The 41,093-nt window shown below is 33.9% G+C and carries 49 protein-coding genes (1 of these 49 only partly in view); 16 read left to right on the top strand and 33 right to left on the bottom strand.

Translation table 11 applies throughout. The annotated features are described in order from the left end of the window. Window positions 1–299: 299 nt before the first annotated feature. The 4 genes from RMN97_RS04390 to RMN97_RS04375 all read right to left on the bottom strand — a co-directional run bounded on the left by RMN97_RS04390 (window position 300) and on the right by RMN97_RS04375 (window position 3,170). Window positions 300–611, bottom strand: coding sequence for a helix-turn-helix transcriptional regulator (locus RMN97_RS04390; protein WP_309613310.1), 312 nt, complete (start codon window positions 609–611; stop codon window positions 300–302). Window positions 612–615: 4 nt separating this feature from the next. Then, window positions 616–954 (bottom strand): type II toxin-antitoxin system RelE/ParE family toxin, encoded by a 339-nt coding sequence (locus RMN97_RS04385; RefSeq protein WP_309613309.1) that lies wholly within the window; start codon window positions 952–954, stop codon window positions 616–618. A 215-nt stretch (window positions 955–1,169) separates the two neighbouring features. Next, window positions 1,170–2,015: a hypothetical protein gene (locus tag RMN97_RS04380; protein ID WP_309613308.1), complete on the bottom strand. Its 846-nt coding sequence runs from the start codon at window positions 2,013–2,015 to the stop codon at window positions 1,170–1,172. 423 nt (window positions 2,016–2,438) lie between these two features. After that, window positions 2,439–3,170, bottom strand: coding sequence for a hypothetical protein (locus tag RMN97_RS04375; protein ID WP_309613307.1), 732 nt, complete (start codon window positions 3,168–3,170; stop codon window positions 2,439–2,441). A 189-nt stretch (window positions 3,171–3,359) separates the two neighbouring features. On the opposite strand from RMN97_RS04375, the gene RMN97_RS04370 reads away from it, so the two are divergent. Together RMN97_RS04370 and RMN97_RS04365 are read left to right on the top strand one after the other, a co-directional pair. Then, window positions 3,360–4,364, top strand: a complete 1,005-nt coding sequence (locus RMN97_RS04370) for a LamG-like jellyroll fold domain-containing protein (RefSeq protein WP_309613306.1) — start codon at window positions 3,360–3,362, stop codon at window positions 4,362–4,364. Window positions 4,365–4,388: 24 nt separating this feature from the next. Then, window positions 4,389–4,631, top strand: a complete 243-nt coding sequence (locus tag RMN97_RS04365) for a hypothetical protein (protein WP_309613305.1) — start codon at window positions 4,389–4,391, stop codon at window positions 4,629–4,631. On the opposite strand, the gene RMN97_RS04360 is transcribed toward RMN97_RS04365, so the two are convergent. From RMN97_RS04360 to RMN97_RS04350, 3 genes are all read right to left on the bottom strand, one after another. Beyond that, window positions 4,621–6,027, bottom strand: a complete 1,407-nt coding sequence (locus RMN97_RS04360) for a kelch repeat-containing protein (RefSeq protein WP_309613304.1) — start codon at window positions 6,025–6,027, stop codon at window positions 4,621–4,623. The two genes, RMN97_RS04365 and RMN97_RS04360, sit on opposite strands and share 11 nt — an antisense overlap. A 214-nt stretch (window positions 6,028–6,241) precedes the next feature. Beyond that, window positions 6,242–7,237: a Gfo/Idh/MocA family oxidoreductase gene (locus RMN97_RS04355; protein ID WP_309613303.1), complete on the bottom strand. Its 996-nt coding sequence runs from the start codon at window positions 7,235–7,237 to the stop codon at window positions 6,242–6,244. A gap of 146 nt (window positions 7,238–7,383) precedes the next feature. Next, window positions 7,384–8,451 carry a branched-chain amino acid aminotransferase gene (locus tag RMN97_RS04350; RefSeq protein WP_309613302.1) on the bottom strand — a complete coding sequence of 356 codons (1,068 nt, stop codon included), beginning with the start codon at window positions 8,449–8,451 and terminating at the stop codon, window positions 7,384–7,386. 281 nt (window positions 8,452–8,732) lie between these two features. Here RMN97_RS04350 and RMN97_RS04345 point away from each other — a divergent pair, with 281 nt between their 5' ends. The 6 genes from RMN97_RS04345 to RMN97_RS04320 all read left to right on the top strand — a co-directional run bounded on the left by RMN97_RS04345 (window position 8,733) and on the right by RMN97_RS04320 (window position 11,538). Next, window positions 8,733–9,227, top strand: a complete 495-nt coding sequence (locus RMN97_RS04345; RefSeq protein WP_309613301.1) for a DUF4920 domain-containing protein — start codon at window positions 8,733–8,735, stop codon at window positions 9,225–9,227. A gap of 190 nt (window positions 9,228–9,417) precedes the next feature. Further along, window positions 9,418–9,858 (top strand): hypothetical protein, encoded by a 441-nt coding sequence (locus RMN97_RS04340; protein WP_309613300.1) that lies wholly within the window; start codon window positions 9,418–9,420, stop codon window positions 9,856–9,858. A 2-nt stretch (window positions 9,859–9,860) separates the two neighbouring features. Further along, window positions 9,861–10,550 carry a tRNA (5-methylaminomethyl-2-thiouridine)(34)-methyltransferase MnmD gene (gene mnmD, locus RMN97_RS04335; protein WP_309613299.1) on the top strand — a complete coding sequence of 230 codons (690 nt, stop codon included), beginning with the start codon at window positions 9,861–9,863 and terminating at the stop codon, window positions 10,548–10,550. 125 nt (window positions 10,551–10,675) lie between these two features. Further along, the gene (locus RMN97_RS04330; protein WP_309613298.1) at window positions 10,676–10,876 is read left to right on the top strand and encodes a hypothetical protein; all 201 of its coding nucleotides are present in this window, start codon (window positions 10,676–10,678) and stop codon (window positions 10,874–10,876) included. A gap of 102 nt (window positions 10,877–10,978) precedes the next feature. After that, window positions 10,979–11,194, top strand: a complete 216-nt coding sequence (locus tag RMN97_RS04325) for a hypothetical protein (protein ID WP_309613297.1) — start codon at window positions 10,979–10,981, stop codon at window positions 11,192–11,194. Between the two features lie 149 nt (window positions 11,195–11,343). Next, entirely contained in the window at window positions 11,344–11,538 is a 195-nt protein-coding gene (locus RMN97_RS04320; protein ID WP_309613296.1) for a hypothetical protein, read from the top strand. A gap of 33 nt (window positions 11,539–11,571) precedes the next feature. Here RMN97_RS04320 and RMN97_RS04315 read toward each other — a convergent pair whose 3' ends face one another. Beyond that, window positions 11,572–12,513, bottom strand: coding sequence for a LysR substrate-binding domain-containing protein (locus RMN97_RS04315; protein ID WP_309613295.1), 942 nt, complete (start codon window positions 12,511–12,513; stop codon window positions 11,572–11,574). Window positions 12,514–12,628: 115 nt separating this feature from the next. Between RMN97_RS04315 and RMN97_RS04310 the strand changes: the two genes are divergently transcribed. The 3 genes from RMN97_RS04310 (at window position 12,629) to can (ending at window position 15,347) form a co-directional block, all read left to right on the top strand. Continuing rightward, window positions 12,629–12,907: a hypothetical protein gene (locus RMN97_RS04310; protein ID WP_309613294.1), complete on the top strand. Its 279-nt coding sequence runs from the start codon at window positions 12,629–12,631 to the stop codon at window positions 12,905–12,907. Window positions 12,908–12,969: 62 nt separating this feature from the next. Further along, window positions 12,970–14,625: a SulP family inorganic anion transporter gene (locus tag RMN97_RS04305; protein ID WP_309613293.1), complete on the top strand. Its 1,656-nt coding sequence runs from the start codon at window positions 12,970–12,972 to the stop codon at window positions 14,623–14,625. An 86-nt stretch (window positions 14,626–14,711) separates the two neighbouring features. Beyond that, window positions 14,712–15,347: a carbonate dehydratase gene (can, locus tag RMN97_RS04300; RefSeq protein ID WP_309613292.1), complete on the top strand. Its 636-nt coding sequence runs from the start codon at window positions 14,712–14,714 to the stop codon at window positions 15,345–15,347. Window positions 15,348–15,510: 163 nt separating this feature from the next. On the opposite strand, the gene RMN97_RS04295 is transcribed toward can, so the two are convergent. From RMN97_RS04295 to RMN97_RS04260, 8 genes are all read right to left on the bottom strand, one after another. Then, entirely contained in the window at window positions 15,511–16,719 is a 1,209-nt protein-coding gene (locus RMN97_RS04295) for an LETM1-related biofilm-associated protein (RefSeq protein ID WP_309613291.1), read from the bottom strand. Between the two features lie 55 nt (window positions 16,720–16,774). Next, complete coding sequence (locus RMN97_RS04290) at window positions 16,775–17,350, bottom strand: YdeI/OmpD-associated family protein (RefSeq protein WP_309613290.1); 576 nt, start codon at window positions 17,348–17,350, stop codon at window positions 16,775–16,777. A 6-nt stretch (window positions 17,351–17,356) separates the two neighbouring features. Beyond that, a complete protein-coding gene (locus RMN97_RS04285) occupies window positions 17,357–17,962 on the bottom strand; it encodes a superoxide dismutase family protein (protein ID WP_309613289.1) in 606 nt (201 codons plus the stop codon). 70 nt (window positions 17,963–18,032) lie between these two features. Further along, window positions 18,033–18,557, bottom strand: coding sequence for a hypothetical protein (locus RMN97_RS04280; protein WP_309613288.1), 525 nt, complete (start codon window positions 18,555–18,557; stop codon window positions 18,033–18,035). A gap of 27 nt (window positions 18,558–18,584) precedes the next feature. Then, a complete protein-coding gene (locus RMN97_RS04275; protein WP_309613287.1) occupies window positions 18,585–19,298 on the bottom strand; it encodes a hypothetical protein in 714 nt (237 codons plus the stop codon). Between the two features lie 168 nt (window positions 19,299–19,466). Next, a complete protein-coding gene (locus tag RMN97_RS04270) occupies window positions 19,467–19,916 on the bottom strand; it encodes a hypothetical protein (RefSeq protein ID WP_309613286.1) in 450 nt (149 codons plus the stop codon). A gap of 4 nt (window positions 19,917–19,920) precedes the next feature. Next, window positions 19,921–20,898, bottom strand: a complete 978-nt coding sequence (locus RMN97_RS04265) for a YitT family protein (protein WP_309613285.1) — start codon at window positions 20,896–20,898, stop codon at window positions 19,921–19,923. 77 nt (window positions 20,899–20,975) lie between these two features. Then, window positions 20,976–21,473 (bottom strand): hypothetical protein, encoded by a 498-nt coding sequence (locus RMN97_RS04260; RefSeq protein ID WP_309613284.1) that lies wholly within the window; start codon window positions 21,471–21,473, stop codon window positions 20,976–20,978. A 201-nt stretch (window positions 21,474–21,674) separates the two neighbouring features. Between RMN97_RS04260 and yaaA the strand changes: the two genes are divergently transcribed. After that, a complete protein-coding gene (gene yaaA, locus RMN97_RS04255; protein WP_309613283.1) occupies window positions 21,675–22,433 on the top strand; it encodes a peroxide stress protein YaaA in 759 nt (252 codons plus the stop codon). 223 nt (window positions 22,434–22,656) lie between these two features. On the opposite strand, the gene RMN97_RS04250 is transcribed toward yaaA, so the two are convergent. From RMN97_RS04250 to RMN97_RS04200, 11 genes are all read right to left on the bottom strand, one after another. Beyond that, on the bottom strand, window positions 22,657–23,007 hold the full coding sequence (locus RMN97_RS04250) for a hypothetical protein (protein WP_309613282.1): 351 nt from the start codon (window positions 23,005–23,007) through the stop codon (window positions 22,657–22,659). A 369-nt stretch (window positions 23,008–23,376) separates the two neighbouring features. Then, window positions 23,377–24,138, bottom strand: a complete 762-nt coding sequence (gene trpA / locus RMN97_RS04245; RefSeq protein ID WP_309613281.1) for a tryptophan synthase subunit alpha — start codon at window positions 24,136–24,138, stop codon at window positions 23,377–23,379. Window positions 24,139–24,140: 2 nt separating this feature from the next. Beyond that, window positions 24,141–25,328, bottom strand: coding sequence for a tryptophan synthase subunit beta (trpB, locus tag RMN97_RS04240; RefSeq protein ID WP_309613280.1), 1,188 nt, complete (start codon window positions 25,326–25,328; stop codon window positions 24,141–24,143). Window positions 25,329–25,331: 3 nt separating this feature from the next. Beyond that, window positions 25,332–25,958 carry a phosphoribosylanthranilate isomerase gene (locus tag RMN97_RS04235; RefSeq protein WP_309613279.1) on the bottom strand — a complete coding sequence of 209 codons (627 nt, stop codon included), beginning with the start codon at window positions 25,956–25,958 and terminating at the stop codon, window positions 25,332–25,334. Then, window positions 25,958–26,743, bottom strand: a complete 786-nt coding sequence (gene trpC, locus RMN97_RS04230; RefSeq protein ID WP_309613278.1) for an indole-3-glycerol phosphate synthase TrpC — start codon at window positions 26,741–26,743, stop codon at window positions 25,958–25,960. Before trpC ends, RMN97_RS04235 begins: the two co-directional genes overlap by 1 nt. After that, entirely contained in the window at window positions 26,740–27,738 is a 999-nt protein-coding gene (trpD, locus tag RMN97_RS04225; protein WP_309613277.1) for an anthranilate phosphoribosyltransferase, read from the bottom strand. Before trpD ends, trpC begins: the two co-directional genes overlap by 4 nt. A gap of 41 nt (window positions 27,739–27,779) precedes the next feature. Further along, entirely contained in the window at window positions 27,780–28,352 is a 573-nt protein-coding gene (locus RMN97_RS04220) for an aminodeoxychorismate/anthranilate synthase component II (RefSeq protein WP_309613276.1), read from the bottom strand. A 48-nt stretch (window positions 28,353–28,400) separates the two neighbouring features. Next, window positions 28,401–29,795, bottom strand: coding sequence for an anthranilate synthase component I family protein (locus RMN97_RS04215; protein ID WP_309613275.1), 1,395 nt, complete (start codon window positions 29,793–29,795; stop codon window positions 28,401–28,403). 258 nt (window positions 29,796–30,053) lie between these two features. After that, entirely contained in the window at window positions 30,054–30,620 is a 567-nt protein-coding gene (locus tag RMN97_RS04210) for a YceI family protein (RefSeq protein WP_309613274.1), read from the bottom strand. Between the two features lie 21 nt (window positions 30,621–30,641). Beyond that, window positions 30,642–31,274: an NAD(P)H-dependent oxidoreductase gene (locus RMN97_RS04205; protein WP_309613273.1), complete on the bottom strand. Its 633-nt coding sequence runs from the start codon at window positions 31,272–31,274 to the stop codon at window positions 30,642–30,644. A 9-nt stretch (window positions 31,275–31,283) separates the two neighbouring features. Beyond that, window positions 31,284–31,742 carry a MarR family transcriptional regulator gene (locus tag RMN97_RS04200; RefSeq protein WP_309613272.1) on the bottom strand — a complete coding sequence of 153 codons (459 nt, stop codon included), beginning with the start codon at window positions 31,740–31,742 and terminating at the stop codon, window positions 31,284–31,286. Between the two features lie 165 nt (window positions 31,743–31,907). Between RMN97_RS04200 and RMN97_RS04195 the strand changes: the two genes are divergently transcribed. From RMN97_RS04195 to RMN97_RS04185, 3 genes are read left to right on the top strand one after another with little or no spacing between them, the layout of a single operon-like run. Next, window positions 31,908–32,228, top strand: a complete 321-nt coding sequence (locus tag RMN97_RS04195; RefSeq protein WP_309613271.1) for a rhodanese-like domain-containing protein — start codon at window positions 31,908–31,910, stop codon at window positions 32,226–32,228. Window positions 32,229–32,238: 10 nt separating this feature from the next. Next, window positions 32,239–33,543, top strand: coding sequence for an NAD(P)/FAD-dependent oxidoreductase (locus tag RMN97_RS04190; protein WP_309613270.1), 1,305 nt, complete (start codon window positions 32,239–32,241; stop codon window positions 33,541–33,543). Continuing rightward, window positions 33,533–34,234, top strand: coding sequence for a M15 family metallopeptidase (locus RMN97_RS04185; protein WP_309613269.1), 702 nt, complete (start codon window positions 33,533–33,535; stop codon window positions 34,232–34,234). Before RMN97_RS04190 ends, RMN97_RS04185 begins: the two co-directional genes overlap by 11 nt. On the opposite strand, the gene RMN97_RS04180 is transcribed toward RMN97_RS04185, so the two are convergent. From RMN97_RS04180 to tsaD, 6 genes are all read right to left on the bottom strand, one after another. Continuing rightward, complete coding sequence (locus tag RMN97_RS04180) at window positions 34,231–34,803, bottom strand: hypothetical protein (protein ID WP_309613268.1); 573 nt, start codon at window positions 34,801–34,803, stop codon at window positions 34,231–34,233. The two genes, RMN97_RS04185 and RMN97_RS04180, sit on opposite strands and share 4 nt — an antisense overlap. Window positions 34,804–34,806: 3 nt before the next feature. Continuing rightward, complete coding sequence (locus tag RMN97_RS04175; protein ID WP_309613267.1) at window positions 34,807–35,985, bottom strand: THUMP-like domain-containing protein; 1,179 nt, start codon at window positions 35,983–35,985, stop codon at window positions 34,807–34,809. 86 nt (window positions 35,986–36,071) lie between these two features. Next, on the bottom strand, window positions 36,072–37,031 hold the full coding sequence (locus RMN97_RS04170; RefSeq protein WP_309613266.1) for a zinc metalloprotease: 960 nt from the start codon (window positions 37,029–37,031) through the stop codon (window positions 36,072–36,074). A 154-nt stretch (window positions 37,032–37,185) separates the two neighbouring features. Then, window positions 37,186–37,824: a DUF4159 domain-containing protein gene (locus tag RMN97_RS04165; protein ID WP_309613265.1), complete on the bottom strand. Its 639-nt coding sequence runs from the start codon at window positions 37,822–37,824 to the stop codon at window positions 37,186–37,188. Between the two features lie 108 nt (window positions 37,825–37,932). Further along, entirely contained in the window at window positions 37,933–38,640 is a 708-nt protein-coding gene (locus RMN97_RS04160) for a 16S rRNA (uracil(1498)-N(3))-methyltransferase (protein WP_309613264.1), read from the bottom strand. Between the two features lie 5 nt (window positions 38,641–38,645). Further along, entirely contained in the window at window positions 38,646–39,668 is a 1,023-nt protein-coding gene (gene tsaD, locus RMN97_RS04155; protein WP_309613312.1) for a tRNA (adenosine(37)-N6)-threonylcarbamoyltransferase complex transferase subunit TsaD, read from the bottom strand. Between the two features lie 100 nt (window positions 39,669–39,768). Between tsaD and RMN97_RS04150 the strand changes: the two genes are divergently transcribed. Continuing rightward, window positions 39,769–41,093, top strand: the 5' end (the start) of a protein-coding gene (locus RMN97_RS04150; RefSeq protein ID WP_309613263.1) for a translocation/assembly module TamB domain-containing protein. 3,193 nt of this gene lie beyond the right edge of the window; the window shows 1,325 of its 4,518 coding nt (coding positions 1–1,325); its start codon is at window positions 39,769–39,771; its stop codon lies beyond the right edge, outside the window.

Genomic DNA, 41,093 nt, shown 5'->3' with positions numbered 1-41,093 from the left:
TGTCCGTTACAAACTTCATCAATGATCTTTAATTTTAAGTCAAATCCAACGGATTTTTTCTGACAGGGGAGTTTCTTTTCTTTCATATTGTCCTGTAAATAGTTGTTGATTTTTTGTCAACCTATTTCAGGATTCTGCATCCCGAGCATTACTGCCAACGTTCCGCCGCTTCTCGTCAGTTGCGAACTTCGGAACTTATTATTTTCCGATAAAGATAAAAATTCTTGCGAAACGGAAACGTGAACTTACAACAAAATTCGCAATTGCGAGAAACGGCTGTTATGCGTTCGGCAATTTATTTACAGAATTGCAACTTTCTGATTTAGTAACTCAACATTGAAATTAACCTTCGCATTCAGTGCTTTGAAAACTTTCATTATTGTGTCAAATCTTGCATCAGTTAAGCTATTTTCAATTTTCGAAATTTGTGCTTTTTTTACACCAACTAATTCGCCTAATTGTTCTTGAGTCAAGTTTCTGTCTTTACGGATTTGCTTGATTGTTTGACCAATAAGCTCTAGCTTTAATTCATTTTCAAAAGCATCTCTATTTTGAGTTCCTTTTTTTCCAACGAATTTATCAGTTACTTCATCTAAACTATATGTTTTCATAATATTATTTTTTTTCGTTAAAATATTTTATTCTTAAAGCTTCAGCTTTTTCTATTTCTGCTTTTGGAGTTTTGTCTGTTTTCTTTATAAAACCATTTGACGAAACTACGATTGTATCTTGTTTATTGGATTTATCCCAAAAAGCAAGTAATCTGATATATTGCTTATTATATAAAGTTCTAAATTCCCAAATTTCCCCATCAAGTTTTTTGAATAATTCATTATCATTTACACTTCTTGATTTCCAAATATTGTAAAGTATTTTTTCTCTTGATTTTTGATCTAAACTTTCCAAAAATTCCATTACTGGTTCAAGAAATTCAACTTTGAATTTATATTCCATTTGACGCTTTTAAATTATTTTGGGTAAAGATATAAGTTTCCTTTTTAAGAAACAAATTTTTCTTAGAATTTCGGGGCGGATTGCTGACGCATAACGTTCCGCGGCTTCTCGTCAGTTGCGAAGTTCGGAACTTTATATTTTCTGTTAAAGATAAAACTTCTTGCGAAACGTAAACGTGAATTCACAACAAAATTCGCAATTGCGAGAAACCGCTGTTATAAGCCGTATTTTTTAATAAGCTGTTTTTCTTCTTCAGTATTTTTATTCCATTCAATTATTGAATTTTTTGGACTTTGTCTGTTAAAAATAATTTTATGAGCATATTTTTCAGGAATGAGTGTTATTTCATTTTCATTTTTTTCAACCTTGTACATATAAAGACTTTTACAGGCAAAAAAAGAATCAATGAAGTTTGGTTTTATTCCATAATTTGCATACTCCAAATTTGAAGCTACGCTTGGATAAACAACACAACCTATATTATCATTTTTTAATAGTATGTTTGAGAAGGCAATACTTAATTTGTATTTGTAACTTTCTTTCTTTGATATTTTTTCTTGAAATTTTGACGCAATAAATTCTTCAATTACTTTGTCATTACTATTTTCAAATTCAAAGTTTTCTAATAGAGAATTATAATTTGGATTTTTTTTCAAAGTTTCGATTCCAGCATACTGAGAAGTTAATTTGGTTTCTGGATTTATAGAAGAAAAGATGCCAACGATAACTAAATCTTTATGTTTAGGATTTAGTTCCTTAATTGTTGCACCCAAGTAATTTGAACCATAAAAAAAATTCTGACCCTTATCACTACATCTATTAAACTGATGATTACTTTCATCTATTTCGGTCCAGTCTGGATACCAAATACACTTTGTCGTTAATAATTCTTGTTCGTTTATGTTAGTTATTATTCTTGCGCGAAATAATCCTTCAAATTGATTGTCAATTGTCGGTCTTGTATGACCTAAAATGTTTTTAGAAAGAAACTCTTCTATTTTCTCAATAGCTTCAGTTTTCAAATCGAACTTTGCAATTTCGTTTTCTACTTGTGTTCTCATTTATAGGGGTGAAATATGGCTTATAACGTTCCGCCGCTTGGCGAGGTTGCGAACTTCGTAACCGTTTATTTTCCACTAATATAATATTTCTTGCGAAACGGAAGCGTGAATTGACCACAAAATTCGCAATCTTGCCAAACGGCTGTTAGCAGTAGCCTTATTTTCTTCTGGGCACTTTTTTTCGCAGTAGCAAGTTTTCTTTTCGCAGTAAGTAGTTTTCTAATTGCAGTAGCAATATTTCTTTTCGCAGTAGCTAGTTTTCTAACCGCAGTAAGAAAAAATCTCTCCGCAGTTAGGATATTTCTAAACGCAGTGAGAAGTTTTCTTTTTGCAGTTACTTGTTTTCTAAAAGCAGTTAGGATTTTTCTAATTGCAGTTTGAATAAAACTAAATGGAGTAGGGAGTTATCTAAATTTGATAACTCTATGTTCTAACTTTTTTAAATTCTATTCCTTTTACTTGAGCAAATTCGGGACTTGATGCTCCGAAAACTGATTTGATGTATTTTTTAACTTCCGTTGCTACACTAACCAAACCCGTAACGTTTTCGTATAATGTTTTGTTACGATTAATTCTTGAATTACTGATGTTTGTGTATGCGGTAGAAACTGCATTATTTTTTGCCACTAAATTGGCTTGCTTTGCTGTTAGGGTTACTATTTTAAGTTCATTTTCGTTTGGTGTATAACTTGTTTCAGATTGTAAAACAGAAACAAGACCTGCAAAATGTTGAATTTGTTGGTCGTATGATTGCTGACTTGCGCTTATTGTTGCAGGTGCTGGAGCGCTTGGGTCTGTTGGGGTTAAAGAAGTAGAGGCTCTTTTGCCTTGTATTTTACGATTGAAACCTTTTGCATCACTCACTTTTTCTTTTGGCGCATCGGTTGTTTCTAATGCATTAACCAATCTTGTTGATAGCGCTTTTAGTCCGTCGAATGCAATTATCCTGTCATTTACTGAATTATTGTAGGCGGTGTTTTTTGTTATGACATCTGCTAAGTTGCCTTGCGATGTAGTTACAAGCGTGTTCAATTGGGGTAGTTTTAATGCGTTTTTGGATGGATTGTAAGTTGCTCCGTAACCTGTTACAAATGCAATTAGGTCTTGAAAATTCGCAATGTTTTTTGCGTGTCCTGTTTCTGATGTTGATGCCATAGTTTTGTTTTTTTTATAAGATTAGTAATATAATAAAATTATAAAATATTTTTAATAAAATACTCACAGTTATTATTTTTTTGCTTTGTTATTGCTATTAAATAGTTGAAAGTATAGTTTCTTATATATTTTTATGAGAGAAGAATAAGAAATTATATGTTTGCTGAACTAATTTAAAATCAAATAGTCATGAAGAAAAATTTACTTACTTATGTTTTTGTCTTAACATTTTTAAACGCATTTTCGCAAACTATCCCGTCATATGTTCCCTCAAGTGGATTGGTTAGTTATTGGGGTTTTGCTAATACAACAAACGATTATACTACTAATGGCAATAATGGAACTATAGTTGGTTCAAGTAGTTTTGTTTCCGATAGATTTGGGAATATAAACAGTGCTTTTGGATTTGTTGCAAATACGGATATTGTTTGTACAACCAATAGCTTTAATAACATTCAAGTTTTTTCTATATCATTATGGTTTAAAACTTCAAATAGTGGGTTTGTGTTTGGCTCTAATAATGGGCAATGTACACATGGAGGTCTGTGGGACAGATATGTTTATATAAAGCCGAATGGTAATGCTGAATTTTATGTTTTTAGTGGTACGCAACAATATTGTACAGCAACAGGAAACTATAAGGATAATCTGTGGCACAATGCTGTTGCCGTTTTGTCTTCTGCTGGTATGAAATTATATATTGACGGTGTTTTGTCTGGTCAAAATAATGCTACTACATCTGCTCAAAATTATGTTGGATATTGGAGAGTAGGCGGATTGCAATCAGGTGGAAATAGTACTCTAATTGGTGATGTTGACGATATAGGTTTATGGAATAGAGCATTAACGCAAGATGAGATAACAAATCTTTTCTATAGTGATGCTGGATGTGGTACTTTGGTAATCAACACAGGTGTTTTGAGCTTTAATCCATTAGTTTACAATAATACTGTTACGATTTATCCTAACCCTGCTAATACTGAAATAACTATTGATTGTGGAACTTTGGCGAATGTTTCAGGTTGGAATATTAAAATATCTAACACGCTGGGTCAAGAGGTGTTTTCTGCACCAATGAATACACAACAATACACAGTTCAATTAAATACTTGGACAGGAGCAGGTTTGTATTTTGTGAAAATTTACGATTCGGTTGGTAATGTTGTGAATACTAAAAAAATTATTTTGCAGTAAAGATTATCTAAATAAAATAAAATTATGGCACTATGCAGATGTGATGAAAAGCAACACAAACCAAAAGGAACAAAAGAAGAATATATTAATTACGTCAAGCCAATTGGATACCCAGAAACATCTTCATTTTGTGGAAGGAAAAATTGCAATAAACCTGGACTTATATGGATGACCAAAGAGGAATATGATAAATATTTAAACGGACAAACTTTGTTTAGCTATGCTAGTTCAGTTAGCAAAGTAAAAGTTCCAAAGGTTAATTTTTAAAATTAAAATATTGAGGATTAAGTTGTATTTCTTTAATACGCTTGTCCTCATTATTTTTTTGATAGATAAACAAATCATCCTCATTAATATCTAAAACAAAAGCTAGCTTTTGTTTTAGACTATTAAGAATGGTGTCTTTCTTCTTTGTAAGTGTATTGTAGCTTGTGTCATCGTTTTTTGAAATGAAATCAACTACCTCGTTCATTTGAATAGGGTTGTTGTAGTTGCTGAAAAAGAATGATAATAAATTTATCTCGTCAGTTGAGAGATTATTGATTGGCTTGTTTTTGTGAAAAAATGTATTGCTTTTAAAAGTGATACAATTTTCATATTCTGTTCTTTTTTTTCTCTTACTTGTGAAGTATAAGCCAATTGCTACTAACAGAATGATAAACAAAATCAGAATGTATGTAGAGTTGAAACTAGAAATTAAGTTTTCAGTTTTTACAATTTTCCCGCTGTAATTTTTAAAAGATTCTATTATTATTTTGTTGTTTCTTACACTTTCATCTGTACTTTTTAGGGAATAAATTATTTCGTTATTTTCATAATTGTATTTTTCAAACCCCGAAAGGAAAAACTTGTTTTCCTGTTTAAAATAATTGACTTTGTTGTTTTCAAAGTCTAATTGAAAAATGCAATTGTTATCATAGTAAAAGCTGTTTTGATTTTGATAACTGTTGGTGTTGTCAGACATTGCATAAAGTATGCTTTTGTCTTTTAAGTCGCCAAGATATTCCCAAACTTTAGTTTTTAGATTTAGTTTCCAAATATCAAACAATTGTTTTCCTGCGCCTGTAACTTGGTCGGTTTCGTAATTCTCTGAATAGCCGGATAGCAAATAAAAATAATCGCCTTCTAAAAACGAGATTGCTTTATCTCTTGGCTGTGGAATATTTTTATAGTCGTTGTATTTGATAAGTTCCCATTCTTTGGTTTTAAAATCAAACTTGGTTAAGATATTTTTATAAGTGAATAAACCATAACCGCCGAAATAATAGATTTCGTCTTTGTAGACAAATGAGCAAGAGCCAAATTGATTTTTATGCTGGAATGAGTTGTCAATTCGTATTATGCTGTCATTTCTGAATTCGTAAACTTCTCCGCAACCTGTGTAAACTAAATAGTTTTTCCCTTTTATGTTGAAATAATTATACGGAAAATCTTTTGTTTTTGGTAGTTCATTGTGTTTGTATGGGATTGTTTCCCATTCTTGCGATTGAAATGGTTTTTTGTAGAAAACCTCAAAGCCGTTGAAGACAAGATAGTTTTTGTTTTTGTAGTCTATACCAATTTGTATATCGGAGTTTTTTAATTCTAATGTTTTGTTCTGTGCGCTTAAAAGAGTAAAGCAGATAGAAAGGATAACAGTAAAATAAAATTTATCGATTTTCATATTAGGTTATTATAGACAGCAAACATAATCAAATAAATTTTCAGAGTATATTCGGTTTTTGCGCAATTTTTGGAAAGGTTACTGCTAACTTGTATATACTCGCATCTTTCTATTACCAATATAACAAATAAGGCAAGATTGACGAAACTAGTATAATCGTTAATTTCTCAAAGTTACCAAATTCCTACTAAATATTTGTCTTCCCTTCAGCAAGTTATAAAACACCAAGAATTTTATCCATCACCCAACTGGTATGAGTGGCTGTAGCGCCATTAGAAGGATGATTAAATTCGTTTTCAAATAATTGTCTTTTCATGTTTTGTACATGAGGTAGTTGTACTGTTGTAGGATTATCAATATACACTTCCTCGAGCAGACCATTACTTTCCAGCAGTAGTGGATTTTCTTCAAAAACAGAGAAGGTGATTTTACCTTTGCTGCCAAAGAGTTCCACCGTATCTTCAGTACGTTCGCAACCAAAGTTCCAAAATCCTGTTCCGGTTATATTCCGCTCATGAATCCAGCAGGCGGTTACAGCGTCTTTGGCCAAGTACAATTGCTGTTGGTTCCCACTGATGCCATAAACTTCTTTAACATCTCCCAACAGATACGTGAATAAATCCAAACCATGACTGGCTAAATCATCAAAGTATCCACCCGGAGCTACGGTTGCATCCGTGCGCCAGTTATAAGTTCCCGACAAATCATTGGCATTGGGAGCTTTGCTAAATTTCCAGCTGATGTGTCTTAATTCACCAATGGCGTTATTGTCTAACCATGTTTTCACCTGTTGGAATCGGGGTAAAGAACGACGGTAATACCCAACGAATAAAGGAATGTCTTTATTTTTAAAAGCCTCATATATCGCAAGGCTATCTTGGTAACAGGACGCCAAAGGTTTCTCAATGCAACAAGGTTTTCCGGCAGCGGCCACTTTAAGCGCATAGTACTTATGAGAATCGGGTGGCGTAGCGATATAGACCGCATCAATATCGGGATTTGTAATTAATTCTTCCGCAGACGAATAGTATTTGGCAATGCTGTGTCTATGCGCATAGTCTTTCAGTTTGTCTACATCTCGTCTCATGACAGCGGCTAATTGGAATCCGTTCACCTGTTTATAGGCAGGACCACTTTTAACTTCAGTTACGTTACCACATCCTATAATGCCCCAACGAATGTCATTAGTATAGTTCTTTTTAGCTGTCATGTGTTTATTTTTTGCAAAAGATAAGTTTTTGTTAAAGATAAAGATTTAAACAAAAAACAAATAAAAAAACTCCGAGTTTCCCCGAAGTTCTATATCTGTAACTATGACTGCGACTGACATGAGCATAGCAAACTGACGAAGTAAAACTATACTTTAACTGTCCACCCAAAAGTATCTTCGGCTAGTTTGTACTGCAATTTAGTTAGTTTCTCCTTTAATTGTATGGCGATGGAGTTTTCTATTTTTGGCAACTCAAAATAATCTTCTTTGTATTGGAAACCTACAATTGGGCTAACCACAGCTGCGGTTCCTGCACCAAAGATTTCTTTTAAACTTCCGTCTTTTGCACCTGCAATTAATTCAGAAACCAATACCGGACGTTCTTCTACTTTGATACCGTCTCGTTTTGCTATAGCAATCAAGCTTTTTCGGGTAACACCATCCAAAATTCTTTCACTGGTTGGTGCGGTGTAAATAGTATCGTTAAACCTAAAGAAAACGTTCATAGTTCCTGCTTCTTCCAGCTTGGTGTGCGTGGCATCATCTGTCCAAATGATTTGTTGGAAACCTTGTTCTTGTGCTAGTTTTTGCGGATAAAATTGTGCTGAATAATTTCCGGCTGCTTTTGCTGCACCGATTCCACCATTGGCAGCACGACTGTAATGCTCGGCAATAATCACTTTCACTTCCCCAGAATAATAGGAGCGTGCAGGCGAAAGGATAATCATAAATCTATATTGTGTTGATGGTTGAGCAATAACTCCTGAACCAATCGCAATCATAAAAGGTCTGATATACAAAGTGTTTCCCAATCCTTTCTTAACCCAATTTCTTTCTATATCTACAATGGTTTTTAAACCACCAATAAAGATATCTTCCGGAATTTCGGGCATTGCCATTCTCACTGCCGATTTGTTAAAACGATTCAGATTTTCATCTGGTCTAAAAAGCCACACATCATTGTTTTCGTCTTTATAGGCTTTCATTCCTTCAAAAATGGCTTGTCCATAGTGGAACACTTTTGCCGAAGGATCAATTAAGAAAGGTTCGTAAGGTTTGATAACGGGTTTTTGCCATTTACCTTCTTTGAAATCACAAACCAACATGTGGTCCGTAAATACATTTCCGAAGGTAAGATTTTCAAAATCGACTTCAGTAATTTTTGAGGAATTTGCTCTAACTATATCGATTTCGCAGGTAGTTTTTAACATCATTTAATACTGGATTTAATTCGGAAAACAATTCAAATCATTGACAATTAACATCTTATAATTTGTTTTCTGAAAATTATAGTTGTGTTGTTAGTTTTTGTAAAACTAATAAAAATATGATAGTATTTTGCATCCGTAAAAAAAAATGAATATTTTTTTTGAAATGACATTTTTTTGACTATTTGAGGGATTAATTTCACAATAAAAACTCAAAATAATTGTTAATTTAGTAATTGATTTTTTCTAAACTGTTTATATTCGCAATTCATTAAAATATCACAATTATGAAAAAAGTAAATGTTATCCTAATTATGCTGTTATTATGTGTTGGAACAGCAGTGATGGCGCAGAAAAAAGCAAAAGCATTTGACAATAAAGAGTACGCTTCGTTTGGAGATAAATTTAAAGTATCTAAAATTTATACGAAAGAACAAATGTTGAAAAAGTATAAAACACTTAAAAAAGGCGATACGATTAGGGTTCAATTCCAATCAAATATTAAAGCAGTTTGCAAAAAGAAAGGCTGTTGGATGAAAATGAATTTAGCAGGTGATGATGAATCATTTGTAAAATTTAAAGATTATGGTTTCTTCGTTCCGTTGAATGCAGATAACAGCGAAGCCATTGTAAACGGAAAAGCGTTTGTTGATGTAGAATCGGTTGAATCGTTACGACATTATGCCAAAGATGGTGGAAAATCAGCAGCCGAAATTGCCAAAATTACCAAACCGGAAGTTACTTATTCGTTTTTGGCGGATGGTGTTTACATCAAAAAATAATCTATACTGAAGTAACTAGCCCCGATTGTAGTGAAAATCCTTTTTGTTTTGTCACCCTGAGCGCTCCCGAAGCTTCGGGAGAGGGCTTTTTAACAAAACAAAAAGATTGCAACGGAAAGCGGGATATAGCTCCTAAAAAAAGATACTGACACGAGCATAGCGACTGACGCAGTAAATAAATTCAGCATTAATGAAAAAAATAATTGCGATTGTTTTAGTTTTTAGTTTTTTTTCCTGTCAGAAGAAAGAGCCAAAGGTTGAAGAAGAAAAATGTTCTCCTGACAAAGAAAAGAAACTGGAAATGTATCAAATGTCAGAAATGGCAGCTTTGATGGAACAAATGTATGTTGACAATAAACGGTTGAAAGAACGCATTCAAAAGGGAGATACTCTTGGTACATTTCCAAAGCATTTTTTGAATATTTACACTGCAAAATTTACGGATGAAACGGATAATGATTTGTTTTTTAGACAAAAAGCAAAAGACTACATAGCAGCACAACAGTTGATTTATAGTGATTTAAAAAACGCAACCGAACATTTCAATGCCGGAGTTGATGCTTGCTTAAAGTGTCACGAAAATAAATGTGGCGGACCAATTCCGAGAATCAAGAAATTGTATATCAAATAATTTTGAAACGCGAAATTATCAAAACCAATGATGGTTCAACAACCATTCATTTGCCGGAATGGGATGAAACTTATCACTCAAAACACGGCGCCATTCAGGAGGCCTATCACGTATTCATAAAAAATGGGTTGTGCTTCGCCAATTCGCAAAAGCTCGGGTCACTTTTCGAAGGACAACCCATTGCTGTATTAGAAATTGGTTTCGGGACAGGCTTAAATTGTTTTATCACGTATTTAGAATCCAAAAAGAATAGGCAAGCTATTGATTACGTTGGAGTAGAAGCGTATCCTGTTGCAATCGATGAAGCCATGAAAATGAATTACCCAAAGGAAATTGACGCCAGTGAGGCAGCAATATTCAAACAACTGCACGAATGTCATTGGGAACAACAGCATTCACTTTCGGATAATTTTACACTAACCAAACGCAAGCAGTTTTTTCAGGATATTCAGGATGAAGCTGCTTTCGATTTGATTTATTTTGATGCTTTTGGTTTCAGGGTGCAACCTGAGCTTTGGTCAGAAGCAATCTTTGCCTCCATGTTTAAGTCTTTAAAGCCAAATGGTGTTTTGGTGACTTATGCATGCCGGACTTCTATAAAAAACGCGATGTTATCTGCAGGTTTTTCTGTAGAAAAATTATCTGGTGCGCCAGGCAAAAGAGAGATGTTGCGCGCCACCAAAGCACTTTGAAATTTTAACATATTTAAAGCGTAAAGTTTTAAACAAATTTTAATAAGTGGAAAATAATATTATTTACATTTGATATATCTAAACCCGTTCTTACCTTTATATTTAATTTAATCTAACAATTTTCTATGTCTAAATCAATGTTAGACCACACAAAGAATGTGCTGAAAAGAGTCAGTTTTGACGTTTCTCTTTTCTGCAAAGAACTTGAAAAAGCATGTAAAGTCTTGTTGCCTTTTGAATTAGAAGAATTAGCAACATGGCTTTCAAAATTTATTAAGGAAAAACCAGAACTGCAGCATTGTATGTTGCTCATTAACAATAAATAAAACTAAAAGGAACTTAAAGGTTCCTTTTTTTTATTTAGGAGTTAGGGAAACTGTAAAGTTAATTGTTTCGTAAATAGAAGTATAATCTTAAACAACACTATTATGGGACAAATGATGTATGATTATACAAAATCTTCAATTATTAAGGTTAGTAGAGACAAAGACTTATTTGTAAAAGAATTGATTAAGGCGTCCAAAACGCTGTTACCTTATGAAAGGGAAAATCTAATTAATTGGTTATTTTATTTTACTGCTGATAAACCGGAAATGCAAAAATGGCTTTATGAGCTTCTAGACAAAAACATTTTAGTAAGTTAAAACTTAAAAAAAATGTTAATAATTGCATTTTGTCGACTAAAGTAGTATTTTAACGATAATTTTTAGCTTATTTTTTTGTACAAGAACTTTTTTTGATATACTTTTACTAAACGTTCTTACAAAAAGATAACCCCAAATCTTAACCAAATATGCCTAGAATGATCTATGATTACACAAAATCGGTACTCGAAAGAGTAAGCTTCGATCCTGTTCTTTTTAAAAAAGAACTAAAAAAGGCCATTAAAAATTTATTGCCTTACGAGGTTGAACAATTAAAAAAATGGTTGCAATTCTTTACGGCTGAGCATCCTGAATTAAAACAATGTTTGTCTGTAGTTAGTTAGCAGAGATAAAATAAGGAGTTTGTGCAAAGCTCCTTATTTTTTTTGAAGTGGACTTATGATTTGTACATTCTGAAAGACAATCGCACCTTTTACCACTCCGGCTATAGTGCTTCTCAAAGCATCAATAATATGAATTTTCAATTCGTTTTTCGGAAAAATTAGACTTACTTCTCGTGCTGGTTTTGGCTCTTTGAAATGTCGCAGTTTAAGCTGGTCCTTTTCTTTTAAATCCAAAGTGTGCAAATAGGGAAGTAGTGTGGTTCCTAAACCTTCATCGGCCAATTTTATCAGGGTTTCAAAACTTCCGCTTTCAATTTGAAAATGCGCTTTTTCATTTGCAGCTACATTTTTGCACAGATTCAAAATACCATCCCTAAAACAGTGGCCATCTTGCAGTAATAAGATTTCATCTAAATTTAAATCGTCGACTTCAATTTCCTGCTTTTGAAAATTACTATGACCTTCTGGAATATAAGCCACAAATGGTTCAAAATATAATACAACTTCTTTTATTTTTTCTTCTTCTAATGGTGTTGCGGCTATCGCGGCATCTAAATGTCCGTTGTTCAGTTTTAGTATAATTTCATCTGTGTTTAATTCCTCAATAATGAGCTTTACTTTTGGATATTTTTTGATAAAATTATTAAGGAACATTGGTAGTAATGTAGGCATTATCGTTGGTATAATTCCCAATCGAAATTCACCACCTATAAATCCTTTTTGCTGATCGACAATATCTTGAATTCTATCTGCTTCATTAACAATATTCTTGGATTGATTGACAATTTTCTGTCCAATTTCTGTCAGCTGAATAGGTTTCTTGGTTCTGTCAAAAATTTGTATGCCCAATTCCTCTTCGATCTTTTGAATTTGCATACTCAAGGTTGGTTGGGTAACAAAACATTTTTCGGCCGCAAGTGTAAAGTTCTTGTATTCAGCTACTGCCAGAACATATTTTAATTGTGTAATTGTCATTATATAGTAAAATTTGATACAAATATAAAACCTATAAATTTAATTTATAGCTAACGAATGTTAAAAAATATATAATAGAATTTTCTTTTGTAAAATGAAAAGGTATTTTTGCAATATGAAATTAATAGCAAAATTCACACTATTTGTATTTATAACTTTTCTGACAACGCCAACTATAGTTACGTTGATAGAAAAGAATTCGGATATATCAATGTTCTATAGTTTTGCCGAAGAAGAAAATCACAAAGAAATAAAAGCCGATTTAAGGCTGAATTTTGACTATCCATTTATGGAAGTAGTTGAGCATCAAAATTCTAAAATTATTTTTGAAAATTTAACACGTCATGATAATATAGCAGAGGAAATCTTCATTCCTCCGCCCGAATTAGTTTAATACATCTGTCTAATTTTTTTCGCTTTAGCGAAACAATATTCGTATTAATTAATTATAAGGTAATGACAAAAAAAATCAATCTTTTTGCAAACCTCAAATCTGATTTCGCATCAGGTTTAGTTGTTTTTTTGGTGGCACTTCCATTGTGTTTAGGAATCGCTTTGGCTTCTGGCGCACCACTATTTTCGGGAATTATAGCTGGTATTGTAGGCGGAATCGTTGTGGGGTATTTAAGTAAATCCCATCTCAGTGTTTCTGGTCCAGCTGCGGGTTTAACAGCTATAGTTTTAACCGCCATAACCGATTTGGGTGCATTCAATATTTTTTTAACAGCTGTTGTTTTAGCAGGTGTTTTACAATTGGTATTGGGTTTTATAAAATCGGGGAGTATTTCTAATTATTTTCCAACCAATGTTATTGAAGGAATGCTTGCAGGAATTGGTGTTATTATAATATTAAAGCAAATTCCGCATGCTTTTGGGTACGATCCCGATTTTGAAGGGGACGAAGCTTTTTTCCAAACTGACGGTCAGAACACTTTTTCGGAATTATTTCAGGTATTTAACCACATTCAATTGGGCTCAATTTTGATTACACTTGTTTCATTAGCCATACTGATTTTATGGAATAAAGTGGAATTCTTGAAAAAGATAAAGTTGATTCCACCTGCTTTAATTGCGGTAATTGTAAGTATTATTTTAAACGAATTTTTTATTCAATCCAACAGTAATTTAGCTGTTTTGAAAGAACATTTAGTTAGTTTGCCAGTACCAACTTCACTAGAGGAATTTAAAAATATCATCATAACACCTGATTTTTCAGCACTATATAATTCTAAAGTTTGGATAGTTGGAATTACTATTGCTGTGGTGGCTTCAATTGAAACGCTTTTATGTATTGAAGCTGCTGACAGAATGGATGCTCAAAAGCGTTACACCGATACCAACGTGGAATTAAAAGCGCAAGGAATTGGAAATATATTGAGTGGTTTTATTGGTGGATTGCCAATGACCTCGGTGGTGGTAAGAACGTCGGCAAACAATGCAGCTGGAGCAAAATCCAAAATGTCAGCCATTATTCACGGTGTATTATTACTTGTAAGTGTTTTGACAATTCCATTTATTCTTAATAAAATACCATTGGCAACATTAGCCGCCGTTTTACTATTGGTGGGCTACAAATTGGCTAATCCTAGAGTAATTAAACATTTTTGGGAAAGAGGAAAATATCAATTTATTCCTTTTATAGCAACATTTCTTGGGGTTGTTTTTACCGATTTGTTGAAAGGTGTTGCGTTGGGTATTGTAATCAGTATTATTTTTGTCTTGAAAGGCAATTTGAAGCGTGCTTATAATTTCAGAAAAGAAGAATATGCTGATGGTGATGTTATCCATATTGATTTAGCGCAGGAAGTTTCGTTTTTGAACAAAGCTGCAATTAAATCAACGCTGATGGAAATCCCTGAAAATTCAAAAGTGATTATTAATGCAAATGATACCGTTTATATTGCACATGATATTTTGGATTTGCTTCGCGAGTTTAAAACTACTAGAGCCAAAGATGAAAATATTAAAGTAAAACTAAAAGGTTTCAAAAAGGCATATCAGCTTGAGAATAGTGTAGAAACTCCTAACAAGGTTAGAATTGAACATTATTATGATGTGATGAAACGGAAAACCGTTAAAAGAGAAATTATTGACGAAAATTTTAATGATTAAAAAATAGTATAAACCTAAATAGTAATTCCTTACTTTTATAATCAAATAGTAAAAGTGTTTTTACGATTGAAAAACAATATTAAACAATGAGCGATTTTTATAAAAAAATACTAGACAACAATAAAGAATGGGTTGTAAGAAAATTAGAAAAAGACCCAAATTATTTCAAAGATTTAGCCAAAGGTCAAACACCACCTTTATTATGGATTGGTTGTTCCGATAGCCGTGTTCCTGCGAATGAGATTATCGGTGCCAAGCCAGGCGAAGTTTTTGTTCACAGAAACATAGCCAATATGGTTGTGCATTCTGATATGAATATGTTAAGTGTTCTAGATTATGCTGTGAATGTTTTAAAAGTAAAGCATGTAATTGTTTGCGGACATTATGGTTGTGGTGGCATAAAAGCTGCCATGGGAAATGATTCTATTGGGATTATCGACAACTGGATTCGACACATCAAAGATGTTTATCGTTTGCATGACCAATATCTAGATTCTATCATCAATGAAGATGACCGTTTTAATGCTTTTGTTGAAATAAATGCCAAAGAACAGGTTTTTGATTTGGCCAAAACATCTATCGTTCAAGGAGCATGGAGAAATGGGCAGGAGCTTACTTTACACGGTTGGGTTTATGGTTTAAATTCAGGCTACGTAACCGATTTAAAAGTGAACATTAGCTCCAATAAAGATTTGGATGAAGTCTACCAATTAAAGTTCTAAAAGTAAAATCGCCTTCGGGTGATTTTTTTATTGGTTTCAAATGGAGTTTAAAATTTTAAACTTTCATCGCATCTCGATTTTGCACCTATAAAAACTGTAGCCACAGATTCACAGATTAAAAATGATTTGGAAATCTGTAAATCTGTGGCTAAATAGTTTGCCTCTATGGAGTTGAATCTCTTTCTTCGTTCTCGTTAAAAGCTGATGGTAATAACTGTGGAATGAATTTTATCAGAATTGGCAACAGTAAACTTCCGCCCGGTAAAAGAAAAATAGTCAAAGATGGCACTGATTTACATATGTCAAGCAGCTGGACTTTGATTTTTTTCTTTTCCTCTTTATCCAATTCCTTATGAGTTGATTTTGCTAACAACTGCATCAGTTCTTTGCTTTGAGACAATTCTTTTACTAATCTTTTTTTGTTTCTGTTGATTAGAATTTGCACACTTTCGGTAGTGTGGTCATAGAAATTTTTTACCGGATTAGAATTATTGAAATAAGGAATTTCCTTTTTATATTTTACAATGAAATCATTAATAAAATCAATACTTTCTGTAATAAATGATTCTGTAGCCATTAGTTTTTCACCAAGTTTATACAAAAAATAACGCTCTTCATTTTCTGCTTTTTCATCGCTCCATAAACTGATTCCGGCCAAATCGACCATATAGAATTTTTCTAAATCGTTGCTTAAATAACTTAAATCTAAATCATCAATTGTTTTGATTTTTGCATCAGAAAACTTATTGTAGCGCACTGACGATTCAAAAAGTTTAGCCAACAATTCATCATGAACAGAAATTCCGGTTTTAGACTTTAGCGAAAGCGAAATAATACTAATTACAATATCTTCAATCTTGTTGAAATATTTCTCAGGAAGCGAACCTTTTTCCAGGTATTTTTTGAATGCCAGAATATCCACAAAAAGGAGCGCATTCGTAATTACATGCGAGAAGTTTTTACTAAATAAATCTTCGTTAGTCTGTACTCTGTCGTGAATGATTTTTTCAAGTTTGCTTAAGTCAGTACTAGTGGGAAGCATTTTCTGCAAAGGATTGAAACCTTTTGGAGTCAGAAGATTGTAGAATGCAACGGCTTCTGAAATGAAATGATTTGTGTCAGGATCGTTTTTGGTCAGACAATACATTTCATAGAGCGTATTGAGCATTCCAATTTTTGATATTTCTTCAGGAAGCCTTTCTGTAATCGGAATTGGCTTGACCGTATTAAAGCTCACTATGTGTCCAAAAATAAAACCCGTTGCCCGTGTTCTTATATAAAAAGCTTCTTCAGAATCCATAAGAGGTTGCCCTGAAGCTCTTTGTTCAATAAAGAACTTGTCTATCCAACCTGGTGCAGATGGGTTAATCATTTGAGGTATGTTTACGATGCAAAACTAAACCTTTTTTACGAGTAAAAAATCAAATTTAGAATGTGTCTCTCGATTTGATGTTTTGTTCACAAAGGCTTACGATTTCTACAATACGTGCTTTTCTGGTTTCTTCTCTTTTGGCTTGATTGAGCCAATACAGATAGCTTTTTCTATAGGAAGGACTAAAGGAATTGTAATTGTTTAAAGCTTTTTTATTTTTGGCAAAAGCCAATGCTAAATCTTCGGGCATTTCCAAATTTTCAACCCCATCTAGCGTTGTCCACGAACCGTTTTGTTTGGCGATTTCAATCTTTTTCAGACCACTTTCATGCATCAGATTGTCTGCAATAAGTTTCTCTATATAGGTTTTGTTGAGTTTGCTCCAAACGCTTTTGTCTTTTCGCGGGGTGAACATTTGGCGTCTGCGTTCGTCGTCGAGTTTCTTTACAGTAGAATCAATCCAGCCATAACAAATGGCAACCTGAACGGCTTCTTCCCAACGCATGCTTTCGGCTTCACTGCTAACTCTGTAAAAAACGAGATGAACTCCTTTTGACGAATGATGATTGTCGTGTAACCATTCGCGCCATTCCAGAGCATTTTTGAAGTATAAAAGTTCTTTTTCTTCCAAGGCAAACTATCGTATAATCGCCGAACAAGCTACTCTTGCACCAGCATTTCCTGTTGGTTGTGTAGTATAGTCATCGGCCTTTTCGTGAACAATTACCGCTTTACCTAAGATGTCTTTTGTTGGATCTCCACAGTCAATACACCATTCATTGGTTTTAAACAATACAGTAGCATTTCCGTCAGCATTGGCATAAAAATTATCCATATCACCTTTGTGGTGTTCAGCATCCGTCCATCGACCGTGTTTTTTAAACGTTGGATTCCAATGGCCACCAGTGGAAGTAGCATCTGCAGCAGAGCAATCTGATTTTTCATGAATATGAATCGCATGTTCACCAGGTTTTAAGCCTGTGAAATTAGCGGTTAAAGTAACTGATCCTTTTTTTTCTGTGAATGTAGCGGTGCCTTTAACATTGCTTCCGCTCTTAGATTCAAAAGTGATGCTTACCGTTTTGTTTTTATCATTTGAAGAAGAACTTTTACAACCGAAAATCAGCAATCCAATTGCTAAAATTCCTATAACAATTTTTTTACTCACAATTAAATTATTGTTTTTTTGGTGTTCGTGACCCGAGCCTGAAAGGCGAACGGATGAAATAATCTTCGATTTCATGAGTAGTTTCTTTTAGGATTATAAAAGTACAAAATTCACTTGTGGAATCCCTTTAAATTTAGGTTAAAGTTTACTTTGTCTTTTCGCCTACGAAATAATCACTCTGAGATTTAAACAATACGTTGAATGTAGTCAAACTGCCATAAATACGGGTGATGTATTGTTGGAGTTCTACTTTTTCTATTTCTTCAATATTGCTCGAGTTGATTTTTTGTTCCATTACTCGAAGACGATCACGAAGCATTACTATTTTATGAAAAAAGACATCTATAGGCACATCTTTGTGAGCCAAACCAGCTTGTCCCGGAACTAATTTCATGTTGCCACCTTTCCATTTATCGCCAATGGCTACAGGTTCTGCAAGTCCGTTCCATTTTTTTAGGATAGAAAGTAAACTTTGCTCAACATCATAGAAACTAATTGTGTCTACTTCGTTTTCGGCAGCTTCGATTACTTCAAATTCGCTATCGAGATCTATGGTTTCTAATCCACCATCAATAAAAGTTACCCAATATTCTTTAGAAGATACATTCGTTACAACGCCTTTGCCATATTCGGCATGATTTATTCTGGAACCAATTCCTAGTAGTTTCATGTGTTTTTTAATTAATTATGATGAAATTTATTTTTGTTCTTCGTACATTTTTAACAATACCAGCGCTAAATTTGCCTCAACATGATTTATTTTTCCCGTGTTAAAACTTATGCCAACTCCATTGTATCCCGGACTATAGCTTGCTCCGTTTAGTCCAAAACCAGAAAAAGTAAGGAATGAACTAAAGCCACCTTCTTTTCGTTTGTACCATAATGTTGTTCCTGTGAAACCTCCTTTGGTTATTTGAATTTCATCATTTTCTTTGATTTCAAATACTTTAAATTGACCGCTAGCGATTTCAAATTTTTGGCCTTGGACTTTGTACCCTTGTGTTTTCTTTTCGTTCATATCATCGTTACCAAAGATGAATATTTTATTTTTGGGAATATTTTCAAAATTAGCATCAAAAAGCGAATCTTCACAGAAATAGGCAGTTAATATTAATTCGCCATAGATATCGCCATCAGTCTTGGTAAAACTTTCAAAACGGTAAGCATTAGCACCTAATTTTTGAGCTTCATATTTTATAAAATGGTATAAATTAGTAGTATGTTTTAGACTGCCGCGGGACTTTATTTTAGCCACAAATTTAGCGGTAGAAATATCGGTGCTGTCGCAGAGGTAAATAAATTGTTGGTATTTTGGTTTTTGAAGCGTGTCACCTTTTTCAAGGAACTCAATGGTTTGTGCTTGTGAACTATAAGAAAAGAAAAGCAAGAAGAGGATTATTACTTTTTTCATTTTTTGAAAGACTTGTTATTTTGTAAAAATAATAAAATTGATTTATGTTGATAACAGATTAATAATTAAATTATAAATCCAGTTTACAACTGAAAAGTATTGATTGCTTTGTTTATTACAGTTTGAAAGGATTGTTTTATAATCAATTTAATGGTTTATTTATTTCGTTCAGTCTGCTTTAGTCAATGGTACTCCAGAATCAAACTTTACTTTGGTAACATCTTTAAAATGGGTTCCGTCCGATGTCATGTCGCCATAGCCAAGAATTGCTTTATCATCCTTAAACTTAAAGGCAACTTGTCGAACGCTTTCTTTACCTTCAGATTGAAAAACATAATCGGCAATAAGGATTCCATTTGTAACCTTACCAAAAATATCACCATGGTTGCTGTCCTTTTCGGCAAAAGCAAAATTCAATGTTCCGCCTACACTGTCTGAGTTGGCAAGGTGAAATAGCTGTAATTCAACTTTACTGCCTTTCTGATCATAGACATAATATTCGTCTTCTAGCGCCGATTGTTTTGTTTTTTCAATAACTTTAGTTGTGGTAACTGTTTCTTTTTTGCAGCTTACAAAAAGCGTTAAAAAAGCAATTGAGAATAAGATTCTTGATTTCATTATATTAATGTTTTAAGGGTCTTTTTTTAATCATACCGCCTTTAGTGTCTTTGATGCTGTTCATTACCACAAAAGCAGTTGGTTCTATTTTTTCGATTTCAGTATTGAGTTTATTGAGTTCTAATCGAGTAATGACGGTGTAAATAATATCGACTTCTTTGGTTTGACCACGTTTTCCATAGCCGCCTTTTCCGCTATAAACGGTTACGCCACGCCCCATTTTATCAATAATCATCTCTCTCATTTTTTCGCTGCGTGAAGAAATTATAGTTACGCCAATATATTCATCAATACCTTCGACAATAAAGTCGAGTGTTTTGGAGGCAGCCAAATAGGTTATCATAGAATAAAGCGCTACTTCGATACCAAGAAAATAAGCGGCAGCTCCGAAAATAACAACATTAATTACGACAATAATATCGCCAATGGTAGTTCCGAATTTTCGACTGAGATAAATGGCCAAAACTTCGGTGCCGTCAATGACTGCGCCACCACGAACAGAAAGACCAATGCCAGCCCCAAGAAAGAAACCTCCAAAAACGGCAACCAATAAGTTATCTGTAGTAACATCGGGGAAACTAACGGTTGCCAAACAAACAGAAAGTCCGGTGATGGCTAAAGCTGTTTTGATGGCAAACGCCTGACCCATTATTCGGTAACCCAAAATGATAAAAGGAATATTAACTCCGATGATTAAAAAGTACAAAGGAATATCAGTTAATGCTGAAACAAGCAATGAAATTCCAGTAGCTCCACCATCAATAAAATGATTGGTCAGCAAAAAACCTTTAAATCCAAACGAAGCCGAAAAAATTCCCAATGTGATTAAAAAGAAATCTTTCACATAGCGTTTAGCCAGAATTATAAACTCACGATAGCCTTTGGCCAAAGCATAATTCGAATAATTTGTACTATTGGTACTTTTCTTTTTAGGCTTTTTGAGTATGGTTCGGATAATTATTTTCTGCCAAAATGAATTCATTTATTGTTGTTTTAGATCATTTAATGCTTGGTCAATATACAACAATTTGCCCGAATTCCAACCCTTTAACATGGTTTTTACATCGGCTTCGGAGTAACTTCCTTTGTGGAAATAGCAGAAACTTTGTTCTCGGCATTAATCGTTACAAAGAGTTCTCTTTTATAGAGTTTCTTTTCATAATCAATGTTGTAGCGAAAATTATATTCCTTGGACTTTTTATTATAGAAAATCTCAATTATATTAATTCCCAAAAATCTTCCATTTCTTTGATTGATTTTTTGGCAAACAGCGGAAATTTTTTCTTTGGTAGCATTCTTCCGAACCTTATCTGTAGCTTCGTTGATGCTGAAACCTCTGAATCTGGAGACATTACAAGTTTCTAATAATCTTGCCCCCAAATCATCAGCTCGTTTTTTCTTAACTATTTCTGCATCAGTTAGTTTTAATAAAGTTATATTCTCAGTTGTTGTGTCTTTCTTGACAACCGATTTTTTACTTTTACACGACACGAGCGTAAGCGAACTTGCGAAGCAAACGATAAGTAAGACTCTGCAAAACAAAATAATTCTTTTCATGTTGTTTTGATTTTTGACTTTATAAAAAGTAGGCAGTAAAGATTTGGGTATCACAAAATTATAATAGACTAAGCGTTTTGATGTTATAAAATTTCGTAAAATCTTTATAAGATTTGTCAATTGTACCATCATAATAATTCATTTTCTCGTATATGGTTTTCAATATTGAATTTGTATTTTTGGACATCAAACACCTATCAAATGAAAATCGTTATATCGCCAGCCAAATCGTTGAATTTTGAAAAAGAATTGCCTACAACTACTTTTTCTGAACCCCAGTTTTTAAAACACGCCAACACTATTCAGAGAACCTTAAAAAAGAAAAAGCCCAAAGCTTTGTCTCAACTTATGGATATTTCCGAAAAACTAGCGGAACTCAACTGGCAACGTAATCAGGATTGGCATTTACCTTTTACAAAAGAAAACGCTCGCCAGGCGGTTTATACTTTTGATGGCGATGTTTATATGGGTTTGGATGCTTATAGTTTGCCATTGGATAAATTAGAAGTGCTACAAGATAAACTCCGAATTCTTTCAGGATTATATGGTGTGTTAAAACCGCTTGATTTAATGCAGGCGTATCGTTTAGAAATGGGAACATCTTTACCAATCGGGAAAAACAAAAACCTTTATGAATTTTGGAAAAAAACCATTACCAAAGAACTGAACAGCGAATTGAAAAAAGGAGAATTGTTTATCAATCTGGCTAGCAACGAATATTTTAGTGCGGTTGATGTAAAGACATTGAAAGTTCCGGTAATTACTCCCGAATTTAAAGACTACAAAGATGGTAACTTAAAGATGATTAGTTTTTTTGCCAAAAAGGCGAGAGGCATGATGGTTCGCTATATACTTGACACTAATGCTGAGACGATTGAAGACCTGAAAGGTTTTAATTATGAAGGTTATGGTTTTGATGCGAATTTGAGTAAAGGAAATACGTTGGTTTTTACGAGATAGAAAGGTCTTCGACAAGCTCAGACTGACAGAGTTAAACTGAGTTGTATATACGTTTGATGAGATATTTTGTGATTTCATCAAGACAAAATTAATAAATCTAATGTCTTGCTGTCCCGAAACTTCGGGAGTCGAAGCACAAAAAAAGCTCCCAATTAGGAGCTTTTTATTATTTCAAATGAATTTGTTTATTGTTTGTTAATGGTTATTTGTAATTCGCAAATGCTCATTTCATATAGTAATACTCTTCATATTCCATGCTGGTTTCTCGGGTTACTTTGCGCTGATCTCTTGCCAATTCTCTCATGGCTTCAACACCTTTTTTAGCACAGCGTTTTATTTTAGTCAATCTTGATGAAAAGTCTAAAAGCTTATTGGCATCTTCCGGACTTAATTTTGTTTTTAACTCATCCACGAAGGAAGAGAACTCTCTAACGACTTCATGATTCTCATCATAATCAGTTTTCAAATCGTCTAACAACTCATCGATTTCTTTGCTGATTTCTTTGCAATGATCTTCACTTTTCTTGTGAAGCTCTTCGATGATTTTCTTTTGATTCTTACCAAAAAGTCCCATAATGTTTGATTTAAAGGTTGATGTTTGAAACGCCTGAAAACCAAATTTAGGAAATTGTTTTTGAAAATGATACAAATTGTTAATAACTTGAAAAATAGTTAATTAGTGCATGGCTTCGCTCATATCTACTTTGGTTTTTCCTTTTTTTACCAATAAAATAAACGGAATGCAGAATAGAAAAAGCAAAACTAGATAAAGAAAAATATCCATGTTGACAATACCGAACTTTAGATAAACTATAATCTAAAGTATTGCCCAAGTTATAAATTTAGTAATTCTTTTTAACATAAAATAACAAAACAAACGTCATAGATAAATTCTATATTGAATGTTTATAAAATTAATTATCAATACTATATAATAAATTATCTAAAGCAAATTTTGGATAAATGTAGAAATATTGGAAATAGGGTTGCTTGCAATATAATGAATAAAACTACTTCCAATTATGGCTCCTTTTTGGTGTTTTGTAGCTTGTTGAAAAGTGGTTTTGTTGCTAATTCCGAAGCCAACAATTTGTGGGTTTTTTAAATTCATTGCTGCAATTCTTTCGAAATATGCCAATTGATTGTCATCAAAACTATCTCTGCTCCCAGTGACACTGGAGCTGCTAACCATATAAATAAATGCATTGGAATTTTCGTCTATCAATCGGATTCGTTCCTCCGAAGTTTGTGGTGTAATTAAGAAAATCATTGCAATGCCATAGTTTTCAAAGAGTTGTTTGTATTCTGAAAGGTAAATTTCTAGAGGCAAATCAGGAATTATCAAACCATCAATACCAGTTTCTTGGCATTTTTTCAAAAAGTCCTGTACTCCAAATTGTAAAAGAGGATTAAAATAACCCATAATGATTAATGGAATAGCAACTGTTTGTCGAATATCTTTAATTTGGTCAAACAAAATTTCGGTTGTCATTCCGTTTTTTAAAGCTTGTGAAGAGCTTGCCTGAATGGTTGGGCCGTCGGCTAACGGATCGCTAAAAGGCAACCCAATTTCAATCATATCGACCTTGTTCTCAGCTAGATTTTTTATTAAACTTTTAGTGTCATTCAAATTAGGGAAACCTGCTGAAAAATAAATAGATAGTAATTTTTTATTTTCTGATAATTTGTTATGGATTCTATTCATTTTTATAAGTTGAAATAATTAATATACGTATTCAAATCTTTATCTCCACGGCCTGATAAATTGACCACAATTACATCATTAGGGTTAAATTTTTTATGATGAAAAACAGCAAAGGCATGAGCGGTTTCAATAGCTGGAATAATTCCTTCTGTTTTGGCTAATGCAATTCCGGCTTGCATGGCATCTTCATCTGTAATAGCTATAAATTCAGCTCTTTTGGTTTGAAACAAATGCGAATGCATCGGGCCAACGCCAGGATAATCCAAACCTGCCGAAATAGAGTAGGGTTCAGTAATTTGTCCGTCCTGAGTTTGCATCAAAAGCGTCTTACTTCCATGAATAACGCCAATTTTTCCGAGAATGGAAGTGGCGGCACTTTCCCCTGAATCAACGCCTTTTCCGGCAGCTTCAACGGCGATGAGGTTTACATTTTCATTATCTAAAAAATGATAGAAAGCTCCAGCAGCATTGCTTCCGCCACCAACGCAGGCAATTACATAGTCTGGGTTCTCTCTGTTTTCATGTACTAAAAGCTGCTTCTGAATTTCCTCGGAAATCACACTTTGAAACCGTGCCACCATATCAGGATAAGGATGAGGTCCAACTACGGAGCCAATGATATAAAATGTATCAACTGGATTGTTAATCCAATCGCGAATCGCTTCATTTGTAGCGTCTTTAAGAGTTTTGGATCCCGAAGTCGCCGGACGCACTTCTGCGCCAAGCATTTTCATTCGGGCAACATTTGGAGCTTGGCGTTCAATATCTATCTCACCCATGTATACAATGCATTGCAAGCCCATAAGCGCGCAAACTGTAGCAGTTGCCACGCCATGTTGACCTGCTCCGGTTTCGGCTATGATTCTGGTTTTACCTAATCTTTTGGCCATAAGAATTTGTCCTATAGTATTGTTGATTTTGTGTGCGCCGGTATGACACAAATCTTCCCGTTTTAAATAGATTTTGGTATTAAATTGTTCCGACAGCCGCTTAGCAAAGTACAGTGGTGTTGGTCTGCCAACGTATTCTTTTAAAAGCGAATGAAATTCTTCCTGAAAAGAAGGTTCGGCAGTTATGGATAAATACTGCTGACGCAACTCTTCCACATTCGGGTAAAGCATTTCTGGGATGAATGCGCCGCCAAATTCGCCGTAAAATCCTCTTTCGTCTACATTGTAACTCGTTCTCATAGTTTATTCTTTAAAAGCGTTTATAAGTTGTTTTGTTTTTTTTATTGATTTTAATCCGGGCGATAGTTCCAATTTACTGTTACAGTCAATCGCGATGCAGTTTTTGGCATAGTCTTTTGTTAGAAACGATTTTACTTCGTCTAAATTTTCTATGCCAATGCCTCCACTTAAAAAGTAGGGTTTGTCTAAATGATAATTTTCTAAAACGGCCCAATCGAAAGTAATTCCATTGCCTCCATAATTAGTTCCTTTGGTGTCGAATAGAAAATAACTACATGAATTTATATAATAATGTAATTGATTAAAATTAAAGTCTTTATCAACATTGAATGCTTTAATGACTTTAATTTTTTTCTGTTCTAATAAATCACAAAATTCAGCAGATTCTTCGCCATGTAATTGTATCAAATCAAGTTTGTAATGGATAACTTTTTCTTCAATTTCTTCAAAAGAAGCGTTTACAAAAACACCAACTTTTTGAATTGATTCAGGTAAGTTTGGAATAGTGTTTTCAAAATTACGTGGCGACTTTTCATAGAAAATGAAACCCAGATAATCAGGCTTCAAAGAAGCAATTTCATTTATGTTTTCAGGAAACTTCATTCCGCATATTTTGATTTGAATTGCCATTATCCTTTTAATTGATTGATAAATTGCTCCAGACTTTTTCTAGGATTATCGGTTTTCATAAAGTTTTCTCCAATCAAAAAACCATTAAATCCGTGGCTTCTCAATAGTTTTATATCTTCGGCTGACGTTATTCCGCTTTCAGAAACTTTAACAAAGTCACTTGGAATGAGATTAACTAAGTCGATGCTGTTCTGCAAACTCACTTCAAATGTTTTGAGATTTCTGTTGTTCACGCCAATTAAATCAAGGCTTGGCATGATGCTTTTCCCTAATTCTTCCTGATTGTGTACTTCAAGCAAAACTTCTAAAGCCAAAGATTGTGCGAACTCGGAAAGCTGTTTTATTTCTTGTTTGGATAAAACGGCTGCAATCAGCAGAATAGCATCGGCGCCAAAGGCTTTAGCTTCCAATAATTGATATTCGTCAACAATGAATTCCTTGCGCAATAACGGAATTCCAACTGAAGCTCGCGCTAAAAGCAAATCTTCTAACGAACCTCCAAAATACTGCATATCTGTTAAAACTGAAATTCCTGAAGCACCAGCATTTTCATAACCTTTCACAACTTCTTCAACAGAAAAGCTATTGTTAATCGTGGCTTTCGAAGGCGAACGACGTTTGTGTTCAGCAATAATTCCGAATGGAGAATTGACAATTGATTTGTTCAACGAGTTGGTTTTGGAATTAAACAAATCACTATTTTCCAACTGCGCAACCGAAACCATGCTTTTCTTCAAAGCAACTTCTTTCTTTTTACGGGCGATTATTTGATCTAAAATATTCATGCTTTTTGGCTGATTTGTTGCAGTTTTTGTAATTTTTCTAAGGCTTTTCCTGATTGTAAACTTTCTTTGGCTTTTGCAAAAGCGTTAATTATAGTTGAATTTTCAACCGTAGAAATCGCTAACGCCGCATTGGCACAAACCACATTTTGTTGCGCTTCGGTTCCGTTCCCTGAAATGATATCCATGAAAATTCCAGCTGATTCTTCTATAGTTTCTCCGCCTTTAATATCTTCAAAAAACAATTTTGATAATTTGTAATCTTCAGCATTGACAATACTTTCGGAGTTTTTGGTAATCATTTTGGCATCAGCGGTTAGCGAAATCTCATCGTAACCATCTAAAGCGTGAAGAATCGTATAATTCACATTGGTGTTTTGATATAGATATGCATACATACGCGCCAATTCCAAACTAAAAACACCAACCAATTGGTTCTTTGGAAACGACGGATTTACCATTGGGCCAAGCATATTGAAGAAGGTTTTAACACCTAATTCTTTCCGAATTGGACCAACATTCTTCATTGCGGGATGAAACAACGGTGCGTGAAGTATGGCAATATTGGCTTGTTCCATGCATTTGGCTAAAAAATCCTTTTCATTGCTGAATTTCACACCCAAAGTTTCCATCACATTACTTGAGCCTGAAATGGAAGAGACTCCATAATTTCCGTGCTTCGCTACATGAATTCCGCTACCGGCAACAACAAATGAAGCCAGTGTAGAAATGTTGAACGTATCTTTTCCATCACCACCAGTTCCACATAAATCGATAGTATTGTACCCTGAAAAATCTACAGGAATACAAAGCTCCAAAAGTGCTTCCCGAAAACCGGAAAGCTCGTCAATGGTAATGTTCCGCATCATATATACCGTCAAAAAAGAAGCAATTTGGCTCGGATTATATTGCCCAGAGGAAATATTAACCAAAACTTCTTTGGCTTCCGCTTTTGAAAGCGTTTCGTGATTTATTAATCGGTTTAAAATTATTTTCATTTTTTTAATTTTTACTGAATACTGCGACTGAATACTGAACACTAATCATTTACCCAGTTTTCTAAAATTTGTTTGCCAAAAGGCGTCAAAACGCTTTCAGGATGGAATTGCACACCTTTTACATCAAGTGTTTTATGGCGTAATGACATAATTTGTCCGTTTTCATCTGTTGAAGTGATTTCCAAAACAACTGGAAAATCAACATTGGCAACAACCCAGGAATGATAACGCCCAACTTCAAAATCCTTTGGCAAATTATTAAAAAGACTTTCATCGGTAACAGCTAGAGTGATTTTTGTCGCTACGCCATGATATACTTTATCCAAATTGATAAGGCTTCCGCCAAAAACTTCACCGATGGCTTGTTGACCCAAACAAACGCCAAGAATGCTTTTACTTTCAGCATATTTAGAAATCACAGCTTTAAGCAAACCCGCTTCATCCGGAATTCCAGGACCAGGCGAAAGAAGGATTTTATCAAAGGATTGTAATTCCTCCAATTCAAATTCGTCGTTTCTGAATACGGTTACCTTTGCGTTCAAATCTTCTAAATAATGAACCAAGTTGTAGGTAAAACTATCGTAATTGTCTATAACGGCTATCTTATTACTCATGATTTTAATAATTGTTTTTTTGGTATTCGTGAATCTTCGATTTCATAATTATATTGTTTCTGCTAATTCAAGCGCTAAATTCAACGCTCCTAACTTATTATATACTTCTTGCATTTCGTTTTCTTCCGAAGAACTTTCGACGATTCCGGCGCCAGCTTGATAATGCAATTTATGATTTTTAGAAAGGAACGTCCGAATCATAATCGCGTGATTGAAATTACCTCCAAAATCCATAAAGCCAATGGCACCGCCATAAAAGGTTCTATTTGTGTTTTCGATTTCTTCAATCAACTGCATTGCCTTGTGTTTTGGAGCACCGCTTAATGTTCCTGCCGGAAACGTATTGGCAACTAATTTCATAGAACTTCCGTTTAGTTTTCCAGTGACTTTGGAAACCAAATGAATGACATGCGAAAAGAACTGCACTTCTTTGTATTTCTCTACTTTCACTTCGGTACAATTTCGACTTAAATCATTTCGTGCCAAGTCGACCAACATAACGTGTTCACTATTTTCTTTAGCATCTTCAGCTAATTTTTTGGCTAATTCGGCATCCTGTTCGTCGTTTCCTGTTCGTTTAAAAGTACCGGCGATAGGATGAATTTCGGCATGCTTATTTGAAATTACGAGTTGCGCTTCGGGCGAAGACCCAAAGATTTTGAAATTTCCATAATCAAAAAAGAACAAATAGGGCGAAGGATTGATATTCCGCAAAGCGCGATATACATTGAATTCATCGCCTTTAAAAGCTTGTGAAAATCTTCTCGACAAAACCAATTGAAATACATCACCACGATGACAATGTTTTTTGGCTAAAGCTACATTCGATTTAAATTCGGCATCAGTCAGATTGGAAACTGAATTTCCTTCTTTGGTAAAACGGTAACTCGCAAAGGTTTTAGTTTGCAATAATTGTTCAATTTCATTTATATTATTGGTATTGTCAATGGTATGACAAAAGATATACGCTTCGTTTTTAAAATGATTGATGGCGATAATGTTTTGGTAAACCGCATAATACAAATCGGGAATCACTAAATCATCGATTCTTTTTTGAATGCTTACTTTTTCAAAATATTGGACTGCATCGTAATTGATGTAACCAAACAAACCGTTATTGATGAACTTGAAATTGTTGTTTTCAGGTTTGAATTTTGAGGCAAATTCTTCAATCACTTTTGGAACATTCACAGCAGTGGAAATGGCAATTTTCTCAGAAGTTCCATCAGGAAACGAACTCACAATGCTATTATGTTCGATTTTTATCGAAGCGATAGCATTGCAGCAGATATAGGAAAAACTGTTATCTGTCGTATGATAGTCGCTACTTTCGAGCAAAATACTATTCGGAAACTTATCCCGAATCTTGAGATAAATGCTCACAGGCGTTATAGTATCCGAGAGGATTTGTTTGTGCTGTGTATGTAATTGAAACTGCTGCATAATGAAAGTTATTAAAATGAAAAAAGACCTGTCGTGAATGACAAGCCTTTTATTATTTGGATAATGATACCAATAATGGACTATTTCACGACGACTGACGTAAACTTTTCCACCACCAAGTATTATTTAAAATATTTTTCATTTATATTTTTGTATTGAACAAATATAGGAATGTGTTTTTGATTTCCAAACAAAAAATGAAAAAAACTCTCTCGTTCTTAAAACGAGTCGAGGTTTTTCAAAGCAATTGTTCCCTTTTTAGAACTGTAGGTTTACAGTTAAGTCGAAATCATCATTGATAGCTTTGTCTCCAATGCTATCGAAGAAGCTTTTTGAACCATATTTGATATCGTATTTTGTTCTGTCAATTTTCACAACAGTTGAAGCTGTACTACCTTTTACTGCCAAATCAAAAGTTACAGGATTCGTAATTCCTTTAATTGTTAAATCAGCTGTTACAGTATATACACCATTTGCTTTTGAAGCAATTTTTTTGAATTCTAAAGTAGAAGTTTTGAATTTTTCAGTGCTAAAGAAATCTTCTGATTTTAAATGCCCGTCTAATTTTGCTTTCCAATCACCTGATAAATCAGTAGTTGTAACAGAAGTCATGTTTACAGTGAAATTCCCACCGGCAACTTTTCCATTTTTGAAAATTAAAGCTCCATCTTGTAAATTAACAGTTCCTGAGTGTTCTCCGGTTACTTTTTTCGCATTCCAATTAATGGTGCTTTTTTCTACATTAACTTTTTTACTTTGCGCTGTTGCTATTGTTGTTCCGAAAGCTATTACTATTGCGATTGCGATTGTTTTTAAATTTTTCATTGTTTTAGTATTAAGTATTGATTATAAATTGATAAATAATTCTTCGTTTGATTTGCGAACTTTAACGTAATGTTGCGTGGCATCTTCATCATGACGATAACCAACAGTTGCAATTAAAGATGCATTTAATCCTAATTTGTCTAAACCAAGTATTTCATTCACTTTTTCAGGTTCAAAACCTTCCATTGGAGTTACGTCAATGTTTAGTTCAGCGGCTGCATTCAAAAGATTACCCATTGCTAAATAGGTTTGTTTAGCTGTCCAAATGTTTCTTTTATCTACCGGAAGTATTGAGATTTTTGATTTCATAAAATCAGCATAACCTTGAACCGCTTCCATTGAAATTCTTCTAGTTTCGATTAGATTTTGAAAATAAGCATCAATTTCTGTTTCACCAAAGTTGGTAATGTTGGCAAAAACAATTAGTTGTGAAGCATCTACAATTTGTGATTGTCCCCAAGCCGCAGGTTGCAATTGTGCTCTTAATTCAGGATTGTCAATTATTAAGACTTTGTATGGTTGTAAACCATAAGACGAAGCCGATAAACGAATCGCTTCTTTCAAAGTTTCTAAATCTTCTTTGGATACTTTCTTTGTAGTATCAAATTTTTTGGTGGCATAACGCCAATTAGCGTTTGTGATAAAATTGCTCATAGTCAGTTATTAATTAATAGTTCTATATTTTTCTAATAAGGTATTCAATTGTTCTAATTCTTGTTGCGTCAAATTATTTGCGAAAAGTTGTTCGTGTTCCACCACAATCGGATCTAGTTCAGTCAGAATATCTAACCCTTTTTTGGTTATGAGTACTTCAATTTTTCTGCGATTATCGGGGCAAACTTCTCTAGTTACAAAATCCTTTAGCAGCAATTTGTCAATCAGTCGAGTAGTGTTACTGCTTTTGGCTAACATTCGTTCCTGAATGATACACATATTGGCCGGGCAACCTTTTTGACCACGTAAAATTCGCAACACATTATACTGTTCTCTAGAAATGTCATAAGGTTTTAATATTTCATGAAATTTATCTCCAATTACATTTTGAGTATACGTAAAATTTAGAATGACTTTTTTAGAGGCATCTAGTGGAACAGTAGATTTTATCACGTCTTCTATTTTCATAATTGTTAGTACAATATTTGTAGGTACAAATGTAAAGATGTTTTTAGTTGTATATACAAATGTTATGTTATTTTTTTGTTAATTTTTAATAGAGTAGAAGTTTGTCCTTTTATCAATGGGATTTAAATTAACAATGAAGTATCTTTGTTATTCAAATAATATAAGATGGATTTATCACAAGAAGACTGGAAAACGAAAGTAGAAAACGATTCTAATGCCGTTATCCTAGATGTAAGAACAGAAGATGAATGGAATGAAGGAATTATTCCTAATGCAGTTTTAAACGACATATATAAAGGACAAGGATTTCTATATAAATTAGACGAATTAGATAAATCAAAAAACTATTACGTCTATTGCAAAGCAGGAACAAGAAGCGCGCAGGCTTGTGCCATTATGAACCAAATGGGTTTTGAAACTACTTTTAATCTTGAAGGCGGTTTTATGAAATGGAAAGGCAATGTTGCTTTTCGCGATGAAAATTAATTAATGCCACATGAACATTCCAACTTCAAAAAAACCTCGTGTTGTTATTATTGGTGGCGGTTTTGCCGGAATAGCAATATCTAAAAAACTCCGAAATAAGAATGTTCAAGTGGTACTGATTGACAAGCACAATTACCACACATTTCAGCCTTTATTATATCAAGTGGCAACTGGCGGATTAGAAGCTGGTTCGATTGCTTATCCGATTCGGAAAGTTATTCAAGAGTATAATGATTTCTACTTTCGCTTGACATCTGTTAAGGAAATAGATACCGAAAACCAAAAAATTATCTCCGAAATAGGTGATTTGCATTATGATTATTTGGTCATTGCTACAGGTTCTAAAACCAATTATTTTGGTAACAAAGAAATTGAGCGTAATTCGATGTCAATGAAAACGATTCCACAATCGTTGAATATTCGTAGTTTGATTTTGGAAAATTTTGAACAAGCGGTTTTAACAACAAATGAAGCGGATAGAAATACATTAATCAATTTTGTTTTGGTTGGCGCCGGACCAACAGGTGTTGAGCTTGCCGGAGCTTTGGCAGAAATGAAAAAAGCCATTCTTCAAAAAGATTATCCCGATTTGGATATTGATAAAATGGAAATCAACCTTATTCAAAGCGGAGACCGAATTCTGAATACGATGAGTGAGAAGTCATCTCAAGCTGCCGAAGAATTTCTGCTGGATTTAGGAGTAAAAATTTGGAAAAATGTTCGCGTAACCAATTACGACGGAAGAACGATAAGCACCAATACCGATTTAACCTTTGATTCTGCCACAGTAATTTGGACTGCCGGAGTTCAAGGCGCTAAAATTCCCGGATTAGATGCTAAATCTTTGGTTGAAAAAGTAGAAAGAATTCGGGTTAACCAATACAATCAAGTGGTTGGTTATGAAAACATATTTGCCATTGGTGATATTTGTTCGATGGAAACGGAGCTCTATCCACAAGGGCATCCTATGATGGCGCAACCGGCAATTCAGCAAGGGAAATTATTGGGAGAAAATCTGATCAAGTTGATTCATAAAAAACCGATGACACCATTTGAATACAATGACAAAGGTTCGATGGCAACAATTGGAAGAAACTTGGCCGTCGTCGATTTACCGCATTATCATTTCAGCGGTATTTTTGCTTGGTTTGTATGGATGTTTGTGCATTTATTTTCATTGATTGGCTTCAAAAATAAAGCGGTAGTTTTTCTCAATTGGGTTTATAATTATATTCGTTTTGATCGTGAAGGCCGGTTAATTATCCGACCATTTAAAAAGAAAAGTTTCACTACGTTTACAAGCGATGAAGTTTAAAGGCATAATAAATATAATTAACTTTTTTGCGATAGCTTTATTGTTTTGCTTCGCCAGTTCGGTAACGCTCGTGTCATGCAAATCAACTTATCTTGATTCAAAGAAATCTCCAGCTTTACTTGATATTAAAAAGGAAGTCGATAGCAATGCTTTTGTCAACCTTAGAAATTATAGCAACGATTTTGTGTTTGATATGAAATATGCCACAGCAGATAATTTTCTAAAAGAAAAAGTATATCCTTGTGATGAATGTTTCCTGCGAGTGAAAACGGTGAAAGCCTTATTAGAAGCCAACAAATCGTTTTTAACAAAAGGCTTCAAAATAAAACTCTATGATTGTTATCGACCAAAAGCGATTCAGAAAAAGATGTGGAAAATCGTTCCAGATGCCAATTTTGTGGCGAATCCAAAGAAAGGCTCTATTCATAATCGCGGTGGCGCAGTCGATATTTCACTGGTAGATTCGCTTGGGTTAGAAGTAAATATGGGAACCAAGTTTGATTTCTTCGGAGAAGAAGCCAGTCATAAGTATCAAAACTTGTCACAAGAAATTTTGGCTAACAGAAAATTTTTAAAAGAAATTATGCTGCAACACAACTTCAAATCGTTTGATTCAGAATGGTGGCATTATAATTTAAACGGAAGTAATAAAGACGAAGTTTCTAACCAGAAATGGCGTTGCGCGGATTAATTTTCAACACACTTCAAATAATTGATAAAGTAATATTCGGGTTGATAGGTTTTTTTGTCTAGCTCAGCCGTAAATTCTGTTTTAAAAGGATAATCAATCGTCTCTCCGGCAAACTTTATTCTCATAAACGTTACAGGAGAAATTTTTAACGCTTCATAATTTTCTTTTGAAAACACAAATGAACCTGTCATAATCCGGCTATTTGGACTATTCTCATTTTGAATTAATGTGCCACAAGTGTCATTTCCTACATATAGCAAAGTCACAATTTTACCATTATTTAATTGCAAATAGATACGTGAATTGGTATCAAAACAATCGGCTTTAATAAATCCGCTACTTCTTTTTAATAGTTGTGTTTCAAGGCTTAAAACGCCATTGCTGTTTGCTAAAGAAAAAAATATATTTGTAGAATTTCCTGCAAAACTTCTCTCAAAAATGATGAATTGTTTGGTCGATTTATAAGTGCCTAAACTATCGGTAACATTGGTGTCTATTTCGCATGGCTTTTGAGAAAATGCATTCAGGTTGGCAAGAAGGAATAAAGCTAAAATTATCTTATTATTCATGGTCTATTTTAATTTGCCGCAAAGTAAAACTATTTTATTATTATTTGCATCAGTTGTAAAAAAACAATACGTAGTTCCGCCATCTTTAATTTTCCACTTTTTGCGAATGTTTTCTACCGTTTCCGGAAAATTCCGAGTAGTAATATTGGCTTTTTTGTTTTCCAAAAACGATTTCATATTTTGTTTGTTGTACTCAAAGCAATTTTCAATTTCAAAAGCTCTACCCGGAAAATCAATCAAAGTGTCGGAAGTATAAAGATGCGAATGTTGGTGCAGTTTCTCAACCTCAAAAATTGCTGTAATTTTATCAAATCCGCATGATTTCATTATCGCAGCGTTAGGTTCGTAAACATATTTTTTTGGTAAACTATAATTTGTAATTGATGAATTTCCGAGTTCAAAACTAAATGCTGATGCTGTTTCTTTTGTCAAGTTGCAAGTAACGATTTCAATATTTTTGGAATAATTTTTTTCCAAAATCCAAAGCAGTTCTTTGACTTCATTTTCTAGCGCAACAACGTGAATGGCTTTTACATTTTTCAATTCAGATAATCCAGCGGTTATATCAAGAATAGGTGCCGTTTTTATCATGATATTATCGGCAAACTCAAAATAAAAATCAAGCAATTCAGGAACATTTGGCAAACAATCTTTAAGCATAAATACTTTGCCTTTAGCATCATGTCGCCTAGAGGGATCAATATAAATCCAATCAAATTTTTGATTTAAAGTTGCCAGAATTTCAGAACTATCACCTGCAAAACATTCAATATTTTTTACTTGTAATTGTTCAAAGTTATGCGCAACAATCTCCGATAATTCCGGATTGATTTCGCAATGCATAACCTTAGTTACTTTTTTGGAAAAATAAAAATCATCCACACCAAAACCGCCAGTCAAATCAATTAGTTTGTCGCCAGCAATTAATTCTGATTTGTATTCAGCCGTTTTTTCAGAAGACGTTTGCTCAACGGAAATTTTGCTTGGATAGTAAATATTTGAAGTGTTAAACCAAGTAGGAAGTTTGTTTTTGGCTTTTTGTTTGGAGGCAATTTGATTTAGAATTGTTGCCCAGTCTTTAGCCGGAAATTTATTTTTTTGCAACGCTAATTTAGATACATCAGCATTTATATTTGAAGTAATAAACTCTTGAATTTCTTCCGACAAAATGGATTTATCCATGGGTTATAAATTTCATTAAAAATAAAAAAAACTCGTCTCGTTATTACAAACGAGACGAGTTTTTATCAAAATTATATAAATAATTATTATGGTTGCGCAAAAGAAAACCTCGGGCCACCAGAAACAAAGATTGCATCTATTCTGGCTTTTTGACCTGTAGAGAACATATACATTCCTCTGTCATCAGTATAATCCATATAATTCATAGTCATTTCAACCGGAGCTCCAGAACAAGTGCTATAATGAGGATATGTTGGAACGCCAAAATTTGCTGAATCATGATTTGGTGTGTCTGAAACTAAATCATTTCCACAATTTGCATCACCCCAAATGTGACGAAGGTTTAACCAGTGACCCACTTCGTGAGTTGCTGTTCTTCCTAAATTATATGGGTAACTAGAACTCGAATTGCTATAAACACCAAAATACAATGGGTCAATTACAATACCGTCAGTAGCTGATTGACCACCAGGAAACTGGGCATAACCCAAAATTCCGCCACCAATAGTTCCAACCCAAAAGTTTAATTTTGTAGATGGACTTGTTGGATCTAATCCACCTTGTTTAGATTTCTTGATCGCATCTCTTGTTCCCCATGAAGATTTAGTAGTCGCTTTTCTAATAACTTGGTCTAAAACAAATGAGATTCCTACGTTAGCTTTTACACCTGAAAACAAAGCCGGAACTTGATTATAATCAGAGTTTAAAGCATTGAAATCTTTGTTTAAAACGTCAATTTGAGATTGGATTAGAGTTAAGGAAATGTTTTCTACAGTTGTTTTGTATAATACATTTACAACAACAGGAATTTCAATTTTGCCATTTACCAAACGATATTGGTTTGGGTTTCGCATGGCATTTTCTGTAAACGCCTCTATTTGCTCCATTTTAGAAGCCAATTCTGGATTTTCTTTTAATTGTCTTTCTAGTACTTCTTGAGAAGCACAAGCTCTTTTTGATACTTTAGCAGTGGTTTGTAAATCATCTTCTTTTTGACAAGAAAACAACGTAATCATAACAGCTAATGATAAACAGATTTTTTTCATTTTATTTGGGTTTATTAATTAATTAATACAATTTATGAAATATTTTAGCTGCTTGCTAAAAAAGCAAGGCTACTTGTCAACAAATCGATGAACAACATCATTTTTTATGATTTGCTATTTATTTAGCCAAAAAAGGAAAGAAATAAACTATGGGTTAATTATTGAAAATGTAGTTCAAAATATTAGCGCCCATTTTTAATGCTTTTTCACGAACTTCTTTTGGATCGTTGTGTACTTCCGGATCTTCCCAGCCATCGCCTAAATCACATTCAAAAGTATAAAGCAATACTAATCGGTTGTCAATAAAAATCCCAAACGCTTGTGGACGTTTACCATCGTGTTCATGTATTTTTGGTAATCCATTGGCAAAAAGATTTGGCTTTTGAAAAATTGGATGATTCGCAGGTACTTCAACCAAATCATTATTTGGAAAAATGCGTTTTATTTCTCTGCGAATATATTGATCCATACCATAATTGTCGTCGGCATGAAGAAATCCACCGGAAAGCAAATAGTTTCTCAAGTTGCTTATCTCAGCATCGCTAAAAAACACGTTTCCATGACCAGTCATGTGTACAAAAGGATAGGAGAAAATTTCGGAACTGCCTGGTTCAACGGTAGCTGGTTTTGATTTGATATAGGTATTAATCGTTTGATTGGCGTATTTTATTAAATTGGGTAGCGAAGTCGGATTGGCATACCAATCACCACCACCGCTGTATTTTAGCAACGCAATTTCTTGGGAGAATGAGGTAAAAGAAATCAGTATAAAAAAATAAAATACTCTATTCATAAACTTAATTTTGCTCTGTGTATCTCTGATATACTCCGCGTATCTCTGTGTAATTGCTCTGATTTGTTACACAGAGATTCTCAGAGAAAAACAAGAGATTAACAGAGTTTATTCTTCATTAATTAATACCACACTATGACAGGCAACAATCGCAGCTGTTTCTGTTCGCAAACGTGTTGTTCCCAAAGATACAGGAATAAAATTAGCATCAATGGCTAGTTGGATTTCTTTAACAGAAAAATCACCCTCGGGACCAATGAGAATCGTTACATCTTTATTGGTTTTTAGCTCGTTTTTTAATGATTTTTTCTCGACTTCTTCACAATGCGCAATAAACAATTGTCCGGAATTTTGAGTTTTTATAAAATCTTTAAAGGTGATAGGTTCGTTTAATTTTGGCAGATAATAATGCAAGGATTGTTTCATGGCTGATTCCAGAATCTTCTGAAATCTATCTATTTTGATTACTTTTCTTTCGGAATGCTCACAGATAATTGGTGTGATTTCGTGAATTCCAATTTCAGTAGCTTTTTCCAAAAACCATTCATAGCGTTCGTTCATTTTGGTTGGTGCAACTGCTAAATGCAAATGGAATTTTGGTGCTTCCTGTTTTTCAAATGAAACAATTTTTACGGTACATTTAGTGTCGGAAGCAATTGTGATTTCGGTTGTAAATAAAAAGCCTAAACCATTTGTAACGTGCAAAATATCGCTTTCTTTTTTACGCAGCACTTTAATGATATGTTTGCTCTCTTCTTTATCAAAAACAAAGGAAGTTAGCGTTTCGTTTAGGTGTGGATTGTAGAATAGTTGCATAGCTTTTAAAATTCAATTCGTGCTTTAGAAACCACAGTAGCATCTGAAAATTTATCGTGCAAATATTTTTGATATCCCACAATTCCAATCATCGCAGCATTGTCTGTAGTGTATTCAAATTTTGGCACAAAAGTTTTCCAGCCGTATTTACTTTCCGCATCTTTCAACGTTTGACGAATTCCGGAATTTGCTGAAACGCCACCACCAATGGCAATCTGTATGATGCCAGTTTCGGCTACAGCCAATTTCAATTTATCCATCAGAATTTCAATAATGGTATGCTGCACTGAAGCACAGATGTCGGCTTTGTTTTCTTCGATGAAGTTTGGATTTTCCAATACACTTTTCTGAACAAAATATAGAATCTGGGTTTTTAAACCAGAGAAACTAAAGTTCAATCCTGGTATTTTTGGTTTGGTAAACGGAAACTTTTTTGGATTTCCCTCTTTGGCAAATTGATCAATCAATGGTCCGCCAGGATAAGGAAACCCCAATATTTTTGCAGTTTTATCAAAAGCTTCACCAACAGCATCGTCAGTTGTTTCTCCGATAATTTCCATATTGAAAAAACTATTGACCTTCACAATTTGCGTATGTCCGCCAGAAATGGTCAAGGCTAAAAATGGAAATTTAGGTTTATCAAATCCTTCTTCGTCAATAAAATGTGCCAGAATATGAGCGTGCATGTGATTCACAGCAATCAGCGGAATATTCAAAGCCATTGCCAAAGATTTGGCAAAAGAAGAACCCACTAAAAGCGAACCCATCAATCCCGGACCTTGAGTAAAAGCAATGGCAGACAACTGATTTTTAGTGATGTTAGCTTTCTTCAAAGCCACGTCAATTACCGGAACAATATTCTGTTGGTGTGCTCTCGAAGCCAGTTCAGGAACCACTCCGCCATATTCTTCATGAATGCTTTGTCGGGCAACGACATTTGAAAGTACTTTATCATTTCTTAAAACCGCAGCTGCAGTATCGTCACACGAACTTTCAATAGCCAGTATAAAAACTTCTTCTGGATGCATAAAACGCGCAATTTTTGATTTATATTTGACAATCCATCTAGGAAAATCAAAAGTAAAGATTTTTGCAAAGGTAATTTTCTTTCCCAAGTCAAAAGAATAATTGGAAAAAATTAAAACAAATAACGGTTTTAAAAAATTTCGAAAGATATTTTTCCGCACTATTATTGCGTTGATTTTATTATTGTTATTACTCAGCATCGCTCTTTCTTTACCTGTTGTACAAACCAAAATTGCTCATTATGCAACAGACAAACTCAACAAAGATTACGGTACAAACATCAATATTGATCAAGTTGCCATCACTTTTTTTGGTGGTGTGAAACTGAAAAGTGTCCTGATTTTAGACCATCACAAGGATACGTTGATTTACGCCAGCCGAATTAAAACGAGCATTTTAGATTTCAAAAAATTAGTTGACGGGAATTTGCTTTTTGGCGATTTGAGATTGGATGATTTTTATCTTCAGATAAAGACTTATAAAAAGGAAAAAGAAACCAATCTGGATTTATTCATTGCTGCTTTTGATGATGGGAAAAAGGCTAGCGGTAAGTTCCTGATGAAATCAAAGAATATTTACTTGACCAAAAGCCGTTTTGCAATGCTGGACGAAAACAGGCCAAATCCAAAAGATGTTGATTTTACCCAACTTAATGCTCATTTAACCGATTTTCAAATAAAAGGACCGGATGTTACCACAAACATAAATTCTATGACATTCCATGATCATCGTGGCGTTCAGGTTGATAATTTAACGTGTGATTTTATTTATACAAAGAAAAGTATTGTTTTAAATCATTTAGAAGTAACTACCAAGGAATCATTTTTAGCGGGACGTGTTGTTTTGAGTTATAACAGAGATAATAAAGATTTTAGCGACTTCAATAATAAAGTAAAATTTGATATAAAAGTCGATAGTGCTACCTTGGCAACAAACGATATTCGTCATTTTTACAAAGAATTGGATAAAAATCAGAAGTTCTCCCTGAAGTCAAAAATCAAAGGAACGCTGAATGATTTTTATATTACCAATATGGATTTAAAAGATTATAAATTTTCGACTATCAGAGGTGATGTCAATTTTAAAAATCTGTTTCCAAGAAGTCCTGGGAAATTCTATATGAAGGGAGATTTCAAAAGAATTTCTTCAAATTATGTCGATTTAACAAAGCTTCTGCCTAATATTCTCGGAAAAAAACTTCCAACATCTTTGCAAAAATTGGGTCAATTTAATTTTGCAGGAGATATTGAACTTACACAGCAATATATCAACTCCGATTTTGTAATGAACACCGCATTGGGTATAATTGAATCCGATTTGCATATGTCTGACATCAATAACATTGACAACGCAAAATACAATGGAACTATCATTTTGGATAACTTTGATGTGGGTGACTTAATCAATGATAAAACCATCGGAAAAGT

Origin of the sequence: Flavobacterium sp. (assembly GCF_031381455.1) — a bacterium.
Classification (GTDB): Bacteria; Bacteroidota; Bacteroidia; order Flavobacteriales; family Flavobacteriaceae; genus Flavobacterium.
The sequence above is the reverse complement of the archived record's forward strand: the minus strand, read 5'-3'. Positions and strand labels throughout refer to the sequence as shown.

Excerpts from the sequence above, each read along its gene's own strand:
- RMN97_RS04320 (WP_309613296.1), top strand. The coding sequence starts at position 11,344 with ATGCCTAGAATGATCTATGATTACACAAAATCGGTACTCGAAAGAGTA.
- RMN97_RS04365 (WP_309613305.1), top strand. The coding sequence starts at position 4,389 with ATGGCACTATGCAGATGTGATGAAAAGCAACACAAACCAAAAGGAACA.
- RMN97_RS04180 (WP_309613268.1), bottom strand. The coding sequence starts at position 34,803 with ATGAATAATAAGATAATTTTAGCTTTATTCCTTCTTGCCAACCTGAAT.
- RMN97_RS04190 (WP_309613270.1), top strand. The coding sequence starts at position 32,239 with ATGAACATTCCAACTTCAAAAAAACCTCGTGTTGTTATTATTGGTGGC.
- RMN97_RS04325 (WP_309613297.1), top strand. The coding sequence starts at position 10,979 with ATGGGACAAATGATGTATGATTATACAAAATCTTCAATTATTAAGGTT.
- RMN97_RS04220 (WP_309613276.1), bottom strand. The coding sequence starts at position 28,352 with ATGAGTAATAAGATAGCCGTTATAGACAATTACGATAGTTTTACCTAC.
- RMN97_RS04170 (WP_309613266.1), bottom strand. The coding sequence starts at position 37,031 with ATGAAAAAAATCTGTTTATCATTAGCTGTTATGATTACGTTGTTTTCT.
- RMN97_RS04195 (WP_309613271.1), top strand. The coding sequence starts at position 31,908 with ATGGATTTATCACAAGAAGACTGGAAAACGAAAGTAGAAAACGATTCT.
- RMN97_RS04275 (WP_309613287.1), bottom strand. The coding sequence starts at position 19,298 with ATGAAAAAAGTAATAATCCTCTTCTTGCTTTTCTTTTCTTATAGTTCA.
- trpA (WP_309613281.1), bottom strand. The coding sequence starts at position 24,138 with ATGAATAGAATCCATAACAAATTATCAGAAAATAAAAAATTACTATCT.
- RMN97_RS04205 (WP_309613273.1), bottom strand. The coding sequence starts at position 31,274 with ATGAGCAATTTTATCACAAACGCTAATTGGCGTTATGCCACCAAAAAA.
- RMN97_RS04260 (WP_309613284.1), bottom strand. The coding sequence starts at position 21,473 with ATGAAAAGAATTATTTTGTTTTGCAGAGTCTTACTTATCGTTTGCTTC.
- RMN97_RS04210 (WP_309613274.1), bottom strand. The coding sequence starts at position 30,620 with ATGAAAAATTTAAAAACAATCGCAATCGCAATAGTAATAGCTTTCGGA.
- RMN97_RS04385 (WP_309613309.1), bottom strand. The coding sequence starts at position 954 with ATGGAATATAAATTCAAAGTTGAATTTCTTGAACCAGTAATGGAATTT.
- RMN97_RS04200 (WP_309613272.1), bottom strand. The coding sequence starts at position 31,742 with ATGAAAATAGAAGACGTGATAAAATCTACTGTTCCACTAGATGCCTCT.
- RMN97_RS04350 (WP_309613302.1), bottom strand. The coding sequence starts at position 8,451 with ATGATGTTAAAAACTACCTGCGAAATCGATATAGTTAGAGCAAATTCC.
- RMN97_RS04390 (WP_309613310.1), bottom strand. The coding sequence starts at position 611 with ATGAAAACATATAGTTTAGATGAAGTAACTGATAAATTCGTTGGAAAA.
- RMN97_RS04175 (WP_309613267.1), bottom strand. The coding sequence starts at position 35,985 with ATGGATAAATCCATTTTGTCGGAAGAAATTCAAGAGTTTATTACTTCA.
- trpD (WP_309613277.1), bottom strand. The coding sequence starts at position 27,738 with ATGAAAATAATTTTAAACCGATTAATAAATCACGAAACGCTTTCAAAA.
- RMN97_RS04360 (WP_309613304.1), bottom strand. The coding sequence starts at position 6,027 with ATGAAAATCGATAAATTTTATTTTACTGTTATCCTTTCTATCTGCTTT.
- yaaA (WP_309613283.1), top strand. The coding sequence starts at position 21,675 with ATGAAAATCGTTATATCGCCAGCCAAATCGTTGAATTTTGAAAAAGAA.
- trpB (WP_309613280.1), bottom strand. The coding sequence starts at position 25,328 with ATGAGAACGAGTTACAATGTAGACGAAAGAGGATTTTACGGCGAATTT.
- RMN97_RS04370 (WP_309613306.1), top strand. The coding sequence starts at position 3,360 with ATGAAGAAAAATTTACTTACTTATGTTTTTGTCTTAACATTTTTAAAC.
- trpC (WP_309613278.1), bottom strand. The coding sequence starts at position 26,743 with ATGAATATTTTAGATCAAATAATCGCCCGTAAAAAGAAAGAAGTTGCT.
- RMN97_RS04375 (WP_309613307.1), bottom strand. The coding sequence starts at position 3,170 with ATGGCATCAACATCAGAAACAGGACACGCAAAAAACATTGCGAATTTT.
- RMN97_RS04250 (WP_309613282.1), bottom strand. The coding sequence starts at position 23,007 with ATGGGACTTTTTGGTAAGAATCAAAAGAAAATCATCGAAGAGCTTCAC.
- RMN97_RS04315 (WP_309613295.1), bottom strand. The coding sequence starts at position 12,513 with ATGACAATTACACAATTAAAATATGTTCTGGCAGTAGCTGAATACAAG.
- can (WP_309613292.1), top strand. The coding sequence starts at position 14,712 with ATGAGCGATTTTTATAAAAAAATACTAGACAACAATAAAGAATGGGTT.
- RMN97_RS04310 (WP_309613294.1), top strand. The coding sequence starts at position 12,629 with ATGAAATTAATAGCAAAATTCACACTATTTGTATTTATAACTTTTCTG.
- RMN97_RS04330 (WP_309613298.1), top strand. The coding sequence starts at position 10,676 with ATGTCTAAATCAATGTTAGACCACACAAAGAATGTGCTGAAAAGAGTC.
- RMN97_RS04340 (WP_309613300.1), top strand. The coding sequence starts at position 9,418 with ATGAAAAAAATAATTGCGATTGTTTTAGTTTTTAGTTTTTTTTCCTGT.
- RMN97_RS04215 (WP_309613275.1), bottom strand. The coding sequence starts at position 29,795 with ATGCAGCAGTTTCAATTACATACACAGCACAAACAAATCCTCTCGGAT.
- RMN97_RS04235 (WP_309613279.1), bottom strand. The coding sequence starts at position 25,958 with ATGGCAATTCAAATCAAAATATGCGGAATGAAGTTTCCTGAAAACATA.
- RMN97_RS04280 (WP_309613288.1), bottom strand. The coding sequence starts at position 18,557 with ATGAAACTACTAGGAATTGGTTCCAGAATAAATCATGCCGAATATGGC.
- RMN97_RS04345 (WP_309613301.1), top strand. The coding sequence starts at position 8,733 with ATGAAAAAAGTAAATGTTATCCTAATTATGCTGTTATTATGTGTTGGA.
- RMN97_RS04380 (WP_309613308.1), bottom strand. The coding sequence starts at position 2,015 with ATGAGAACACAAGTAGAAAACGAAATTGCAAAGTTCGATTTGAAAACT.
- RMN97_RS04295 (WP_309613291.1), bottom strand. The coding sequence starts at position 16,719 with ATGATTAACCCATCTGCACCAGGTTGGATAGACAAGTTCTTTATTGAA.
- RMN97_RS04305 (WP_309613293.1), top strand. The coding sequence starts at position 12,970 with ATGACAAAAAAAATCAATCTTTTTGCAAACCTCAAATCTGATTTCGCA.
- RMN97_RS04285 (WP_309613289.1), bottom strand. The coding sequence starts at position 17,962 with ATGAAATCGAAGATTATTTCATCCGTTCGCCTTTCAGGCTCGGGTCAC.
- RMN97_RS04165 (WP_309613265.1), bottom strand. The coding sequence starts at position 37,824 with ATGAATAGAGTATTTTATTTTTTTATACTGATTTCTTTTACCTCATTC.
- RMN97_RS04270 (WP_309613286.1), bottom strand. The coding sequence starts at position 19,916 with ATGAAATCAAGAATCTTATTCTCAATTGCTTTTTTAACGCTTTTTGTA.
- RMN97_RS04265 (WP_309613285.1), bottom strand. The coding sequence starts at position 20,898 with ATGAATTCATTTTGGCAGAAAATAATTATCCGAACCATACTCAAAAAG.
- RMN97_RS04355 (WP_309613303.1), bottom strand. The coding sequence starts at position 7,237 with ATGACAGCTAAAAAGAACTATACTAATGACATTCGTTGGGGCATTATA.
- RMN97_RS04185 (WP_309613269.1), top strand. The coding sequence starts at position 33,533 with ATGAAGTTTAAAGGCATAATAAATATAATTAACTTTTTTGCGATAGCT.
- RMN97_RS04160 (WP_309613264.1), bottom strand. The coding sequence starts at position 38,640 with ATGCAACTATTCTACAATCCACACCTAAACGAAACGCTAACTTCCTTT.
- tsaD (WP_309613312.1), bottom strand. The coding sequence starts at position 39,668 with ATGCATCCAGAAGAAGTTTTTATACTGGCTATTGAAAGTTCGTGTGAC.